Origin of the sequence: Streptomyces sp. SolWspMP-5a-2, assembly GCF_900091845.1 — a bacterium.
GTDB lineage: Bacteria > Actinomycetota > Actinomycetes > Streptomycetales > Streptomycetaceae > Streptomyces > Streptomyces doudnae.
On sequence record NZ_FMCI01000082.1, the window covers coordinates 1 to 57,407 of the forward strand.

General features: G+C 74.3%; 48 protein-coding genes and 1 pseudogene. 33 read left to right on the forward strand and 16 right to left on the reverse strand.

From position 1 onward, the window contains the following. The 5 genes from GA0115242_RS07340 to GA0115242_RS07360 form a co-directional block, all read left to right on the forward strand. On the forward strand, positions 1-909 hold a 909-nt coding region (locus GA0115242_RS07340; protein WP_202555028.1), incomplete at its 5' end, for an ABC transporter permease. After that, positions 906-1,703 carry an ABC transporter permease gene (locus GA0115242_RS07345; RefSeq protein ID WP_093825741.1) on the forward strand — a complete coding sequence of 266 codons (798 nt, stop codon included), beginning with the start codon at positions 906-908 and terminating at the stop codon, positions 1,701-1,703. The genes GA0115242_RS07340 and GA0115242_RS07345, both read left to right, overlap by 4 nt. Positions 1,704-1,747: 44 nt before the next feature. Beyond that, on the forward strand, positions 1,748-2,788 hold the full coding sequence (locus GA0115242_RS07350; protein ID WP_161353028.1) for a dipeptidase: 1,041 nt from the start codon (positions 1,748-1,750) through the stop codon (positions 2,786-2,788). Then, on the forward strand, positions 2,785-4,701 hold the full coding sequence (locus GA0115242_RS07355; RefSeq protein WP_161353029.1) for an FAD/NAD(P)-binding protein: 1,917 nt from the start codon (positions 2,785-2,787) through the stop codon (positions 4,699-4,701). Before GA0115242_RS07350 ends, GA0115242_RS07355 begins: the two co-directional genes overlap by 4 nt. Positions 4,702-4,897: 196 nt before the next feature. Beyond that, positions 4,898-5,086, forward strand: a complete 189-nt coding sequence (locus GA0115242_RS07360; RefSeq protein ID WP_093825745.1) for a hypothetical protein — start codon at positions 4,898-4,900, stop codon at positions 5,084-5,086. Here GA0115242_RS07360 and GA0115242_RS07365 read toward each other — a convergent pair whose 3' ends face one another. Next, a complete protein-coding gene (locus tag GA0115242_RS07365) occupies positions 5,087-5,551 on the reverse strand; it encodes a Fur family transcriptional regulator (protein ID WP_272925247.1) in 465 nt (154 codons plus the stop codon). It lies immediately after the preceding gene. 33 nt (positions 5,552-5,584) lie between these two features. Beyond that, complete coding sequence (locus tag GA0115242_RS07370; protein WP_093825749.1) at positions 5,585-5,794, reverse strand: DUF2180 family protein; 210 nt, start codon at positions 5,792-5,794, stop codon at positions 5,585-5,587. Positions 5,795-6,742: 948 nt separating this feature from the next. On the opposite strand from GA0115242_RS07370, the gene GA0115242_RS07375 reads away from it, so the two are divergent. Further along, positions 6,743-8,110, forward strand: a complete 1,368-nt coding sequence (locus GA0115242_RS07375; protein ID WP_093825751.1) for a cytochrome P450 — start codon at positions 6,743-6,745, stop codon at positions 8,108-8,110. 287 nt (positions 8,111-8,397) lie between these two features. On the opposite strand, the gene GA0115242_RS07380 is transcribed toward GA0115242_RS07375, so the two are convergent. Next, positions 8,398-9,699, reverse strand: coding sequence for a M48 family metallopeptidase (locus GA0115242_RS07380; RefSeq protein WP_256089383.1), 1,302 nt, complete (start codon positions 9,697-9,699; stop codon positions 8,398-8,400). 277 nt (positions 9,700-9,976) lie between these two features. Between GA0115242_RS07380 and GA0115242_RS07385 the strand changes: the two genes are divergently transcribed. From GA0115242_RS07385 to GA0115242_RS40650, 3 genes are all read left to right on the forward strand, one after another. Further along, positions 9,977-10,750: a hypothetical protein gene (locus GA0115242_RS07385; protein ID WP_141721531.1), complete on the forward strand. Its 774-nt coding sequence runs from the start codon at positions 9,977-9,979 to the stop codon at positions 10,748-10,750. A 15-nt stretch (positions 10,751-10,765) separates the two neighbouring features. Then, positions 10,766-11,710, forward strand: coding sequence for a hypothetical protein (locus GA0115242_RS07390; protein ID WP_093825755.1), 945 nt, complete (start codon positions 10,766-10,768; stop codon positions 11,708-11,710). A 246-nt stretch (positions 11,711-11,956) separates the two neighbouring features. Continuing rightward, on the forward strand, positions 11,957-12,112 hold the full coding sequence (locus GA0115242_RS40650) for a DUF6131 family protein (protein WP_093825828.1): 156 nt from the start codon (positions 11,957-11,959) through the stop codon (positions 12,110-12,112). Positions 12,113-12,406: 294 nt separating this feature from the next. Here GA0115242_RS40650 and msrA read toward each other — a convergent pair whose 3' ends face one another. Further along, positions 12,407-12,925, reverse strand: a complete 519-nt coding sequence (msrA, locus tag GA0115242_RS07400; RefSeq protein ID WP_093825757.1) for a peptide-methionine (S)-S-oxide reductase MsrA — start codon at positions 12,923-12,925, stop codon at positions 12,407-12,409. Between the two features lie 235 nt (positions 12,926-13,160). Between msrA and GA0115242_RS07405 the strand changes: the two genes are divergently transcribed. From GA0115242_RS07405 to GA0115242_RS07450, 10 genes are all read left to right on the forward strand, one after another. Next, complete coding sequence (locus tag GA0115242_RS07405; RefSeq protein ID WP_093825759.1) at positions 13,161-14,975, forward strand: methylmalonyl-CoA mutase family protein; 1,815 nt, start codon at positions 13,161-13,163, stop codon at positions 14,973-14,975. After that, on the forward strand, positions 14,975-17,167 hold the full coding sequence (scpA, locus tag GA0115242_RS07410; protein ID WP_093825761.1) for a methylmalonyl-CoA mutase: 2,193 nt from the start codon (positions 14,975-14,977) through the stop codon (positions 17,165-17,167). The genes GA0115242_RS07405 and scpA overlap by 1 nt, the downstream gene beginning before the upstream one ends. Before the next feature lie 5 nt (positions 17,168-17,172). Beyond that, complete coding sequence (gene meaB / locus GA0115242_RS07415; RefSeq protein ID WP_093825763.1) at positions 17,173-18,219, forward strand: methylmalonyl Co-A mutase-associated GTPase MeaB; 1,047 nt, start codon at positions 17,173-17,175, stop codon at positions 18,217-18,219. Between the two features lie 46 nt (positions 18,220-18,265). Next, positions 18,266-19,468 carry a cytochrome P450 gene (locus tag GA0115242_RS07420; RefSeq protein WP_093825765.1) on the forward strand — a complete coding sequence of 401 codons (1,203 nt, stop codon included), beginning with the start codon at positions 18,266-18,268 and terminating at the stop codon, positions 19,466-19,468. Positions 19,469-19,636: 168 nt separating this feature from the next. Beyond that, positions 19,637-20,926 carry an ABC transporter substrate-binding protein gene (locus GA0115242_RS07425; protein WP_093825768.1) on the forward strand — a complete coding sequence of 430 codons (1,290 nt, stop codon included), beginning with the start codon at positions 19,637-19,639 and terminating at the stop codon, positions 20,924-20,926. A gap of 49 nt (positions 20,927-20,975) precedes the next feature. After that, entirely contained in the window at positions 20,976-21,914 is a 939-nt protein-coding gene (locus GA0115242_RS07430) for a carbohydrate ABC transporter permease (RefSeq protein WP_093825771.1), read from the forward strand. A gap of 12 nt (positions 21,915-21,926) precedes the next feature. After that, positions 21,927-22,754, forward strand: a complete 828-nt coding sequence (locus tag GA0115242_RS07435; RefSeq protein WP_093825774.1) for a carbohydrate ABC transporter permease — start codon at positions 21,927-21,929, stop codon at positions 22,752-22,754. Further along, the gene (locus tag GA0115242_RS07440) at positions 22,751-23,794 is read left to right on the forward strand and encodes a LacI family DNA-binding transcriptional regulator (RefSeq protein WP_093825776.1); all 1,044 of its coding nucleotides are present in this window, start codon (positions 22,751-22,753) and stop codon (positions 23,792-23,794) included. Before GA0115242_RS07435 ends, GA0115242_RS07440 begins: the two co-directional genes overlap by 4 nt. A gap of 145 nt (positions 23,795-23,939) precedes the next feature. Beyond that, positions 23,940-25,874: a glycoside hydrolase 5 family protein gene (locus GA0115242_RS07445; RefSeq protein ID WP_093825778.1), complete on the forward strand. Its 1,935-nt coding sequence runs from the start codon at positions 23,940-23,942 to the stop codon at positions 25,872-25,874. Continuing rightward, complete coding sequence (locus GA0115242_RS07450; RefSeq protein ID WP_093825780.1) at positions 25,871-28,219, forward strand: glycoside hydrolase family 3 N-terminal domain-containing protein; 2,349 nt, start codon at positions 25,871-25,873, stop codon at positions 28,217-28,219. Before GA0115242_RS07445 ends, GA0115242_RS07450 begins: the two co-directional genes overlap by 4 nt. A 21-nt stretch (positions 28,220-28,240) precedes the next feature. Here GA0115242_RS07450 and GA0115242_RS07455 read toward each other — a convergent pair whose 3' ends face one another. The 3 genes from GA0115242_RS07455 to GA0115242_RS07465 all read right to left on the reverse strand — a co-directional run bounded on the left by GA0115242_RS07455 (position 28,241) and on the right by GA0115242_RS07465 (position 29,727). Then, positions 28,241-28,912: a beta-glucanase gene (locus tag GA0115242_RS07455; RefSeq protein WP_093825782.1), complete on the reverse strand. Its 672-nt coding sequence runs from the start codon at positions 28,910-28,912 to the stop codon at positions 28,241-28,243. A gap of 170 nt (positions 28,913-29,082) precedes the next feature. Beyond that, positions 29,083-29,400 carry a hypothetical protein gene (locus GA0115242_RS07460; RefSeq protein WP_093825784.1) on the reverse strand — a complete coding sequence of 106 codons (318 nt, stop codon included), beginning with the start codon at positions 29,398-29,400 and terminating at the stop codon, positions 29,083-29,085. An 84-nt stretch (positions 29,401-29,484) separates the two neighbouring features. After that, positions 29,485-29,727, reverse strand: a complete 243-nt coding sequence (locus GA0115242_RS07465) for a hypothetical protein (RefSeq protein WP_141721533.1) — start codon at positions 29,725-29,727, stop codon at positions 29,485-29,487. A gap of 154 nt (positions 29,728-29,881) precedes the next feature. On the opposite strand from GA0115242_RS07465, the gene GA0115242_RS07470 reads away from it, so the two are divergent. The 11 genes from GA0115242_RS07470 to GA0115242_RS07520 all read left to right on the forward strand — a co-directional run bounded on the left by GA0115242_RS07470 (position 29,882) and on the right by GA0115242_RS07520 (position 40,909). Beyond that, positions 29,882-30,844, forward strand: coding sequence for a bile acid:sodium symporter family protein (locus GA0115242_RS07470; protein WP_256089384.1), 963 nt, complete (start codon positions 29,882-29,884; stop codon positions 30,842-30,844). Between the two features lie 158 nt (positions 30,845-31,002). Next, on the forward strand, positions 31,003-31,479 hold the full coding sequence (locus tag GA0115242_RS07475) for a ferritin-like domain-containing protein (protein WP_202555036.1): 477 nt from the start codon (positions 31,003-31,005) through the stop codon (positions 31,477-31,479). Positions 31,480-31,892: 413 nt separating this feature from the next. Then, entirely contained in the window at positions 31,893-33,029 is a 1,137-nt protein-coding gene (locus tag GA0115242_RS07480; protein WP_093825790.1) for a cytochrome P450, read from the forward strand. Positions 33,030-33,087: 58 nt separating this feature from the next. Beyond that, entirely contained in the window at positions 33,088-34,215 is a 1,128-nt protein-coding gene (locus GA0115242_RS07485; protein WP_093825792.1) for an acyl-CoA dehydrogenase family protein, read from the forward strand. A 45-nt stretch (positions 34,216-34,260) separates the two neighbouring features. Then, positions 34,261-35,457 (forward strand): GNAT family N-acetyltransferase, encoded by a 1,197-nt coding sequence (locus GA0115242_RS07490; RefSeq protein ID WP_093825794.1) that lies wholly within the window; start codon positions 34,261-34,263, stop codon positions 35,455-35,457. A gap of 4 nt (positions 35,458-35,461) precedes the next feature. Beyond that, positions 35,462-35,917 carry a type II toxin-antitoxin system RatA family toxin gene (locus GA0115242_RS07495; protein WP_093825796.1) on the forward strand — a complete coding sequence of 152 codons (456 nt, stop codon included), beginning with the start codon at positions 35,462-35,464 and terminating at the stop codon, positions 35,915-35,917. Continuing rightward, on the forward strand, positions 35,914-37,167 hold the full coding sequence (locus GA0115242_RS07500; protein WP_093825799.1) for an aspartate aminotransferase family protein: 1,254 nt from the start codon (positions 35,914-35,916) through the stop codon (positions 37,165-37,167). Before GA0115242_RS07495 ends, GA0115242_RS07500 begins: the two co-directional genes overlap by 4 nt. Positions 37,168-37,211: 44 nt before the next feature. Next, a complete protein-coding gene (locus GA0115242_RS07505) occupies positions 37,212-37,466 on the forward strand; it encodes an acyl carrier protein (protein ID WP_093825800.1) in 255 nt (84 codons plus the stop codon). Next, positions 37,463-38,713, forward strand: a complete 1,251-nt coding sequence (locus GA0115242_RS07510; protein WP_093825802.1) for a beta-ketoacyl-[acyl-carrier-protein] synthase family protein — start codon at positions 37,463-37,465, stop codon at positions 38,711-38,713. The genes GA0115242_RS07505 and GA0115242_RS07510 overlap by 4 nt, the downstream gene beginning before the upstream one ends. Before the next feature lie 94 nt (positions 38,714-38,807). Then, complete coding sequence (locus GA0115242_RS07515; protein ID WP_093825804.1) at positions 38,808-39,827, forward strand: SDR family oxidoreductase; 1,020 nt, start codon at positions 38,808-38,810, stop codon at positions 39,825-39,827. A gap of 80 nt (positions 39,828-39,907) precedes the next feature. Continuing rightward, positions 39,908-40,909, forward strand: a complete 1,002-nt coding sequence (locus tag GA0115242_RS07520; RefSeq protein ID WP_202555031.1) for an AraC-like ligand-binding domain-containing protein — start codon at positions 39,908-39,910, stop codon at positions 40,907-40,909. A 7-nt stretch (positions 40,910-40,916) separates the two neighbouring features. On the opposite strand, the pseudogene GA0115242_RS07525 reads toward GA0115242_RS07520, so the two are convergent. From GA0115242_RS07525 to GA0115242_RS07555, 7 genes and pseudogenes are all read right to left on the reverse strand, one after another. Beyond that, positions 40,917-43,333, reverse strand: a pseudogene (locus GA0115242_RS07525) (SpoIIE family protein phosphatase). Between the two features lie 143 nt (positions 43,334-43,476). After that, a complete protein-coding gene (locus GA0115242_RS07530) occupies positions 43,477-45,030 on the reverse strand; it encodes an MFS transporter (protein WP_093825806.1) in 1,554 nt (517 codons plus the stop codon). Between the two features lie 206 nt (positions 45,031-45,236). Then, positions 45,237-47,525: a lantibiotic dehydratase gene (locus tag GA0115242_RS07535; protein WP_093825808.1), complete on the reverse strand. Its 2,289-nt coding sequence runs from the start codon at positions 47,523-47,525 to the stop codon at positions 45,237-45,239. A gap of 52 nt (positions 47,526-47,577) precedes the next feature. Continuing rightward, the gene (locus GA0115242_RS07540; protein WP_093825810.1) at positions 47,578-47,859 is read right to left on the reverse strand and encodes an acyl carrier protein; all 282 of its coding nucleotides are present in this window, start codon (positions 47,857-47,859) and stop codon (positions 47,578-47,580) included. Next, positions 47,856-49,124 (reverse strand): threonine ammonia-lyase, encoded by a 1,269-nt coding sequence (locus tag GA0115242_RS07545; RefSeq protein WP_237548913.1) that lies wholly within the window; start codon positions 49,122-49,124, stop codon positions 47,856-47,858. Before GA0115242_RS07545 ends, GA0115242_RS07540 begins: the two co-directional genes overlap by 4 nt. Then, a complete protein-coding gene (locus GA0115242_RS07550) occupies positions 49,121-50,614 on the reverse strand; it encodes an amino acid adenylation domain-containing protein (RefSeq protein ID WP_093825811.1) in 1,494 nt (497 codons plus the stop codon). Before GA0115242_RS07550 ends, GA0115242_RS07545 begins: the two co-directional genes overlap by 4 nt. Continuing rightward, complete coding sequence (locus tag GA0115242_RS07555) at positions 50,614-52,938, reverse strand: lantibiotic dehydratase (protein ID WP_093825815.1); 2,325 nt, start codon at positions 52,936-52,938, stop codon at positions 50,614-50,616. Before GA0115242_RS07555 ends, GA0115242_RS07550 begins: the two co-directional genes overlap by 1 nt. Before the next feature lie 290 nt (positions 52,939-53,228). Between GA0115242_RS07555 and GA0115242_RS07560 the strand changes: the two genes are divergently transcribed. The 3 genes from GA0115242_RS07560 to GA0115242_RS07570 all read left to right on the forward strand — a co-directional run bounded on the left by GA0115242_RS07560 (position 53,229) and on the right by GA0115242_RS07570 (position 55,178). Further along, entirely contained in the window at positions 53,229-53,480 is a 252-nt protein-coding gene (locus GA0115242_RS07560; protein WP_256089385.1) for an MbtH family protein, read from the forward strand. After that, entirely contained in the window at positions 53,473-54,249 is a 777-nt protein-coding gene (locus tag GA0115242_RS07565) for a 4'-phosphopantetheinyl transferase family protein (protein WP_176729766.1), read from the forward strand. The genes GA0115242_RS07560 and GA0115242_RS07565 overlap by 8 nt, the downstream gene beginning before the upstream one ends. Positions 54,250-54,437: 188 nt before the next feature. After that, entirely contained in the window at positions 54,438-55,178 is a 741-nt protein-coding gene (locus GA0115242_RS07570; RefSeq protein WP_093825840.1) for a Type 1 glutamine amidotransferase-like domain-containing protein, read from the forward strand. 390 nt (positions 55,179-55,568) lie between these two features. Here GA0115242_RS07570 and GA0115242_RS07575 read toward each other — a convergent pair whose 3' ends face one another. Then, a complete protein-coding gene (locus tag GA0115242_RS07575; protein WP_093825816.1) occupies positions 55,569-56,210 on the reverse strand; it encodes a response regulator transcription factor in 642 nt (213 codons plus the stop codon). Beyond that, on the reverse strand, positions 56,207-56,818 hold the full coding sequence (locus GA0115242_RS07580; protein ID WP_093825818.1) for a helix-turn-helix transcriptional regulator: 612 nt from the start codon (positions 56,816-56,818) through the stop codon (positions 56,207-56,209). The genes GA0115242_RS07575 and GA0115242_RS07580 overlap by 4 nt, the downstream gene beginning before the upstream one ends. Positions 56,819-57,407 lie beyond the last annotated feature (589 nt).

The window sequence follows — 57,407 nt, forward strand, 5'->3', positions numbered from 1 at the left end:
GCGGACGGGTCGCCGCGTCCGGGGGCGGCGCGCGGGCCGCGCCCCGGCCGGACCGCGCTGTTCCTGCTGGCGCCGGGCGCGCTCGCGCTGCTGTTCACGTACGCCATGCCGCTGGTGTGGGTGGTGCGCATGGCGCTCAACGAGCCGCTCGACGGCGGCGCCATCCGGCAGACGCTCACCTTCGGCACGTTCGCGTCGGTGCTCGGCGACGGGCACTACTGGAAGGTCATCGGGCAGACCCTGCAACTCGGCGTGCTGGTCACGGTGTTCACGCTGGTCCTGGCGTATCCGCTGGCGCTGTTCCTGGCCCGCACCACCAGCCGGTGGCGGAGTCTGCTGATGGCGCTGGCCGTGGCGCCGCTGCTGATCTCGGCGGTCGCCAGGACCTTCGGCTGGATGGCGATCCTCGGCAACCAGGGGCTGGTCAACAAGACGCTCCAGGCGCTGGCCCTGACGGACGGACCGCTGCCGCTGGCGAACAACATGACCGGGGTCGTGATCGCCTCGGTGGAGATCTACATGCCGTTCGCGATCCTCGCCATGATCAGCGGCTTCGGGCGCCTGGAGCCGGAGTTGGAGCGGGCCGCGGCCTCGCTCGGCGCCAACCGGCTCGCGGTGCTGCGCCGGGTGGTGCTGCCGCTGACCCTGCCCGGCGTGCTGACCGCCGCGCTGCTGGTGTTCGTGCTGAGCCTCAGCGGTTACGTCACCCCGCGGCTGATCGGCGGCGGCCGGGTGTTCGTGCTGGCCACCGAGATCTACGACGAGGCGATCACCTCGCTCGACTGGCCGGTGGCGGCGGTGCTGTCGGTGCTGCTGCTGGTCCTGTTCGGCGTCGTCATCGTGCTGTACCAGCGCGCGCAGCGCGCCCTGGAGCGCCGGTTCACCGGTGAGAAGGGAGGCTCCCGATGAGGACCCGTCCGGCCGGGCGGATCGCGCGGGCCGCGCTGCTGACCGTCCTGTACCTGTTCCTGCTCGCCCCGATCCTCGTGGTGTTCGTGGAGTCCTTCGACGACTCCCCGTTCCTGCGCTTCCCGCCCGAGGGGTTCACCCTCGACGCCTACCGGCAGGTCTTCGCCAACGCCGACTTCCGCGCGGGCGTCCAGGTCAGCGCGGTGACCGCCGCCGTCACCACGCTGCTGGCGCTGCTCACCGGGGTGCCCGCCGCGCTGGCGCTGACCCGGACGCGGTTCCGGGGCCGCGCCGCGGTCGAGTCGGCGTTCCTGTCGCCGCTGCTGGTGCCGCACATCGTGCTGGGGCTCGCTTTGCTGGTGCTGTTCGCGCCGATCCCGCTGACCGACACCTACTGGGGGCTGATCCTGGCCCACCTCGGGGTGACCGTGCCGTACGTGGTGCGGACGGTGTCGGCGGCGCTCGCCGGGGCCGATCCGCGCGCCGAGGAGGCGGCCCGCACCCTGGGCGCCGGGCGGCTCACCGTGCTGCGGCGGGTGACCCTGCCCGCGGCGCTGCCCGGCCTGGTCTCCGGCGCCGTCATCGCCTTCCTGCTCTCCTTCGACGAGACGGTCATCTCCCTGTTCGTCTCCGGGCAGGACACCAGGCCGCTGCCGGTGGCGGTGCTCCAGTACGTGGAGTACCGCAGCGATCCCTCGATCGCCGCGCTCTCGGTCTGCCTGGTCCTGCTGTCGGTGCTCGCCGTCCTGGTGGTCGAGCGCAGTCTCGGGCTGCGGCGCAGCCTCCGCGCCTGACCCGCACCCGTCCCGTTCTCCGTTCCCCCCTTCTGGAGGTCCCTGTGTCCACCGCGCCCGCCCCGTCCTTCGACCCCGCGGCGCTGCACCGCGAGAGCATCGTCTTCAACGCGCTCGACTGCACGCCGCTGTCCTGGGCGGACGAGACGTACCTCGGGAAGCTGGCCGCCTCCGGGGTGACCGCGTTCAACCACGCGACGATCGTGTCGCAGGGCTACGACGCGGCCGTCGCGTCGATCGTCGGCTGGCAGCGCAGGATCGCGGAGACGGACGGCCGGATCTTCCAGGGGCGCGGTCTGGCCGACGTGCGGCGGGCCAAGGAGGACGGATCGGTCGCCTGGTTCGTGGGCTTCGAGGACAGCAAGCCGATCGGGGACGAGCTGTGGCGGCTGGAGGCGCTGCACCAACTGGGCCTGCGCTTCCTCGGGTTGACCTACCAGAACCGCAACTTCGCGGGGGACGGCAGCGGGGAGACCGCCAACGGCGGCCTCAGCCGGTTCGGGCGGTCCCTGGTGCGCGAGTGCAACCGGCTCGGGATCGCCCTCGACCTGTCCCACACGGGCGAGCGCTCCACCCTGGAGACCATCGAGCTGTCGCAGAAGCCGGTGCTGGTCACGCACGCGGGGCTGACCCGGTTCGTGGACAGCCCCCGCAACAAGAGCGACCAGGTCGTGCGCGAACTCGCGGCGCGCGGCGGGGCGTTCGGGCTGGCCGCGAAGTCCGGGTTCCTCAGCCCCGACGGCCTCAAGGGTCCGACCGGGCCCGAGGTGTTCGCGGACAACATCGACCACCTGGTGCAGCTCGTCGGCATCGACCACGTGATCGTGGGCACCGACGTCGGCGACGAGCGCAAGTACTCCAAGGAGGGCATGGCGCGGGTGCGGCGGCTCTACCCGGAGATCCCGATCGTCGACGACAGCCTGAACCTGGACCTGATCCACCCGGTCGGCATGGGCACCCCGGCCGATCTCCCGGTCATCACCGAGGCGTTGGCCCGGCGCGGGTACGCGGCCGACGACCTGCGCAAGGTCCTCGGCGGCAACCTGATGCGCGTGCTGGGCGACATCTGGGACGAGGAGGCGTGACCCCGGCGTCCGCCGGTGCGCGGCGGCCGGTGGTCGCCGTGGTGGGCGCGGGCCCGCGCGGCACGGCCGTCGTCCAGCGGCTCGCCGCCCGGCTGGGCGGGGACGGGCCCGGGGCGGACATCGAGGTGATCGAGCCGTTCGTACCCGGCGCGGGCCGCGTCTGGGCGCCGGGGCAGCCCGAGTCGCTGCTCATGAACACCCTCGCCGGGCACGCCACCGCGTTCCCCGACGACTCGGTGCGGACGCCGGGTCCGCCCACCCCGGGGCCCACCCTGCTGGAGTGGTCCGGGCACCACTCCCCCGGTCTCGCCCCGCACGCCTATCCGCCGCGGGCGCTGATGGGCCGCTATCTGGCGTGGGCGTTCGAGCGGATCGCGGCCGGTGCCCCGCCCGGGGTGCGGGTCGTCCACCGGCGGGACCGCGCGGTGGAGCTGGCCGCCGCCCCCGGTGACCGGCTGCGCCTCGTGCTGGCCGGGGGCGGCGAGGTGGTGGCGGACGCGGTGGTGCTGGCGACCGGCCACACCGAGGTGCTGCCGGGCGACGGGGAGAGCGCGCTGCGGTCCGACGCGGCGCGGCTCGGGCTGGTCCACGTGCCGCCTGGGCAGGCCCACGAGAGCGATCTGAGCCGGGTGGCGGCCGGGGAACCGGTGCTGGTGCGGGGGCTGGCGCTGAACTTCTTCGACCAGCTCACCCTGCTGACCTCGGGGCGCGGCGGACGTTTCACGACGTCGCCTGGCGGCCGTGCGCGTTATCTGCCGTCGGGCCGCGAGCCCCGTGTGTACGCCGGTTCCGGGCGCGGTCTGCCCTATCTGGCGCGCGGGCACGCCCCGGGCACGATGCCCGCGGGGCACCGCCGGGTGGTCCTGGACGACGCGGCGGTGGAGGGCCTGCTCGCCCGGGGCCCGGGGGCGGTCTCCTTCACCGGCGACGTGTGGCCGCTGATCGCCAAGGAGGCGGGGCTCGCCTGGTACGGGGTGCTGCTGCGCCGCTCGCCCGGGGAGTGCGCGTTCGCGGCGCGGGAGTTCCTGGCGCGGTACGCGGTGGCCCCGTACGGTTCGGTCGCCGAAACGGGCCTGCTGGAGCGGGCGTTCGCGGATCCCGCCGCGCGGTTCGACCTGCGCGACCTCGACCGGCCGCTCCGGGGACGGCGGTTCGCGTCGCGGGCGGAGTTCGACGGCTGGACGCGGGCGCGGCTCGACGACGACCTGGCGCAGGCGCTGGATCCGGGGTCGAGTCCGCTCAAGGCCGCGGCGGCCGCCGTCGCCTCGGTGAAGGGCGCGGTGCGGCGGCTGGTGGCGGGCGGCGCGCTGGGCGGGGAGACCCGGGCTGAGCTGTCGTGGCTGCGGGCGTTCGGCGCGCATCTGTCGAGCGGCCCGCCGCCGTCGAGGATCGCCGAGCTGCTGGCGCTGAGCGAGGCGGGGGTGGTGTCGTTCCTCGGGGCGCGTCCCGAGGTCCACGTGGACGCGGCGCGCGGGGTGTTCACCGCCGTCTCCGCGACGGTGCCGGACGAGCCGGTCGAGGCGCGGGCGCTCGTGGACGCGTGGCTGCCGGGCGCCGACGCCGCGAGGACGGCCGATCCGCTGCTGCGGTCGCTGCTGGACTCCGGATTGGGGCGGGTCCATCGCGGGGACGGCGGGCGGGGTGGTCCGAGCGGCGCGCTGGACGTGGACCCGGCCGGGCTGCGGGTGCGGGACGCCCGCGGGGTGGCGTCGGACCGGCTCTTCGCGTGCGGTGTCCCGCTGGAGGGCGTGGAGTGGAACACGGCGATCGGGGCCCGCGCGCGCTCGAACGCCGCGCTGTTCCGGCAGGCCGACGTCGTCGCGGCGGGCGTCGTGGCCCGCTGCGCGCGGTCGACCGCCGTTCTGGCGGCGGGAGTTGACGACGCGGGGACGCGCGGAACCGTCCGGGGCTGACCGCGCGTCCTGGTGGACTCCGGTGCGGTGGAAGGGCGTTCGGCTTTTTGCGGTCCGCCGCATCCGGTGGGGGCCCGTTCACGGAATGTCTTCCGGCGGGAGTCTGGCAGGAGCCCTCGGGGCCCGGGTCCGGCTCGCCGAGAACCGACTGTGACGCGCTGCTGGAGGCCCGGTGCCCGAGAGAAGGATCCCGTGGGTGGGAGATCAGGTCAGGGACCGTGCCGCGGGTCAGGACGGGATCGTCAACGACGTCCGGCCCGACGGGACGTACGTGCTGCGGCCGCTGCACGACAAGTTCCGCCGCTGGACGGCGCCGAACGCCGACGCCCTGGAGGTGACGGTGCCGCGCGAGGAACGGATCAGACTGCGCGGTACGGAACCCTGATCAGGGGGTGTCCGGGCGGCACCGCGCGCACAGGCCCCACCAGGTGATCTCGGCCTCGTCGATGAAGAAGCCCTGGTCGGACACCGGGTCGAGGCAGGGCGCGGCGCCGACCGCGCAGTCGACGTCCGTGATCGCGCCGCAGGAGCGGCACGCGAGGTGATGGTGGTTGTCCCCGACGCGCAGCTCGTAGCGGGCCGGGGACCCGGCCGGTTCGATCGCGCGGATCAGCTGGGCGCCGGTCAGGTCGTCGAGGACGTTGTAGAGCCCCTGCCGGGACATGCCGGACGACGCACCGGCCGGGGCGGCGCCGATCCGCGCCTCGATCTCGGAGGCGGTCGAGTGCGGGAACCCCTGGAGCGCGGCCAGGACGGCGCGGCGCTGGGAGGTGCTGCGCAGGCCCTTGCGCCTGAGCGACTGGGCGAACTCCTCCATGGCTCCGCCTCCTTCCCTCGTCTCGGTGATCATCTTTTTCAACGTAACACCGATGGACCCGGTGGGTCAGTGCGCGGTCCCGGCGGCACGGCAGGTGCGGCAGACCACCGTGCGCGCCGGCGCGCGCCGGTGGGAGGTGCCGAGTCCGTTGAGACGGGCGACCGGCACGGCCACCACGTCGGAGTGGTCCTGGCAGGTGAACAGTCCGCAGCCGCTGCAGACACCGATGGCGACGGTGCCCTCGCGGACCTCCTGGGTGCAGTCGTAGCACTTCATGAGAACTCCAGATTCCCGGGGCGGGCCCGGCGGATAGAGGTGAGGGGTCACGCCGGGACCCGTCTTCGGATCGCACGGCGGAGGGGTCGGACACGGAAGGGCGGCATCGCCCACCGGTCACGGCGGGGCCGCGGAGCCCGGTCTGGTCCGTTCCGACACGGTAGAAGCTACCCCCTACATTTGACAGAGTCAATTCTGTAGGCGCCGGGACCGCCTCCGCCGCCACGGCCGGGAGCCTCGCGGCCGCGGACCTCGCGGCCGACAGCGGACCGAGCCGTCCGCCCGTAACGGGAGCGAAGCGGAAGCCTCCCTGCGGGCGCCCGCGCGGACGCAGGACGGCACGCGGCCCGACGCCGCGATGATGTCCGCCGACGGGCCCGCGCGGTGATCGAGAGAACCGCGCGGGCCCGTCGGCGTCACCGGCGCATCCGCCCCACCTCGGGCTCCGCTTCCGTCAGTGCGGCCGGAATATGCCGCTGTCCCGTGGCCCGGCGCGGCTGGATCTCAACGGCGATCCGTTGATCACGTCCGGGTTTCGCCGGATACGCGGTGAGCGCGCGGGTCGGCGGAGCGATGGCGATCACAATCCCCGCCAGGGCGGTTCGCGTCCTCGGCACCGCAACTCGACGTCGACGCAACGGAGTTCACGCGGCCGGACGAGAGCGCGGCTCCGCCGGACGCCGTCGGCACCGTACCCCCGATGACCTCGGGTTCCCTCGCCCCGACCGCTGCGCCGACGTCACCGAGCGTGCGCCCGTGCCCAGTTGGACGGATCGCAGCCAGTTCCCGACTGCTCGCCCAGCCGCTCCCGCAAACTCACTCGATGAGGTGGTTTCCAGAGACACGGCACCACGAATCCGGATCTCCTGGGCGAAGGAGGGTTACCGGCCATGATCATCTGGGCAGTCATATCGCGCCATAATCGCCCTGAAGGGAGCCTGACCCACCGTGACGCTCGTAGCGCCTCCCCCCATACCCAGAGCCGCCGGGTCGGTCCCGCTGCTGGGTCACGCGATACAGCTCATGCGCGACAACCTGGCGTTCATCGCCTCGCTGCGCGAGAACTACGGGCCGGTCGTGGAGATCACCCTCCAGCCCGGCACCCGGACGGTCATCGTCCAGGACCCCGACCTCATCCGCACCATGCTCATCGACCTCGGGCCCAGCCTCGACAAGGGCCGCTTCTTCGAGAAGATGGGGCTGGTCCTCGGCGACAGCGTTGTCACCGCCGCAGGGCAGGAGCACGTCCGCAAACGGCGCAACCTCCAGCCCGCCTTCGCCCGGCCGGAGATCGCCGGGTACGTCGACATCATGCGCGGCGAGGCGACCGCGGCGGCGGCGCGGTGGCGGCCCGGTCAGCGTCTCGACGTGCGGGAGGCGATGGTCCACCTGTCGCTCGACATGCTGGCCAAGACGGTCTTCGCGGGCAGCCTCGATGATGAAACGTTTCGCCAGGTGCGCGAGGACCTGTCGGTGGTGATGAACGGCGTCGGCGCGCGCGTGATGCTCCCGGACTGGGTCGAGCGGCTCCCCCTCCCGGCCAACATCCGCTTCAACCGGGCCAGGGACGCCGTGCGGGCCACCATCCACCGGGCCGTCGACGACCTCCAGGCCTCGGGCCACGACACCGGGGACATGCTCTCGCTGCTGCTGCGGGCCACCGACAAGGACACCGGGCAGCCGCTGACGCCGTTCCAGATCGGCTCCGAGATCCTCACCCTCGCCGTGGCGGGCACCGAGACGACGGCGTCGGTGCTGTCCTGGGTGCTCTACGAACTCGCCCGGCACCCCGACATCGAGGCGTCGGTGCTGACCGAGCTGGACGAGGTGGTCGGCGAGCGCCCGATCGCCTTCTCCGACATCACCCGGCTCCCGTACCTCAAGCGGGTCGTCGACGAGGCGCTGCGGCTCCACCACACCGGCTGGCTGGTCACCCGCCGCACCCTGACGGAGACCCGGCTCGGCGCGTGGACGCTGCCCGCGGGCACCGAACTGGCCTACTGCCAGCACGCGCTGCACCGCGACCCGGCCCTGTTCGAGAACCCGCTCGCCTTCGACCCCGACCGCTGGCTGGAGAGCGCGCAGCCGCCGCCCAGCGGGGCGTTCCTGCCGTTCGGCGACGGCAAGCACAAGTGCATCGGGGACCGGTTCGCGCTCACCGAGCTGATGACGGCCATCGCGACGATCGTCCGGCAGGTGCGCCTGGAACTGCCCGAGGGCCACACGGTCGCACCGGTGGCGCGGGCCACCGTCCGCCCCGGCACGATGGTGATGACGGTGAGGGAGCGACGGCCGCGCGCCCCGCACACGGCGTGAGGGGCACCGGGGCCAGTCGTGGACGTGGGCGCCCCGGGCACCCCATGCACCGCGCGCCCGCCGACGGGCGGCACCCCGCCCCGGTGCCCGCGCACTCCGCACTCCGCACTCCGCACTCCGCACTCCGCACTCCGCCCAGAGCGTGAACAGCGTTCTGGGGCGGAGGCGTTGAGCCGAGACGGAGTGCAGGGAGACGGCGGCTACGTCGGCAGCGCGCTGCCGTCGGCGTCGGGGGACGGCGGCGAGGTCGACCGCTTGCTGTCGTCGGCGTCGGGGACGGCCTGCCGTCAGCAGCCGTCCCGGACGACGGTGCGGGCCACCGTGGTGCGGGCGGGGGCGAGTTCGGACTCGACGCGGCGGGCCCGGTCCTCGTCGAGCGTCACGACGGCGTCGGCGGCCGGGCCGAGGAGCAGGCAGGCGCGGCGCAGATGGGTCGGCGGGTGGGCGGAGTCGACGCTGTGCCCGCGCCGCGCACCCACCCGGCGCTGCCGCTCGTACTCGCTCTCCGGGATCGCCGCGATGTCGGTCCGCAGCCGCTCCCAGATCCCCACCGCATGGGCGTCGGCCGCGCGGGCGCCCCGGGGGCCGGTGAGCGCGGCCCGGTTCGCCTCGCGGCGGAGCGCGACGGTGACCGACTCCGCGACCAGCAGCCGGTCCATCAGACCGACCGCCGCCTCGGTGGACCCGGCGCGGGCGGCCTCCCGGTCGGCCAGGTACTCGGCGCGCTGGGCGGCCCTCAGCGTCAGGTGGTCGAGGAGTTCGAGCAGACCGTGCAGGGCCAGGCGGGGGACGGTGAACAGGACGTTGGCCAGCATCTCGGCGGCGGCCGGATCGGTGATCGGCAGGAACACGTAGTGCCAGGTGGCCAGGGAGCGGTACGCCGTCCCCACCACCACGCCGTGCCGGGTGTCGCCGTTGCTGTAGTGGGCGAGCTCGTGGCCGAGGAGCGCCACGCGCTGCTGCGGGGTCAGGATCTCCCACAGCGGCAGTCCCAGCGCCAGCCACCGGCGCCCGCGCACCCCGTGGACGCGGACCGACGCGTTGACCTCGGTGGTGACGACGATCCGGTCGACGCTCCGGGTCCCGACCACCCGGGCGACGTCGTCGACCAGCGCGTACAGCTCGGGCGCGTCGGCGCGCAGCAGCTCCGGGTCGGCTCCGCGCGGCCGGGGCGAGCGCGGGCGCAGGACCCAGGCGAGCAGCAGGAGCAGCGCCCCCGGCACGATGCCCCATCCGCCCCAGCCCGCGATCACGCACCAGAGCCCGCCGAGGAGCAGGGCGAGCGTGACCGCGTGGACGGCGAGCGCGAGGGCGAGGGCCGGTATCGAGGCGCGGTCGCGGTGGGCGCGCAGGCTCCCGCCGGCCGCGATCTCGGCGTAGAGCCTCTCGCCGTGGCGCCGTGCCATCGCCCGCCGCACCCGTTCCAGGCGGTCGTCGTCCTCCTCGGGCGGCTGCGGGTCCACGTTCCAGTCGCAGTCCTGGCACCAGACGCTGAACCTGTCGTCGACGCGGACGGTGGCCCTGCACTCCGGGCAGGACAGGGTTCTCTCCTCGACAGCGCGCACGACGGCGCCCTCCCCCACGCTCACGGCCCCTCCCCAGAGGCCGCCTGTTCATGACAACGGCATTCGATCATGCGTCCGCGCCGTTCGGGAGGAATCTCCCGTCCTGGCGTTGTGTCTGTGATTCAAACGGAATGGACCGATGACGCGGGCGCGGCGGTCCGAGCGGGTCGCGGGCCTCCTTTCGTGTGACCCGGACGGTGTTCGGAGGTGGCGGGGGCACCGGCCGTGGCAGGCTCCGCGTCGGTCGACTCGCCCCCCTCCAGGAGGTTTCGTGGTCTCCCGCCAGGTACGCACCGCAGCCGTGGCAGCCGCCGCCGTCACCGTGCTCGCCGCCGGTCCCGCGGGCGCCGCGGGCCCCGCGCACCGGCCCGCTCCCCCGGCCCGCACGGTCGGGTACTTCTCGTACACGCCGTCGGCCGCCGCCGGGACCGTGCGGTTCTTCGCCGAACGGCCTCTGGCGGAAGGCGTGTCGACGCGGCTGTCCGCGCTGCCGGACTGGGCGCGGAGCCAGTTGCCGGGCCGGTCCGCCGCGACGCCGAGGACCGGGACACCTCACGGCTACAAGCTGCGCCGGGGCAACCGGAGCACCGACTACGTGTACCGGTCGGCGGACGTGTACGCCATCGAGGCCGAGTGCGGCTCGGGCGGCTGCCGTCCGGTGCAGCAGGTGAAGGTCGCGATCAAGGAGTACGTGCGCGGCCGGACGTCGAAGAAGTGGGAGATCACCTTCTACGGGAGCCGCTGGTCGGGTTCGACCCGGTTCCACCTGGACTACACGTACGACTGCGGGGTGAACATCGCCCACGCGCCGGACAGCACCTGCTCGACCTGGCGGCGGGACGGGGCGCAGGGCCACGGCTCGGGGGTCGCGGTCGACGGGCAGCGGATCGTGAAGAACTTCGGCAGCACGGCCGTGGTCACCAGGTTCCCGATGGTCAAGCTGCTGGTGACCTTCGCGGACGGCAGCCGCGCGATCGGGGACGACGGCGCGGCGGGCGAGAAGTTCCGCGGCTGGGACGTCTGCGCCACCCGCACCACCACCAGGCTGTGTCACCGTACCGGCGACGGCAGTTGAGCCGAGGAGGCCACGATGACGGAGTGGAGCGCCCTGCTCGGACTGCTCGACCGCGGGCCGGGCTCCTGCGTGACCGGGGTGCACACCTCGCTCCAGCCCCGGCGCGACGACGGGCACGGCTGGCCGCCCCCGAGCCGGGTCCGTGTCGTCACACGCTTCGTCCACCGGCCCCCGGGCGACTGGTTCCTCGACCACGGCGGCGGCGACGTCACCCTGGACGTCCGGGACCCGGCCGACGGCGACGGTCCCCGACAGGGCGGCCAGGGGCTGGAGTTCGGGCCGCTGTTCCCCTGGGACCTCGCGCCCTCTCCGGCCCGCCTCGTCACCCCGGTGCCGAGCGCGGCGCTCGCGGGGGCGACCTGCCTCGACCGTCCGGTCGAGGTCCGCCGGGACGGACGCGCCGCCTGGGCGGTCACCCTGGGCGTGCCGTCCCTCCCGCAGCCGCTGCACCTGGTCGTCGACGCCGACGCGGGCGTCCTCCTGTCCGCCGGGGTCCCCGGGCTCGGGTACCGCGAGGAGGTGACAGAGGTGGCGTTCCCGTCGTCGGTGGCGGACGCCGTCTTCCGGTGGACGGACGACCTGGCCGCCGCCGACCTGGCCCACCGGGCCCGTCGCGAGGCCGCCGCCGCGCACTACCGCGCCGCGTCCCTGCCGCTGCCGGGCCACTGGCCGGGCGGACGGCGGCACTTCACCCCCGACGTCCTCGAAGGCGACCCGGACACGGGCCTGTTGGCGATCGACCTCTACCACGACGGTGCCCCCGCGGGCACTCCCGAGATGGCGGTCCTGATCCGGCAGCCGCCGCACGCACCGCCGTTCGAGCCGGGCTGGGTCGCCGATCCGGAGGCGTTCGTGCACCGCTGGCGGGACGGCGCCTGGCAGTGGACGCTGGCGCTGTGGGGCCGGCCCCTGACACCGGACGAACTCGCCCGGGTGACCGCTTCCCTGCCCGCGAGCTGACCGCCGCGGCCGCGACCCCACCGTCGGCGCCGTCCCGTCGTCCCGCCGTCCCGCCGTCCCGTCTGCCGTCCGCCGTCTGCCGTCTGGCGGCCGCCTCCACCGTCCGTCGTCCGCGACGGAAGCCGGGGACGGTGATGGACGGCGACGGACGGCGGTCCCGCGGACACCGATCGCGGAAGCGGCGGTTAATCGCCGTTTTCGGGGTACCCGGAAGTCCGGGAACGGTCCCTGCTGTAGGAGGCCATGATGATCGCCCTCGGTGTCATTCTTCTAGTCGTCGGTTTCTTGACCGGCATTTCCATCCTCTGGACGATCGGTATCGTCCTCCTCGTGATCGGTGCCGTTCTGTGGATCATGGGATCCGCAGGTCACGCCGTAGCCGGACGTCGCCACTACTGGTGAGCGACGGCACCGCCCCGTCCCCCGGGACGGAAGCTCCGTCCACGGAGTGAGCAGCGGTTTTGGGCGACCGGCGGGCGCCGTGGTTCCACGGGTCCGCCGGTCGCCCGGTCCACGCCCCCGTCGGTGCCGGGCCGTCCTTCGATCCGCCTCGGACAGGCGATCCTTGCCGGGACGGCCCGGCGCCGACGGGTCACCGCTCCCTCACGCGCACAGGAGCGTCGTACACCAACGAGAGCGACCACGCCCCCTCCATCGAGGTGACGTGGTCGCTCTCGTCGTGTCCGGGCCGACGGATCAGCTCGCCGCCTGCGACCGGCGCGGCAGCTTCCAGTCCGGGCGCGGGAAGTGGCAGGTGTAGCCGTTCGGGTAGCGCTCCAGGTAGTCCTGGTGCTCGGGCTCGGCCTGCCAGAAGTCGCCCACCGGCTCGACCTCGGTGACCACCGAGCCGGGCCACAGACCGCTGGCCTCGACGTCGGCGATGGTGTCCACCGCGACGCGGTGCTGCTCCTCGTCCGTGTAGTAGATCGCGGAGCGGTAGCTGCGGCCGAGGTCGTTGCCCTGCCGGTCCCTGGTCGTCGGGTCGTGGATCTGGAAGAAGAACTCCAGGATGTCGCGGTAGCCCGTCACCGTGGGATCGAAGAGGATCTCGATGGCCTCGGCGTGGTCACCGTGGTTGCGGTAGGTGGCGTTCGGGGTGTCGCCGCCGCTGTACCCCACACGGGTGGCGACCACGCCCGGCTGCTTGCGGATCAGGTCCTGCATGCCCCAGAAACAGCCGCCGGCCAGTACAGCCCGCTCGGTTCCCGCTGTCATCGGTCGCTCCTCGCTTTCGCAACGCCGTCCGGCAGGTGCGTGACATGCCGGTCCTCCGTTGCGTCAAGCCTATGACCTCGCGCGTTATTCCCCGCCCCGGCCCTGTGACGCGGGCGGTCCGACCCGGTCGGGCGGGACGCGCGGGACGCTGTGCCGCGGGCCACTTCCGCCGCGAGAAGAAGATCACAGCCGCGCCCTATGCATCTCCTTAGTTCATCTGCCCTAGCATCCGCCCATGACGGTCCTGCCTGACGACGGGCTCGCGCTGGCCGCCGAGTTCCCCGCCGCGACACACGAGCAATGGCAACACCTGGTGACAGGCGTGCTGCGCAAGTCCGGCAAGGAGGTCTCGGACGACACGGCCGAGGACGCCCTGTCCACCGTGCTGGAGCCCGGTCTCCGCACCCGCCCCCTCTACACGGCGCGCGACGCGGCGCCCGACCCCGGCCTGCCCGGCTTCGCGCCGTTCGTGCGCGGCGGGCGCCCGGACGGCAACACCGCGGGCGGCTGGGACGTGCGCCAGCGGCACGCCACGGCGGACGGCGACGCGATCCTCACCGACCTGGAGAACGGCGTCACGTCGCTCTGGCTGGTCGTCGGCGAGAGCCGGGGCGGCATCCCGGTGTCCGCGCTGGACCGGGCGCTCGACGGCGTCTACCTGGACCTGGCGCCGGTCGTCCTGGACGCGGGCGCCGAGACGCAGGCCGCGGCGGACGAGCTGCTGCGCATCCACCGGGAGCGGGGTGTGGCCGCCCAGGCGGTCCACGGCAACCTCGGCGCCGATCCGCTCGGCCACGAGGCCCGCACCGGAGAGCCCTTCGAGGGCCCCGCGCCCGCCGGGCTCGCCGAGCGGTGCGTGCGGACCCACCCGGGGCTGCGGGCGCTGACCGTGGACGCGCTGCCGTACCACGAGGCCGGTGGCTCGGCGGCGCAGGAACTGGGCTGCGCGCTGGCGACCGGGGTGGCCTATCTGCGGGAGCTGACCGAGGCCGGTCTCGGCGTCGGGCAGGCGCTGCGCCAGATCGAGTTCCGGTACGCGGCCACCGCCGACCAGTTCCTGACGATCGCCAAGCTGCGGGCGGCGCGGCGGCTGTGGGCGCGGGTCGCCGAGGTCTGCGGGGACCCGGGGGCCGGTGCCCAGCGGCAGCACGCGGTGACGTCCCCGGTGATGATGACGCGCCGCGACCCGTGGGTGAACATGCTGCGCACGACCGTCGCCACGCTGGCGGCGGGGGTGGGCGGCGCGGACGCCGTCACGGTGCTCCCCTTCGACCAGGAACTCGGGGTGCCCGACGGGTTCGCCCGGCGGATCGCCCGCAACACCTCCACGATCCTCATCGAGGAGTCCCACCTGTCCCGGGTGATCGACCCGGCGGGCGGCTCCTGGTACGTGGAGCGGCTCACCGACGAACTCGCCCACGCGGGCTGGGAGTTCTTCCAGACCGTCGAGCAAGCGGGCGGCCAGCGGGCCGCGTTGCGCTCCGGGATGGTCGGCGACCGGCTCGCCGAGACCTGGGCGGTGCGCTCCGCGAATCTCGCCAAGCGCCGCGAACCCGTCACCGGCGTCAGCGAGTTCCCGGACCTCGCCGAGAAACCGGTGGTCCGCGCGCCCGCACCGGCCGCCCCCACCGGCGGCCTGCCGAAGGTGCGGCGCGACGAGGCGTACGAGGCGCTGCGGGCCCGCTCCGACGCCCATCTCGCCGCCACCGGCGCCCGCCCCCGCGTCTACCTGGCCGCCCTCGGCCCGGCCGCCGCGCACACCGCGCGGCTCACGTTCGCCTCGAACCTCTTCCAGGCGGGCGGCATCGAACCCGTCACGGACGGTGACTTCGCCGCGAGCGGGGCCGTGGCCGCCTGCCTCTGCTCCAGCGACGCGCTCTACGAGGAGCGGGCCGGGGAGGTGGCGCGGGAGCTGCGGGAGGCCGGTGCCACGCGGGTGTTCCTGGCCGGCCGTCCCGGGAAGTACGAAGGTGTCGACAGCTACGTCTTCGCCGGGTGCGACGCCGTCGCCGTGCTCTCCGCCACGCTCGACCTCATGGGAGTGTCCTGATGACCGCGCCCTCCGTGCCCCCCGTCCCCGACTTCTCCGGGATCGGGCTGGGCACCCCGTCCGCGCACGGCGGCCCCGACGAGTGGGGGCACGCGCTGAAGAAGGCGACCGACGGCGACGACCCGCTCTGGCAGACGCCCGAGGGGATCGCCGTCAAACCGCTGTACACCGGGCAGGACCTGGAGGGACTCGACTTCCTCGGCACCTATCCGGGCATCGCCCCGTACCTGCGCGGCCCGTACCCGACGATGTACGTCAACCAGCCGTGGACGATCCGCCAGTACGCCGGGTTCTCCACCGCCGAGGAGTCCAACGCGTTCTACCGGCGCAACCTCGCCGCCGGGCAGAAGGGCCTGTCGGTCGCCTTCGACCTGCCCACCCACCGCGGGTACGACAGCGACCACCCGCGGGTGACGGGCGACGTCGGCATGGCGGGCGTGGCCATCGACTCGATCTACGACATGCGGCAGCTCTTCGACGGCATCCCGCTGGACCGGATGACGGTGTCGATGACGATGAACGGCGCGGTGCTGCCGGTCCTCGCGCTGTACATCGTGGCCGCCGAGGAGCAGGGCGTGCCGCCCGAGAAGCTGGCCGGGACCATCCAGAACGACATCCTCAAGGAGTTCATGGTCCGCAACACCTACATCTACCCGCCGAAGCCGTCGATGCGGATCATCTCCGACATCTTCGCCTTCACCTCGCAGCGGATGCCGCGCTACAACTCCATCTCGATCTCCGGGTACCACATCCAGGAGGCGGGCGCGACGGCCGACCTGGAGCTGGCGTACACGCTCGCGGACGGGGTGGAGTACATCAGGGCGGGCCGTGAGGCGGGCCTGGACGTGGACGCGTTCGCGCCCCGGCTGTCGTTCTTCTGGGCGATCGGCATGAACTTCTTCATGGAGGTCGCCAAGTTGCGGGCGGCCCGGCTGCTCTGGGCCAAGCTGGTCAAGCAGTTCGGTCCGCAGAACACCAAGTCGCTCTCCCTGCGCACGCATTCGCAGACCTCGGGCTGGTCGCTGACCGCGCAGGACGTCTTCAACAACGTGACCAGGACATGCGTGGAGGCGATGGCCGCGACCCAGGGGCACACCCAGTCGCTGCACACCAACGCCCTCGACGAGGCGCTGGCGCTGCCCACGGACTTCTCCGCGCGCATCGCCCGCAACACGCAGCTGCTGATCCAGCAGGAGTCGGGCACGACCCGCGTCATCGACCCGTGGGGCGGCAGCGCGTACGTCGAGAAGCTCACCTACGACCTCGCCCGCCGGGCCTGGCAGCACATCCAGGAGGTCGAGCGGGCGGGCGGCATGGCGCAGGCCATCGACGCGGGCATCCCCAAGCTGCGGGTCGAGGAGGCGGCGGCCCGGACGCAGGCGCGCATCGACTCCGGACGCCAGCAGGTGATCGGCGTCAACAAGTACCGGGTGGACAGCGACGAGCAGATCGACGTGCTGAAGGTCGACAACTCGTCGGTGCGCACCCAGCAGATCGAGAAGCTGCGGCGGCTGCGCGCGGAGCGGGACGAACGCGCCTGCCAGAACGCGCTGTCCGCGCTGACGAGGGCCGCTGCGGGCGAGGGCAACCTGCTGGAGCTGGCCGTGGACGCGGCCCGCGCCATGGCCACCGTCGGGGAGATCTCCGACGCGCTGGAGAAGGTCTACGGGCGGCACGCGAGCCAGATCCGTACGATCTCGGGTGTGTACCGCACCGAAGCAGGCGACTCCCCGGCCGTCGGGCGCACCCGTGCGCTGGTGGACGCGTTCGAGGAGGCGGAGGGCCGCCGTCCGCGCATCCTGGTCGCCAAGATGGGCCAGGACGGCCACGACCGCGGCCAGAAGGTCATCGCGACCGCCTTCGCCGACCTCGGCTTCGACGTCGACGTCGGCCCGCTGTTCCAGACCCCGGCCGAGGTGGCGCGGCAGGCCGTCGAGGCGGACGTGCACGTCATCGGGGTGTCGTCGCTGGCCGCCGGTCACCTCACCCTGGTGCCCGCGCTGCGCGACCAGCTCGCCGAGGAGGGCCGTGAGGACATCATGATCGTGGTCGGCGGGGTGATCCCGCCGCAGGACGTGCCGACGCTGCTGGAGATGGGCGCGGCGGCCGTCTTCCCGCCCGGCACGGTCATCCCCGACGCGGCCCACGATCTGGTGAAGCGGCTGTCGACCGGCCTCGGCCACGAACTCTGAGCACCATGGCAGTCATCGATCCACAGACGTACGTGAAGGGTGTCCTCGACGGGAAGCGGGCGGTGATCGCGCGCGCCATCACCCTCGTCGAGTCCACCCGTCCGCAACACCGCGTCCTCGCCCAGGAGTTGCTGACCGCGCTGCTGCCGCACAGCGGCCGGTCGCGGCGGATCGGCGTCAGCGGGGTGCCCGGGGTGGGCAAGTCGACGTTCATCGACGCCTTCGGCACCCTGCTCACCGGGCTCGGCCACCGGGTCGCCGTCCTCGCCGTCGACCCCTCGTCCAGCAGGTCGGGCGGCTCGATCCTCGGCGACAAGACGCGGATGGAGCGGCTGGCCGTCGACCCGGCGGCCTTCGTCAGGCCCTCCCCCACCGCGGGCACGCTGGGCGGTGTGGCGAAGGCGACCCGCGAGTCGATCGTGGTGATGGAGGCGGCCGGTTACGACGTGATCCTGGTGGAGACGGTCGGGGTGGGCCAGTCGGAGACGGCGGTCGCCAACATGGTCGACACGTTCCTGCTGCTGACCCTGGCCCGCACCGGCGACCAGCTCCAGGGGATCAAGAAGGGCGTCCTGGAGCTGGCCGACGTGATCGCCGTCAACAAGGCGGACGGCCCGCACGAGCGGGACGCGCAGGTGGCGGCGCGTGAACTGGCGGGCGCGCTGCGGCTGATGCACGGCAAGGACGCCTTCTGGACGCCACCGGTGCTCAGTTGCAGCGCGCGGGAGTCGACCGGACTCGAACAGGTCTGGGAACGCCTGGAGCAGCACAGGACCCGGCTGGACTCCGCCGGCAGGCTCGCCTCCAAACGCCGGGACCAGCAGGTCGACTGGACCTGGACGATGGTCCACGACGAGCTGCTGGACCGGCTGCGCCGGGACCCCGCCGTGCGGTCCCTCGCCCCGTCGCTCGAACAGGCGGTGCGGGCGGGCGAGTTGACGGCGACACTGGCCGCCGAACGCATCCTGGGCGTCTTCGGCGACGGCCGCCCGCGTACCACGGGAGAGGGACACGGGGAGGGCGGCGGGGAGAACGCGCCGTCCGCGGGGTAGTCACCGGTTCGGGCAGCGACCCGGGCGGCGACAGGAGAACCACGCGATGACCGCGGACGACGTGACCACGTGCCCCTTCGACTTCAGCGAGGCCCTGGAGTTCGATCCGGCGCTCGCCGAGCTGATGGCGCGGGGCTCCCCCGTCCGGATCGCGCTGCCGTACGGCGCGGCCCCCGCCTGGCTGGTGACCGGGTTCGAGCAGGTGCGCCGGGTCACCGTCGACCCGCGGTTCAGCCGGGCCGCGATCGTCGGCACCGACTTCCCCCGGATGACCCCGGGGCCGATCGTCTCGCCCGAGTCGATCAACGTGGCGGACCCGCCGCGCAGCAGCCGGTTGCGGCGGCTGGCGGCGCAGGCGTTCACCCAGGAGCACGCGGACCGGATGCGCGGCCGGATCACCCGGATCGCGGACCGCCTGCTGGACGGGATGGCGGCGCAGGGTCCTCCGGCGGACCTGGTGCGCCACCTCTCCGACCAGCTTCCCGAGCTGACCGTCCTCGACCTGCTCGGCATCCCGCGCGCCGACTGGCCGCCCACCCGGCACCGGCTGCGGCTGCTGCTCGGCACCGGAGCCGGGGGCGGTGCGGACGCGGCCGCCGCCAAGACCGCGCTGCGCGCCTATTTCCACGAGCTGGTGCGGGAGCGGCGCCGGGTGCCGGGCGACGACCTGATCAGCGCGCTGGCCGCCGCCGCGGACGGCTCCGACGTCCTCGACGACGACGAGCTGGCCGTCATGGCCCTGACACTGACGCTCAGCGGGGTGGACACGGCCACCTGCCAGATCAGCGACATCGCCTACCTGCTGCTGACCCGCCCGGAGCTGGCCGACGACGTGCGCGCCGGACGGCGGCGGCTGCCGGACGTCCTGCACGAGCTGCTGCGCGTCATCCCCTTCCGCAAGGGGGTCGGCATTCCCCGGGTCGCCCTGGAGGACGTGGTGATGGACGGGGTGCTCATCCGCGCGGGCGACTACGTGCACGTCTCGTACCTGGCCGCGAACCGCGATCCGGCCCGTTACCCGCGCCCGCACGTCCTCGACCCGGACCGGACGGCCCTGCCGCACATGACGTTCGGCTGGGGCGGCCACCGGTGCGTCGCGGTGCCGCTGGCCCTGACGGAGCTGGAGGTGGCCGTCGGCGGCCTCCTGGACCGCTTCCCCGGGCTGCGCCTCGCGGTCGAGCCGCGGGAGGTGCGCTGGGACACCGGCACCATCCGCCGCTTCCCCGTCGCCCTGCCGGTCACCTGGTAGCGCCGGGAGCCCCCTGCCCCACCGGAACCCCCGGACCCGTCAGCCCCTCGCACGTCCTTTCGTCACGCCCACCCCCTTGACCACAGCGGCCCCGCTCCTTAAAGTCCTCGCACCTCACGAGGTACATCGATTAACCAATCGTTAACCGCTTGGTTGGAGACCACCGCTGTGCGCTCATCGCTGACCCGGCGCGGCCTGCTCGCCGCCGGCTCCGGTCTGGCTGCGGCTGCCGCCGTGCCCGCTCTGTCCGGCTGTTCGTCGTTGGCCGCGGCTGACTCCGACCCGGACACCCTCGTCATCCACACGCAGCTCGGCACCACCGCGCCGGGCTCCCCCACCTACCTGGCCGCCCTGGACCGCTTCCGCGAGGAGAACCCGGGCCTGGCCGTGAAGAACCTCATCAACGGCGACGACCTCGGGCAGGTGTACGAGACCTCGCGGCTGGCCCGCAAGGAGGCCGACGTCGTCATGGTGAACCTCTACGACAAGACGCTGGCCTGGACGGACGTCGACGCCACCGTCGACGTCGGCGGGTACCTCGACGACTGGGGGCTGCGCGACCGGGTGCTGCCCGCCGCGCTGTCCGCGTGGACGGACGACAAGGACCGGCTGCGCGCCTTCCCGTACTTCGCGACCAACTGGCCGGTCGCCTACAACCGCGCCCTCCTCGACCGGGCGGGCGTCGGCGCGATCCCCACCACCGGCGACGAGCTGATCGCCGCCGCCCGGAAGCTGCGGGCCAAGGGCATCGCGCCGGTGACCGTCGGCGGCAACGACTGGACCGGGCAGAAGCTGCTCGCGCAGATCATCCAGACGTTCCTGACCCAGGACGAGGCCCGGCACGCCTACTCCACCGGCGACTTCGGCAGCCGGGGCGCCCGCGCGGGCATCGAGTACTTCACCACCCTGCGGGACGCGGGCGTCTTCGCCGACAAGGCGCAGGGCCTGACGTCCGACTCGATGACCACCCAGTACAACACCCAGGCGGCGGCCGTGCAGTCGGCGATGTCGTCGGCGCTGGCGAAGATCCCCGAGGACGTGGTCCGCCACACCGAGGTGGGCGGCTGGCCGGTGGCGGACGGGGCGGCGCACGAACACCCCACCGTCATCCGGGCGTTCACCCTGATCGGCTTCTGGATCAGCCCGAACGGCGTGCGCAAGATCGAGCACGTCGAGAAGTTCCTGCGCTTCATGTACCGGGCGGACACGGTGTCGCGCTTCGTGACGGAGGCGGGCCGGGACATGGCGCTGCGCACGGACACCGTCAGCACCGGCTTCCCGCTGGTGGCGGCGGCGCAGCGGCTCGGCTCCGGCGTGAGCCAGGTGCTGCTGCCCGACGTGTACGTGCCGCCGTCCGCCACCCAGCCGCTGATCACCGCGACCAGCACCTCGTTCACCCGCGGGACGAGCCCGGCCCGGGTCAGGGCCGCCCTCGAGTCCGCGTACCGGTCCGCATGAGCCGCCGCACCCTCCCCGTTCCCGCCGACCCGACTCCGGGAGTCACCGCATGACGACGCTGACGACGACACCGGACGGCACCGCGGCCCGCCGGCCCGTCCCGCCCTCGGCCCCCGCCGCGCGCAGCACGCCACGGCAGGGCGGCACCGTCCTCGCCGTGCCCGCTCTGGTCTGGTACCTGGTCTTCATGGTCGGGCCGATGATCGCCATCTTCGTGATCGCGGCCCTGCACTGGCCCGGGATGCTGCAGCCGGTCTCGTTCGCCGGGTGGGGCAACGTCCGTACCGTGCTGGACGATCCGGTGTTCTGGGACGCCGTGGCGAACACGGCCGTCCAACTGGCCGTCGCGGTACCGGTGATGATCGTCTGCGCGTACATGCTGGGCTACTACGTGGCCCAACGGCCGCCCGGACACCGGGTGATCCGCTATCTGCTGTTCATCCCCGGGCTCATCTCGACGCCCGCGAAGGCGATGGTCTTCTACGCGGCGCTGTCGCCCGACGGGCTGGTCAACGGGGCGTTGCAGGGCGTGGGCCTCGGCTCGCTGACCGACGCGTGGCTGGCGTCCCCGTCGACGGCGCTGGCCTGTCTGATCGCCCTGGACGTGTGGAGCGGCATCGGGTTCACCGCCGTTCTCTTCGCGGCGCGGCTCAACAGCGTGCCGGGTGAGCTGGGCGAGGCGGCCCAGCTCGACGGGGCGGGGCACTGGCGGACGATGTGGACGGTGCACTTCCCGGTGATCCGGGACTACGTCGGCGTCGTGACCATGCTCCAGTTCCTGTGGACGCTGTTCGGCTCGGCGCAGCACGTGCTGCTGCTGACGCAGGGCGGTCCCGGGACGTCGTCGACGACCCTGTCGTTCCTCGTGTACCAGAAGGCGTTCATCGCCGCGGACCTCGGCTACAGCCAGACCGTCGGGGTGTTCCTGTTCCTGACCGGGCTCGTCGGTCTGCTCGCCATCCGCCGCGTCTTCCGCCAGACCTACTGATCGGATCCCACCATGAAGCTCGGCAAGCGCTGGCTCCCGGCGCACGTCCTGGTGTGGACGTACGCGGTGCTGCTCGTCGTTCCCCTGTACTACTTCCTCGCGTCGGCGTTCAAGAGCAACGACGCGATCTTCGACCGGCCGTTCGCGCCGCCCACCTCGCTGGGGCTGCACAACTTCCGCACCGCGTTCGAGAGCGCCGACCTGGGGCTCGCGATCGTCAACTCCGGTCTGGTGACGGTGTTCTCGCTGGCGCTGACGCTGCTGCTGGCGGTGCCCGCGGCGTTCGCGCTGGCGCGGTCGACGGGGCGGACGGCGGGGCTGATCGAGAAGGTGTTCTCGCTGGGGTTCCTGATCCCGACCTTCGCCGCGCTGTTCCCGACGTTCCTGCTCGCGGCGGCCACCGGTCTGTTCCACACCCGCGCCTTCATGGTGCTGTTCCTCCCGGCGACGGCGCTGCCGCTGTCGGTGGTGATCCTGGTGCAGTTCATGCGGACGGTGCCCGCGGAGATGGAGGAGGCGGCCCGGCTGGACGGGGCGTCCACGTTCGCGGTGCTGCGGCACGTCTACGCGCCGATGTGCCTGCCGGGGATCGCGACGGTGCTGCTGCTGAACTTCCTGACGTTCTGGAACGAGTACCTGTACTCGCTGGTCATCATCGGCCCCGATCCGGCGCAGCGCACGGTGCAGGTGGCGCTGCCCACCCTGAAGTCGATCACGGGCACGGACTACGGCGTGCTGACGGCGGGCACGGTGCTGACCCTGGTGCCGGTGTGGCTGGTGTACACGGTTCTGCAGAAGCGGATGCAGCAGGCCCTGGTCAGCGGCGCGGTGAAGATGTGAGCGCGCCCACCGAGCGGGCCGGGCGCCGTCCCACGATCAAGGCGGTCGCCGCCGCGGCGGGCGTGTCGACGGCCGCCGTCTCGCAGGCCTTCAACCAGAAGGGGCGGCTGTCGGAGACGACCCGGCGCCGCATCCTGGACGCGGCGTCCGACCTCGGCTGGTCGCCCAGCGCGCCCGCCGCGGCGCTGCGCAACGCGCGCACCCGCAGCCTGGCCCTGGTGGTGCGCCGGCCGACCGACGTGCTCGGCGCCGACCCGCACTTCAGCGAGCTGATCACCGGGATAGAGGGCGAACTCGCGCCGCGCGGCTACGGTCTGCTGCTGCACCTGGTCACCGGCCCGCGCGAGGAGAACGCGCTGTACGAGCGGCTCGCCGCCGAGGGCCGGGTGGACGGCGCGGTGCTGACCGACGCCCGTGACGACGACGCGCGTCCGGCGCTGCTGGCCCGGCTCGGGCTGCCCGCGGTGCTGCTCGGCTCCCCCGACGACACCGCCGTCGTCCCCCGGGTCGGGCTCGGTGAGCAGGGCGCGGGGGTCGCGGAGGCGGTGGCGCACCTGCTGCGTCTCGGGCACCGGCGGGTCGCCTACGTGGCCGGTCCGCCGGAGCTCCAGCACACCCGGGTGCGCCGGGCGGCGTTCGAGGAGGCGCTGCGCGAGGCGGGGCTGCGGCCGTTCGCGGTGCTGCACACCGACTTCAGCGAGCGGATGGCGGTCGGCGCGACGCAGGCCCTGCTGGACGCGCGGGACCGGCCGACCGCCGTCGTGTACGCCAACGACTCGATGGCGGTGTGCGGGATCGGCACCGTGCAGCGGGCCGGGCTCGGTGTCCCGCGGGACGTGTCCGTCGTCGGCTACGACAACCTGCCGCTGGGCAGTTGGCTGCATCCGCGGCTGACCACCGTCGACCAGCGGGTGCAGCAGGTCGGCGCGGCGGCGGCCCGGCTGCTGCTCTCGCTCTGCGGCGAGGAGGTCGGCGCGGCGGCGCTGGCCGGACGGCCCCGGCTGGTCGTCCGCGAGTCGACGGGACCGGCGCCCGACTGACCTCCGCCCCGGCGGGGACCGGCAGCCCCGGCGCCCGCCGGTCCCGGCGCCCCTGACCGCCCTCCCCGCCGCCCGATCCACCGGGCCCCGTCGCTCCGTTGCCGCCGGGCCCCTCACCCCCACTCCCGAACATCCGAGAAGGACCATGCGACGCCACAGCGCCCAGCTCACCCACCAGCCCGACGTCCTGCCCTGGCTCGGCGCCAACTTCTGGTCCCGCACCGGGGGTCCGCTGATGTGGCGGGACTACGACCCGAAGACCGTGCGCGAGGAGTTGCGGGTCCTGGCCGAGCACGGGCTGAACATGACCCGCTCGTTCTTCTACTGGCCGGACTTCCACCCCGAGCCGTACCGGGTGGACGACGAACTGTGCGCGCGGTTCGAGGACTTCCTCGACGCCCACCGGGAGGCCGGGATGGGGACCGTGCCGACCTTCATCGTCGGCCACATGTCCGGGGAGAACTGGGACCCGGCCTGGCGCGGCGGCCGCGACCTCTACGAGGACGTGTGGATGGTGGGCCGGCAGGCCTGGTTCGTGTCCCGGATGGCCCGCCGCTTCAAGGACCACCCGGCGGTCACCGGCTGGCTGATCACCAACGAGATGCCCGGCTACGGGCGGATCTACCAGGTCGACCCGCCGTCCTCGGACGTGGTGACGGCGTGGGCGCAGGCCATGTGCAACGCGGTCCGGGCGACCGGCGCCACCCAGCCGGTGTCGCTGGGCGACGGCGCCTGGGGCATCGAGGTGACCGGCCGCGACAACGGCTTCTCGCTGCGGGACACCGCCGAGTACGTCGACTTCGTGGGCCCGCACGTCTACCGCTCGGACACCGACAGGACCCGTCAGCACTACCGCGCGGCCTTCGAGTGCGAGCTGGCCGCGGTGACCGGACAGCCGGTCGTCCTGGAGGAGTTCGGCCTCTCCACCGACACCGTCTCGGCGGCCAACGCCGGTCTCTACTACCGGCAGACGCTGCACAACTCGCTGCTCGGCGGGGCGACCGGCTGGATGGCGTGGAACAACACCGACTACGACGACCTGTGGGACCGCTCGCCCTACGACCACCACCCGTTCGAGATGCACTTCGGCATCACCGACTCCACCGGGGCGCCGAAGGAGCCGCTGCGCGAACTGGCCGCGTTCGCCGATGTGTTGCGGGCGGTGGACTTCGCGCGCTGCGCCCGCGCCGACGCGGACGCGGCCCTGGTGGTGCCCGCCTTCCTCGAACGCGGTTACCCCTACAGCCGACCGGCCGACCGGCCGCTCATCTTCACGTCCCTGCACCAGAGTTACGTCACCGCGCGGGCCGCCGACCTGCCGGTCGGGTTCCTGCGCGAGGCGGACCTGCTGCCGGGCGAGGCGTCCCTGTACCTGCTGCCCGCCACCCGGCAGTTGACCACGCGCACCCGGCGCGAGCTGGCCCGCAGGGCGGAGGCGGGCTCGACGGTCTACCTGTCGTTCTGCTCCGGCGAGCACCCGGCGACCCGCGGCCCCTGGTTCGACGACCTCGACGGGTTGTTCGGCGTGGAGCTGCAGCTGTCGTACGGGGTGGCCGAGCCGATCGAGGACGACGTCCTGGAGATGACGTTCACCGAGGACTTCGGCGGGCTGCGGGCGGGCGAGGTGCTGCGCTTCCCGGTCGCCGGGAACGAGGACAGCCGCGCCTACCTGCCCGTGCTGCCGCGGGAGGGCCGGGTGGTCGCGGTGGACGCGCACGGCCGTCCCGCGCTGGTCGTCAGGGAGACGGGCACGGGCCGCACGGTGCTGGCCACCTACCCGCTGGAGCACATGGCGGCCAGGACCGCGCGGGCCAACCCGGACACCACGCACCGGCTGTACGCGGCGCTGGCCGAGGTGGCGGGCGTACGGCGTCCGGTCACCGTGCCCGACCCGCACGTCAGCGCCGACGTCCTGGTCCACGAGGACGGCCGCCGCTTCGTGTGGCTGGTCAGCCAGAGCCCCGAACCGCTCACCGTGCGCCCGGTCGCCGACGGCCGTCTGCACGACCTGCGCGACGGCACGCCGGTGTCCGAGGTGCCGCTCGACGCGTACGGCGTCACCGTGCTGGAGCTGCGATGACCCTCCCCCGCTACCGCGATCCGGCCGCGCCGGTGCCCGACCGGGTGCGCGACCTGCTGGGCCGCATGACGCTCACGGAGAAGGTCGGGCAGGTCAACCAGCGCATGTACGGCTGGCACGCCTACGAGCGCGCGGCCGGGGGGCACCGGCTGACGGAGGCGTTCCGCGCGGAGGTCGCCGCCTTCGGCGGGATGGGCGCCCTGTACGGGCTCCAGCGGGCGGACGCCTGGTCCGGGGTCGGTTTCGCGGACGGCCTCGACGCCGTGGACGGCGCGGCGATGGCCGCCCGGGTGCAGCGGCACGTCAGGGAGACCACCCGGCTCGGCATCCCGGTGCTGCTGGTCGAGGAGATGCCGCACGGCCACCAGGCCCTGGACGGCACGGTGCTGCCGGTGAACCTGTCGGTGGGGGCGACCTGGGACCCGGAGCTGTACGCGCAGGCGGCGGCCGCGGCGGGCGCCGAACTGCGCTCCCGGGGCGCGCACGTGGCCCTGGTCTCCGCGCTCGACCTGGTGCGCGACCCGCGGTGGGGCCGGGCCGAGGAGTGCTTCGGCGAAGACCCGTATCTGGCGGCCCGGTTGACGGAGGCGCTGGTCGAGGGGGCGCGGGAGGCCGGGGTCGGGGTGGTGCTCAAGCACTTCGCCGGTCAGGGCGCGACCGTAGGCGGGCGCAACAGCGCGGCGACCGAACTCGGCGCGCGCGAGCTGCACGAGATCCATCTGGTGGCGGCGCGGGCGGGGGTCGCGGCCGGGGCGAGCGGGGTGATGGCGGCCTACAACGAGTTCGACGGGCTGCCGTGCGTCGCCAGCCGGTACCTGCTGACGGAGGTGCTGCGGGAGCGGTGGGGGTTCGACGGCCTGGTGATGGCCGACGGCGGCGCGATCGACCGCCTGGTGCGGCTGACGGACGATCCGGTGACGGCCGGGGCGCTGGCCCTGGACGCCGGGTGCGACCTGAGCCTGTGGGACGCCTGCTTCCCGCGGCTGGCGGAGGCCGTGGAGCGCGGGCTGCTGTCCGAGGAGGCGCTGGACACGGCCGTCGCCCGGGTCCTGACGGCGAAGTTCCGCCTCGGCCTCTTCGACGAGGACCCGCCGGGGCCGGACCCCGACGGCGCGGGGGCGCGGGACGCCGCTCCCGGCAGGGACCGGGGGCCGGACGCCCCGGAGGTCCCGTCCGTGGCCGCCCGCGCGTGGGACGCCGGGGACGTGGGTGAGCGGATCGCGCGGGCGTCGATCACCCTCCTCGCGCACGACGGCGCCGTCCTCCCGCTCTCGCCCTCGGCGGGCCGGATCGCGGTGATCGGTCCGAACGCCGACTCCGTGGAGCAGCAGATCGGCGACTACACCGCGCCCCAGCGGCCCGGCAGCGGTGTCACGGTCCTGCAGGGCGTGCGGGCGGCGGTCGCGCCGGGCACCGAGGTCGTCCACGCGCGCGGCTGCGAGCTGGTCGGGGACGACCGGGGCGGGCTGCCCGAGGCGGTCGCGGCGGCGGCCGGCGCCTCGGTGGCGGTCCTGGTGCTGGGCGGGTCGAGCGCCAGGTCACGCACCACGGCTTTCGACGACAACGGCGCCGCCGTCGCCGGTTCCGGGGCGGCGCCCGGCATGACCTGCGGCGAGGGGGTCGACCTCGCGGACGTGTCGCTGCCCGCCGGGCAGCGGGCGCTGCTCGACGCGGTGGCGGCGACCGGGACGCCCGTCGTCGTGGTCCTGGTGCAGGGGCGGCCGCACGCCCTGCCGGACCTGCGGGACCGGGCGGGCGCGGTGCTCAGCGCCTGGTACCCGGGGCCGCGCGGCGGGCGGGCGGTCGCCGACGTCCTCTTCGGCGTGCACGAGCCGCGCGGGCGGCTGCCGGTGTCGGTGCCCAGGTCGTCGGCCCAGCTGCCGGTCTTCCACAACGGCAAGGACCACCGCTACCGGGGGTACGTCGACGAGAGCCACCAGCCGCGCCACGCCTTCGGGCACGGGCTGGCGTACACGGACGTGGAGTACGGGACGCCGCGCCTGTCGGCGTCCCGGGTGGCGGCCGACGCGCCGGACCTGACGTGCCGGGTCGCCGTCCGCAACACCGGGGACCGGGCGGCCGTCGAGACGGTCCAGCTCTATCTGCGGCGGCTCTCGGGCGGTTCGTCCTGGCCCAGGGTTCGGGAACTGCGCGGGTTCGTGCGGCTGTCGCTCGCGCCGGGCGAGCGGGCGGAGGCGGTGTTCGCGGTCGGCCGGGACACCCTGTCCTCGCTGGACCGGGACCTGGCCTGGGTGGTGGAACCGGGGACGGTGGCGCTGGGGACGGGACCGGCGTCGGACCGGACCCTGGAGGCACGGCTCGACATCACCGCGCCGTCCCGCTGACCCGCGCGGCCGCCGCCGGGGTCACCCACCGGGCGGCAGGCTCACCGGGCGGTGCACGACGAGGCTCTCCACCGTGTAGGACAGCTCGGTGGTCGCGGCGTCGGGGTGCGGGTGGTAACGACCGGCGGAGACCGAGAGGTTGACGATCAGGGACGCGTACCAGCCGACCCCGACGCCGCGGTTGTCGGAGAAGACCCGCTTGCCGTTCAGCGACCAGACGACGCTGCGTCTGCCGAACGTCACGCTCAGGTCGACGAGGCCCCCGGGGCCGACGGCGTCGCTGCGCAGGTCGCGTCCGGCCCGGCGCACGTGGTTGCTGAACTCCAGCAGGTGGGGGTTGTCCGGGTGGTACTCGAAGACGTCCACCTCGTTGCCGCCGTCGCGCCAGGTCCAGATGGCGGGCCAGGCGCCCACCCCGACGGGCAGCCGCACCCGGGCGTCGAGCCGGTCCCCGGTGCGGACGGCGAAGCCCTCGGCGCTGCCCTCGGTGGTGAGCAGCCCGGTGTCCCAGAGGCCGTCGGTCCTGCGGGTGGCGCGGAACGTGCCGGTGCGGGAGTGCGCGGGGTCGGCGGTGAGGTGGTCGAGTTTGTCGTCGCCCGGGTTGGTGGGGCCGCCGCCCGGATAGGCCCAGGAGCGGCCCGCGACCCACTGGGACTCGGACGCGAAATCTGCGGTGAAGACGACGTCGGTCACGCGCGGGCTCCTTCGAGGCCGGAAAAGTCAGCGGATGCCCGGCTTCTCCCCCGCGTCGTGCCCGCCATGCGGGGCGCGGCGGCCCCTTCGGCGTGTTTCACCCGGGCGAGTGAAGGAGACCCGCCCGGGACGGCCCGGCGACCCCGCGCGCGGGCCGTCGTCCGGCGCGCTCAGGCCCCGCTGTCGATGCCTGTGATCACCGCCGGTCCCAGCGGCGCGCTCCCGTCGTCGAGCCCGACGGCGGCCAGCGCGGACTCGGCGAGCCTGCGGGCCTCCCGCTCGGCCTCGGGGCCGGTGTCGGCGTCGACGGTGAGACGGACGGTGAACGTACCGTCGTCGTTCACGCTGAGGATGTCGAGGTCCTCCTCGCTCCCGATCTGCGTGTGGTGCGGGTCCGCCGGGCGCAACGCCCGGGTCAGCTCCGCCCGCGTCGCCGGTCCTGCGGCGCGGGTGAACGTGCCCGGCACCGAGATGACGTACGTCGTCATGGCAATCCTCCCTGGTCGCTCTACGCCTACCCCGGTCGGGCCACAAGATCCCGGGCCCGTCCGCACCCGGCCGGAAGGGCCGGGTCAGGTCCGTTCGGGCTGCACGCGGACGGGGACGTCGGCCCTGCGGTGGGCGCCCGCCTCCCAGAGGCACCAGGTCGACCAGAGCAGCAGCACGAGGAAGACGGCGAGCAGACCGAGCAGCAGCAGGGTCTGCCGGGCCGTGCCGTCGCCCCTGGCCATGGTGAGCAGCAGACAGAAGGTCCAGGTGACCGCTCCGCCCGCATAGAGGGTCCTGAGCCGTCGCAACTGCCTAGTCGAAGCCATCGTCGTCCTTCCGGTTCCGCCCGTCACGCGATGCCCACCCCGTACCCCCGGCGGACGACTTCACCGCGCGCTCACGGTCCGATTTTCACTCCGGAGAAGATCACATCGCGAGACACCGTTGCATCATGCACCTGACCAGGCGTTGTCTCGCACGGTGAGAACCGAAGAACCCGTACACGTCAGCAACGACGACGGCGTCCGCGACCGCGCGGCGCGTCGTGCCGTCACCGTCTTCCCGATCCTCGTCCTCGCGGCGGGCGCCCTGGGCCTGCTGCTGCCCGGCGGCTTCACCGGCTGGGGCGGGGCCGTGCCGTACCTGCTGGGGGTGGTGATGTTCTGCATGGGCGTCACCATGACGCCGCAGGACTTCCGCGGGGTCGCGCGCCGGCCGTGGGCGGTGGCGCTCGGCCTGGGCGCGCACTACGTGATCATGCCGGGCCTCGGCTGGGCCATCGCGCACCTGCTGCAGCTCCCGCCGCAGCTCGCCGCGGGCGTGATCCTGGTCGGCTGCGCCCCCAGCGGCACCGCCTCCAACGTGGTGACCTACCTGGCCCGCGGCGACGTGGCGCTGTCGGTCTCCGTGGCGACCGTCTCCACCCTGGCCGCCCCGCTGGTCACCCCGCCGCTGACGCTGCTGCTGGCCGGTGCCTATCTGCCGGTCGACGCCGGTTCCATGGTCACCGACATCCTGAAGACGGTGCTGCTGCCGGTGCTCGCGGGCCTGGCCGTGCGCCTGCTGGCGGGCCGCTGGGTGGAGCGCGCCCTGCCCGCGCTGCCGTGGCTCTCGGCCGTGACCATCGGGGTGATCGTGACGGTGGTCGTGGCGGGCAGCGCGGACGCCATCAAGTCCGCCGCCCTGCTGGTGCTCGTCGCCGTGGTGCTGCACAACGGACTCGGTCTGGCGCTCGGGTACGGCGCCGGGCGGCTGGCTGGGCTGGGCGAGCCGGGCAGCCGGGCGATGTCCTTCGAGGTCGGCATGCAGAACTCCGGGCTCGCCGCGTCGCTGGCCGCCGCCCACTTCAGCCCGCTGGCGGCGCTGCCCGCCGCGGTCTTCTCCGTCTGGCACAACGTCTCCGGGGCGCTGGCGGCGGCCTGGCTGTCGCGGCGCGGCCGCTGAGGGGTCCGTTCGGTCCGGGGCGCGGCGTGTCAGCGTCCCGGCGTCCGGGAGGTGCCGCACAGTTTCGGCTGTACACGAAGGCACTCACGTCTGGAGTCCGAGTGGAGAACAAGTTCGAGATCGACGTCACGAAAATCCGGAACGACGCCCGCGCGCACATGGACGAGGGGCCGGTGACGAAGACGTACGGCGCCGACCGTGAGCGTCTGATCGAGGTGCTGAACCAGGTCGTCGCCACCGAGATCGTCTGTTATCTGCGGTATTCGCAGCACGCGATCGCGGCCACCGGTATCGACCGCGCCCAGGTGGCGGCCGAATTCACCGAGCACGCCACGCAGGAAATGCAGCACGGCCTGTGGGCGGCGGAGCGCGTGAGCCAGCTCGGCGGCAAGCCGGACTTCGATCCGACGACGCTGAAGGAGCGTTCGCACACCGAATACGTCACCACCGACGAGACGGACCTGAAGCGCATGCTCCAGGAGAACCTGATCGCCGAGCGGATCGTCATCACGACGTACCAGGAGATGATCCGCTGGATCGGCGAGAGCGACCCGACCACGCGGCGGATGCTGGAGCGGATCCTGGAGGAGGAGGAAGAGCACGCGGACGATCTGAGCGACCTGCTCGGCATCTGACCCGGCGCCTCCGACCGGCCCCGTCCGCGGGGCGCGGTGCGGCCCGGCGCCCCGGCGGCCGGACGGGATCCGACGTGCGGGCGCCGGGCGGCGGAACCGCCCGGCCCGTCCCGGCTCCGCCCGGCGACACGGCCCGCTCCGGCACGCCACGGCTCCGATACATACCGAACACCCGGCGATTATCGCATCAATATGAGAGTTAATTCCTTTGGGGTAAGGAATGGTGTGTGCCGCAGGCATCCACTACGCTCACATGAGAACGATGACGAACCGCTCACCCCGCCCCCGGCGGTCACGGAGCGGTCGGCGGGAATTCGAAGGTGTGCCTGGTGGATGCCGATTCCATTCTCTTATCGATTTTCTCAGCCGAAGGCAGGGAAAACCCCTACCCGCTGCTCGCCGAACTCCGTGAAATGGACGCGGCGCATCACAGCGAGGAATTCGGCACCCGCTTCCTGACACGATTCGCGGACTGCCAGGACGCCCTGTCCGAACCCGGTCTCCAGGTCCCCGACCGCGCCTGGTGCGCCCGTGAGCTGACGCGCTGGAGCGACCATCCGGCCGCCGACTTCTTCTACTCCTCGATGCTCGCCACCAACGGCCCCGACCACGAGCGGCTGCGCCGGCCGGTGGCGCGGACGTTCACCGCCCGCCGGGTGGCCGCGCTGCGCGCGCAGGTGGAGGCGGTCGCCGACGAACTGGTGGACCGGTTCGCGGAGGCCGCGTCCGGCGGCGGCCCGGCGAACTTCCAGGACCTGGTGGGACAGCCCCTGCCGGTCGCCGTGGTCGGGCGGCTCATCGGTGTCCCCGACACCGAACGCGACCACCTCGCCGAGCTGGGCCGGGGCGCCACCCGGCTGCTGGAGCCGGTCCGCACCCCGGAGGACTGGGCGGCCGCCGACCGGGCCGTGGTGGCGCTGCGGGAGTACTTCGCCGACGTGCTGCGCCAGCGGCGCGCCCGGCCCCGCGACGACCTCGCCTCGGCCCTGCTCGACCAGCGGGGACCGGATCAACGTCCGCTGACCGAGCGGGAGTTGGTGGACATCCTGCTGCTGGTGTTCGTGGCCGGATTCGAGACCACCGCCGGACTCCTCGGTCTCGCGGTGTTCGCGCTGCTCACCCACCCCGACCAGCTCGCCCTGGTCCGCGCCGACCCCGCGCTGCGGCCCGCCGCCGTCGAGGAGGCGCTGCGCTGGGACGCGCCGGTGATGATGACCGAGCGGGTCGCCGCCCGCCCGCTGGAGATCGCCGGCACCAGGCTGCCCGCCGGGGCCAGTGTGACGACGGTGCTCGCCGCGGCCAACCGCGACCCCCGGCGCCACCCCGACCCGGACGCGTTCCGGGTCGGCAGGACCGGGACCAAGGTGCTCAGCTTCAGCGCGGGCGCCCACCACTGCCTCGGCGCCGCCCTCGCCCGGCTGGAGGGCGCCGCGCTCATCGGCCGCCTCTTCGACCGGTTCCCCGCCCTCTCGCTGGCCGGGGAACCGGTGCGGCGGGACTCGGTCGCGCTGCGCTCCTTCGACGACCTCCCGCTGGCCGCCGCCGGATAGGCGGCGCGGCGCCCGTCGTCCCCCTCCCGCTCTGCCGCACCCCCGAAGGGCTCCCCCCGTGAACTTCCTGCACCTCGAACGCGCGACCCTCGACTCCTTCCTGCCCGGACTCGACGAGACGCTCGCCCGCCGTCCCCTGACCGAGCTGGAGAGCGCGCCGAGCCCGGCGATCGACGCGTTCCGGGAGGCCGGCGGGCCGGGGCTGCTGGTGCCCGCCCAGAACGCGGGTTCGGGTCTGACGCCGTTGCAGGCCGTGCGGGTGCAGCGGGCCGTCGGCGCGCGCTGCCCGTCCCTCGCGGTGGCCACCACCATGCACCACTTCTCGGTGGCCGGTCTGGTGGAGGCCGCCAAGTACGGCACCGGCGTCGAGGGCCTGCTCCTGGAGGCGGTCGCCACCGACCGGCTGCTGCTCGCCTCCGGGTTCGCCGAGGGCCGCACCGGACAGAACATCCTGCGCCCGCACATCACCGCCGAGCGGCGAGGCGAGCGCATCCTCCTCAACGGCAGCAAGATGCCGTGCAGCCTCTCCCGCTCGATGGACCTGCTGACCGCGTCCGTCACGATGAAGGACGACGACGGGGTGGACCGCCTCGCCGTCGCGCTCGTCCCCGCGGAGTCCCCCGGCATCGAGGTCAGGCCGTTCTGGCGCAACCCGATCCTGGCCGGGGCCGAGAGCGACGAGGTGGTCCTCACCGACGTCGAGGTCGACCCGGAGATGGTGGTGCTGACCGACGTCACCGCCGACGCCGTGCCCGACTCCCTGAACGTGGCCGGGTTCCTCTGGTTCGAACTGCTGCTGACGGCGGCCTATCTGGGCGTCGCCAGCGCCCTCGTCGAACGGGTCCTGGAACGGCCGGGGGCCGCCGACGACCCGACCCCGTACCTGGTGGGGGTGGACGGCGCGATGCTCGCCGTCGAGGCGGTGGCGCGGGCGATGGACGACGAGGAGTGGGGCGACGCGCTGCTGGTGCGGGCGCTGACCGCCCGGTACGCCGCCCAGGACGCCATCGCCGAGACGACCCGGGTCTGCCTCGCGGCCCTCGGCGGCATGGCGTTCATCGGCTCCCCCGACGGCTCCTACCTGGCGGCCGCCGCCGTCGGCCTCACCTTCCACCCGCCGTCCCGCGCGCGGATGGCCCGCCCGCTGCGCGACTGGCTCGACGGCCGTCCGCTGCGCATCGGCTGACCGCTCCCCCGCCCGCACCCGAACCCCGACAAGGAGGTGATCCCGATGGACCGGGCCACCGGCCGCCCCGGCTACCGCGTCGAGATCCTTCCCGGCGCCGACGCGCTGCCCCGCGAGGAGTGGGAGCGCCTCGCGCCCGCCGACGACCCGATGTGGTCGCGGGGGGTCTTCACCGCCCTGGAGCACTCCTCCGTCGGCCCCGACGGCTACGCCTGCCTGGTGGTGCGCCGAGACGGCGAGACGGTGGCCGCGCTGCCGCTCTGCCTCTTCCGCGGGCTGCGCCTCGACGACGTCGTCGGCCCCCGCGAACGCCGTCTCCTCGCCCCGGTGCGGGCCCTCGCGCCACGGCTGCTGCGGGTGCCCATGCTGATCTGCGGCCATCTGCTCGGCCAGGGCCACGTCCTCGCCCCCGGACCCCTGGACGACCGGGCGGCCCGGCTGCTGGTGCGCGGGGTGCTCGGCTTCGCCCGGCGCGAGGGGCTCGGCACGGTCGTCCTCAAGGACTTCGCCGCCGCCGATCTCACCCCGCTGCGCCCGGCGCTCACCCGGGCCGGGTTCTTCCTCGCCCCCGGCCTGCCCGACACCGAACTGCGCCTGGGACACGCCTCGTTCGAGGACTGGGTGGCCGCGCTGCCCGCCAAGCCGCGCCGCAACGTCCGCAGCAAGCTCCGCAAGTTCCACGCCCGGCCAGGACTGCGGGTGGAGGTCCTGGACGACTTCGCGCACCTGCTCCCCGAGGTCCTCGCGCTCTACCGGCAGGTGATGGCGCGCGCCGACCAGACCCTGGACGTCCTCGACCACGACTTCCTGGCCGCCCTGCACGCCGCTCGCGAGCCGCGGCGCAGGCTCGTCGCCTGCTTCGAGGAGGACCGGCTGGTCGCCTTCCTGCTCTGCCTGTTCCGCGGGTCGGGGGCCGTCGGCGCGCGGATCGGCCTCGACTACCGGCTCGCCCACGACGCCCGGCTCTACCACGTCGTCCACTACGAGGCGATCAGGCTGGCGATCGAGAGCGGCTGCGCGCACATCCGCTTCGCGCAGACCGCCTACGAGCCCAAGCGCGAACTCGGCTGCTCCCTCGTCGAGCAGCGGCACGCGATGACCCACGTACGGCCGCTGAACCGGGCCGTGCTGCGGCAGGTCCTGCCGCGCGCCCTGGCCGCCTCGGTCGCCGACGCCCTGCGCCCGCACCGCACCCCGGACGCCGACCGCGCCCGGACAGCCCACCCGCACGGAGAAAGGTGACCCCATGCCACGAGTCGACGTGGACCAGCGCATCGAGGTGCCGCCCGACACCGCCTGGGCGGCGGTCGTCGACGTGGAGCGCTACCCGGACTGCATGGAGAGCGTCGACTCCGTCGTGGTCACCGAGCGCCCCGACGACCGGCACCGCACCACCGCCTGGTCGGTGCGGCTCGGGGGCTCGCTGCTGCACTGGACCGAGGCGGAGGTGATCGACCACGCGGCGCGGCGCTTCTCCTTCGAGCAGGTCAGCGGCGACCTCGGCCGCTTCGTCGGGCACTGGGCCGTCCGCGCCGAGCCGGACGGCGGCAGCACCGTCTCGCTGCACGTCGACTTCGACATCGGCATCCCGCTGCTCGCGGAGATGCTCAACCCGGTGGCCGCGGACGCCCTGCGGGAGAACGCCGCGCAGATGCTCGCCGCCCTGGAGCAGCGCCTGCTGCGGCGCACGGTCGCGCCGTGACGGCGCCCGCGGCGGCCGCCGCCCCTGAGGTCTTCAACCGGCTGCGCCGCCACCTCTCCCCCAAGCTCGCCCTGACCGGCAGCTTCGCCGGGCGCGGTGCCGTCGAGGAGTCCGCGCGGGGGTGCCGGGTCACGCTCTCCGACGGGCGCTCGGCGCTGGACTTCGGCTCCTACGCCGTCACCCTGCTGGGGCACCGGCACCCGGCGGTGACGGCCGCCGTCCGGGAGCAGCTGGAGACCATGCCGACCTCCACCCGCAGCCTGGCCAACCCGGTCACGGCCGACGCGGCGGCCCGGCTCTCCGGGTACCTGGACGACCGGCTGCCGAAGGTCTACTTCGGGCTCGGCGGCGCCGACGTCGTGGAGGTCGCCGTCAAACTGGCCCGCCTCGCCACCGGCCGCGGCCGGGTCCTCGCGGTGCGCGGCGGCTTCCACGGCAAGACCCTCGGGGCGCTCGCCCTGACCCACAGCCCGCTCTACCGGGTGGGGCTGCGCGGCTGCGCGGTGGACGTCGTCCACCTGGATCCCGGGGACCCGGACGCGGTGCGCCGCGAGACGGCCGCCGGGGACGTGGCCGCGCTGGTCTTCGAACCCGTGCAGGGCGAGAACGGCGCCGTGCCGCTGCCCCGCGAGGTGCTGCGGCAGTGGTGCGAGGACGCCCATCGGCACGGGGCCTTCGCCATCGCCGACGAGATCCAGTGCGGGCTGCGCCGGTGCGGCGAGCGCTCGGTGGCGCTCGCCGACCGACTGCCCGTGGACGCCGTGCTGTTCGGCAAGCCGCTGGGCGGCGGCGTGGTGCCGCTGTCGGCGCTGCTCTGTTCGGAGCGGATGTACGCGCCGCTGGCCGCCGACCCGTTCCTGCACTCGGCGACCTTCGGCGGGCATCCGCTGAGCTGCGCCGCGCTGCCCGCCGCGCTCACCGCCATCGAGGAGCTCGCGGAGCGCGGCGCCGGGTCGGCGGCCCTCCTGGACGAGGCGCTCACGGCCCTCGCGGCGCGGTATCCCGGTGCGGTCGTCGAGGTGCGCGGCCGGGGGCTGCTGCGCGGCGTCGAGTTCGCCACGCCCGCGACCGCGGGCGCCGTCGTGGTCGGGCTGGCGGGCGCGGGCCTGCTGGTCTCGCCCTGTCTCGGCCGGCCGACCACCGTCCGTCTGCTGCCGCCGCTGGTCGCCACGGCCGCGGAGATCACGGAGGCGGTCGGCATCCTCGACGCGGCGGTCGCGGGCGCGGCCGCCGTCACCGGGGCCGGTTGAGACCCGCACCACCGAACCCCTGCGTACCGGAAGGAACCCCCGACATGCCCTCTCGCGAGGATCTGGCCCTGCTGGTCAGGACCACCGTCTCGGACGTGCTCGGCACCGATGCCGAGGACGTGCACGAGCGGACCAGCCTGGTCGACGACTTCGGCATCGACAGTCTGGAACTGATGGAGATCGGCGCCCGGCTGGAGCGCGCCCTGAAGCTGCGGATCGCGGTGGAGGACCTGACCTCGGCCCGGGACGTCGGCGAGGCCATCGACCTGCTGCGGGCGCGGACGGCGGAGCCGGTATGACCGGCCGTCACCGCTCGGGCGGGCACCGGGTCGCCGTCACCGGGATCGGCGTCAAGTCACCGGCGGGCAACGACCTGGAGGAGGCGTACACCACCGTCCTGAAGGCGGAGGGCACCGCCGCGTCGCTCGCCGGGTGGCTGGTGGAGCAGGACCATCCGGTGCACTTCGGCTGCCTGGTGCCGCCGTTCGACCTGGAGGCGTACCTGACCCGGCGCGAGACCCGGCAGATCGACCGCACCACGCAGTTGCTGCTCTGCGCCGCGGCCGACGCCGTGGCCGACGCGCGGCTCCCCGCCGACCTGCCGCCGGAGCGGGTGGGGGCGCAGATCGGCACCGGCATCGGCGGCCTGCCGTCCATGGAGGCCGTCACCCTCAGCCACGGGGACCGGCCGCGGGAGATGCCGGTGCACACCGTGCCCCGCACGATGGCCAACTCGCCCGCCTGCCGCCTGGCCATGCGCTACGGCTACCAGGGGGCCTGCACGACCTACTCCAGCGCCTGCGCCAGCGGCACCACCGCCGTCGGGGAGGCCGCCCGCAAGATCCGGTACGGGGAACTCGACGTGGCGGTGGCCGGTGGCGTCGACTCCGCCGTCACCACCGTGGTCGTGGGGGCGTTCGCGCGGATGCGGGCGATGTCCACCCGCAACGCGGAACCGGAGCTGGCCAGCCGCCCGTTCGACGTGGACCGGGACGGGTTCGTGATGGGCGAGGGCGCCGCCGTGCTGGTCCTGGAGCGCATGGACTCCGCGCGGACCAGGGGCGCCCGGGTCTACGGCGAGATCGCCGGGTACGCCGACACCTGCGACGCGTCCCACATCGTCGCGCCCCGGGAGGACGGCGAGACGGCGGCCCGGTGCATGCGGCAGGCCATCGCCGACGCCGGGCTGCGCCCCGCCGACATCGGCCACGTCAACGCCCACGGCACCTCGACGCTCCTCAACGACCGCGCCGAGGCGCGCGCGGTCGACCGGTGCTTCGCCGGGCAGCCGCCGCCGCTGACCGCCGTGAAGGGCGTCACCGGTCATCTCATCGGCGGTTCCGGGGCGTTGGAGGCCGCGCTCGCGCTGCTCTGCGCCGAGCGGGGGCTCGTCCCGCCGATCGCCAACCTGCGGGCCAGCGCCGAGTCCGACCTGGTGGACCTGGTGGTGGCCGCGCCGCGGACCGTGCCGACCGCGCCCGTGCTCTCCAACTCCTTCGGGTTCGGCGGCCAGAACGCCTGTCTGGTGCTGGTCCCGGAGGGCTGAGCGGCCCCGCCGGGCACCGCACGCCCGGCGGCCACGCCCGCCGCACCCGACCGGCCCGGCCGAACGACCGGGCCCCACGCGACAGAGAGAAACCATGCGCATCCTCGTCACCGGAGCGACCGGGGTGGTCGGCACCGAGGTCGTCGACCAGTTGCACACCGCGGGCCATCCCGTCACCCGGGTCGCGCGGCGGGAGACCGACGCCTCCCTGGTCGGCTGGCGGCTCGGCGCCGAGCCCGCCCCCGCCGCCCTCGGCGGGCACTGGGACGTGATCGTGCACGCGGCGGCCTCGACCCGCTGGACGCTCAGCAGGTCCGAGGCGACCGCCGCCAACATCGACGCGCTGCGGGCCGTCCTGGCCCTCGCCGACCGCGACACGCACGTCGTCCATCTCTCCACCGCGTACGTCGGGGGCGTGCGCAACCCGGAGGACCTGCGGGGCGCGGAGTTCGAGGGGTACCGCAACGGCTACGAGTGGTCCAAGGCGGTGTGCGAGGACGTGGTGCGCACGGAGCATCCGGGGCCGCTGACGCTGGTGCGGCCACCGTTGATCGTGGGGCGCAGGGGCAGCGGTGAGATCGCCCGGTTCTCCGGTCCCTACACGATCTTCCAGGCGCTGGTGTCGGGCCTGGCCGCCGTGGTCGTCGGGGACCCGGCCGGGTACGCCGAGATCAGCCCGGTGGACGAGGTGGCCGATCTGGTCGTCGGCGCGGCGCTCGGTGCGCCGCCCCCGCTGCCGCGGACGGAGGTGCTGGCGGCGGGCCGGGACAGCCTCACCCTCGACGCGCTGCTCGGCGTCGTCTGCGACACGCTCGACGACTGCCGGGCCGCGCACGGGGTGGCGCCGGTCCAGCGGCCGCCGCTGGTGTCGGGGGACAGCTGGAACCGCTTCTTCCTGCCGCTCGCCGACCAGTACCTGTCGCCGTTCCAGAACCAGGCGGTGAAGCTGCTCGCCATGTTCCAGAGCTACACGAGCATGCGCGAGCCGTTCGAGCCGACCCGTACGGTGCGCGACCCGGCCGGGGTGCTGGCCGCGTCGGTCCGGCACTGGGCGGCCGCCAAGCCGCGTCTCGCGCTGGCCAGGCCCGAGCCCTGGACGATGCTCACGGTCTGACCGCTGCCCGGCGCGGGCGGGGCGGGCGCTTGTCGTGGCTCGGCGGGTGACGGACCATGGCGCTCCGGAAGGGGAGCGTGATGATCGAGACGGTGTTCCATACCGATGACCTGCCGCCCGGCGAGCGGGCGGACGCGTTCGTGGAGCAGTTGTCGCGTTCGCACGCCCCGGTGGACATGGCGGGGCGGCCGGGTGCCGGGTTCCTGGCGAGCCAGCGGATCATCGAACTGGGCCGGGTGGCGGTGGTGCCCGCCACCATGGACGCCTTCGTGATCCGCCGCACGCCCCGGCTGATCCGCCGCTCGGACCCGGAGAGCTACCACCTGTCGCTGATCACCCGGGGCACGGTCGGGCTCAGCCTGGGCGGACGCGACACCCTGCACGGGCCGGGACAACTGCGCACCAACGACTCCTCGCACCCGCTGGAGATACGGCTGGGCACCCGCGGGGAGCGGATCGAGGCCGTCAGCGTGGACGTGCCGAGGTCCGCGCTGCCACTGCCCGCCGACGCGGCGAGGCGGGTCATCGGGCGGCCGCTGGACGGACGCGGCGGGGTGGGGGCGCTGTTCGCCGCCTTCCTCACCGGCCTCGCGGCCGGCAGCGCCTCGTACACGGCCGCCGACGTGCCGCGGCTCGAGACGGTCCTGACGGACCTGCTCGCCACCGTCCTCGCGCACGAGCTGGACGCCCTGGACGCGCTCCCCCCGGAGACCCGCGGGCACACCCTGAACCTGCGGGTGCGCGCGTTCATCCACCAGCACCTCGGCGACCCGGACCTGACGCCGGGGCGGGTCGCCGACGCCCACCACATCTCCGTCAGCCGGCTGCACCGGGTCTTCCGGGAACGGGAGCGGCCGGAGGGGAGTCCCGGGACGGTGATGGCGTACGTGAGGGCGGAGCGGCTGGAGCGGGCCAGGCGGGAGCTGGCCGATCCGGCGCTGGGCGGCCGTCCGGTCCACGAGATCGCGCGCCGCTGGGGCTTCGCCCACCCCAGTGCCTTCGCGCGGGCGTTCCGGGCCGCCTACGGGGTCACGGCGCGGGACTACCGGATGCGGGCCGTGGAGGCCGGACGGGAGGGCTAGGTCCCGGTCAGTCGCGGGCGGCGGGCGGGAGGTCCTGCTCGGCCCAGATGGTCTTGCCCTCGGGGGTGTGCCGGGTGCCCCAGCGGCGGGTGAGCTGGGCGACCAGGAAGAGGCCGCGGCCGTTCTCGTCCAGCGCGCGGGCGTGCCGCATCCGCGGGGATGTGCTGCTGGTGTCGCTGACCTCGCAGGTGAGGTACGTGTGCCGGAGCAGACGCAGGCGCAGCGGTCCCGAGGCGTAGCGGAGGGCGTTGGCCAGGAGTTCGCTGACGATCAGTTCGGTGGGCATGGTCAGCTCGACCAGGCCCCAGGACTCCAGTTGGCGGGCGACGTCGACGCGGGCGTCCGCCACGGCGGAGGGGTCGAAGGGCACCTCCCAGGACCTGACCTGGGTGGGCTTGAGGGGGCGGGGCGGGCCAGCAGCAGGGCGACGTCGTCCGGTTGGGGGCCGGGGACGAGGTGGCGCACCGCCTCGGCGCACAGCTCGTCCAGGGGTCGTCCGGTGCGGGCCAGGACCTCGCCGAGGCGCCGCATGCCGAGGTCGACGTCGCGTCCGATGCCCTCGATGAGGCCGTCGGTGTAGAGGCCGATGGTGCTGCCCTCGGCCAGTTCCACGGTGCCCGACTCGAAGGGCATGCCGCCCAGGCCGAGCGGGGGTCCGACGGGCAGGTCGGGGAAGCCGACGGTGCCGTCCGGGGCGACGACGACGGGCGGCGGGTGGCCCGCCCTGGCCAGTTCGCACTGCCGGGTGACGGGGTCGTAGACGGCGTAGAGGCAGGTGGCGCCGAGGACGGCGTTGCCGGTGACGCCGTCCGGGGGTTCCTCCTCGGTGAGCCGGATGACGAGGTCGTCGAGGTGGGCGAGCAGCTCCGCGGGAGGCAGGTCCATGTCAGCGAGGGTGTGCACGGCCGTGCGGAGCCGTCCCATGGTCGCGGCGGCGGTGATGCCGTGGCCGACGACGTCGCCGACGACCAGTCCGACGCGGGCGCTGGAGAGCGGCAGGACGTCGAACCAGTCGCCGCCGACGCCGTCCTTGACCTCGGCGGGGAGGTAGACGTACGCGGTCTCCAGGCCGGTGACGCCCGCCAGCGCCTGGGGCAGCAGGTTGCGCTGGAGGGTGAGGGCGGTGTTGCGCTCGCGGGTGTAGCGGCGGGCGTTGTCCAGGCTGACGGCGGCCCTGGCCGCGAGTTCCTGGGCGAGCAGCAGGTCGTCCGGGGCGAAGGAGGCCAGGTTCTCGGTGCGCAGGAAGGTGGCCAGGCCGAGGACGGTGTCGCGGGCCCGCAGCGGGACGGAGATCAGGGAGTGGATGCCGTACCGCCTGATCCGGACGGCCCGCTCGGGATCGCCGACCGCCCACTCGGGGCTGCCGGGGTCCAGGACGGGCATGAGGACGCCCTCGCCGTCCAGGAGGTAGGTGCGGTCGTGCGGCGGCGGCACGAACTCGACCGGCTCCCCCACCCGGGCCATCGCCTCCGGGGAGCCGGGCCGCACGGACTGGAGCCCGGCGCGGAACATGCCCGGCATGTCGTCCGGGTCGAGCGGTGACAGCTCCTCGGTGCTGAGCGCGGAGTCCAGCAGGTCGACGACGGCGAGGTCGGCGAACCGGGGCACCACCACGTCGGCCAGCTCCTGCGCCGTCCGCAGGACGTCGAGCGACCGGCCGAGGCGGGCCCCCGCGTCGTTCATGAAGACCAGGCGCTGCTGGGCGGCCCAGCGGTCGGTGACGTCCGAGACCATGTAGCAGACGCCGGTGACATCGCCGTCGGCGTCGGTGAGCGGGAAGAAGGACGTGGAGTAGGCGTGCTCATGGTGCGGGTCGGCCCAGCTCCAGCCCCGGTACTCGTGGTCCATCACGGGCACGCCCGTGAGCAGGACCTTCTCCATCAGGTTCTCCAGCTTCTCGGCCTGCAGACCCGGCATGAACTCGCTGAGCCTGCGGCCGATGCGCTGTTCGCGGGGCACGCCGCCGAAGCGTTCCAGGACGTCGTTGAGCCAGACGTAGCGCAGGTCGGGGCTCATCACGGCCATGCCGATCGGGGAGCGGGTGAGGAAGCCGTCGAGGACGGACTCGTCGACCCCGTGGTCGGGCCCGCGTTCGTGGCCGGTGACGAGGAAGCAGTCGCCGAGGCTGGCCATCCGGAAGGCGGCCGAGACGCTCACGTCGGTGGGGACGTCCCGGCCGGTGCGGTCCGTGAGGGTGACCAGGCCGCGCCAGCCCGCGCCGGTGCGGCACGCCTCGGCGATCCGGGCGGCGCGGGCCCGGTCGGCGGTGGCGATCAGCGGGCCGCCCGGTCGCCCCACGACGTCGGCCGCCCGGTGTCCGAGCAGCCGCTGCGCGCCCCGGGTCCATCCGGCGACGGTGCCGTCGGCGGTGACCACCGCGGTCGCTTCGTCGGCCGACCCGTCGGGCTGCCCACCTGATGCCATGCGGGTCACCACCGTTCCGGAGCGGTTGTGCGCAGGGTGGACGGGTCCACCCCGTCCCTCAACGATATGCACGCTATGGGTATACAACCGATAAATGGTGGTCCGCGCATCGTGAGGAACGGGCGGTGGGCGTCAAGGTTGCGTCAGGCCGGGGCGGAGGCGGGGGTGTCCCCGTCCCCGGAGCGTCCCGCGGAGACCCGGTACAGCTCCTTCGAGGTGGTGATGAGTTCCTGCTGCTCCTCCCGCGAGCCGACCATGGGCTGCGAGCCGTTCAGCGGAACCTGCGCGGTCTCCGGCAGGAACCGGACGGTGACGAGGCCGATGACCCCGGCCAGCATCAGGTAGTAGGCGGGCATCAGGTCGTCGCCCGTGAGGTTGACCAGCGCCTCGGTCACCAGCGGGGTGGTGCCGCCGAAGGCCGCGACGGCGATGTTGAAGCCGATGCCCATCGCCGCGTAGCGCACGGCGGTGGGGAACAGCGCCGGGAGGGTGGCGGCGCTGGGCGCGGCGAAGCAGGCCAGCAGCGTCGACAGGACCAGCACACCGCACAGCGGCAGCCAGAACCCGTCCGCCTTGATGAGCTGGAAGGCCGGTACGGCGAGGACGATCATGGCCGCGGCGGACCAGCCGTAGACGGGGCGCCTGCCGATGCGGTCGCTGTAGCGGCCGATGAAGGTGATCAGCAGGACGATCCAGACCATGCCGAGCAGGACGAGGACGTCGGCGCTGCCGCTGGAGCGGTGTAGGGTCTCGGTCTGGTAGGTCGGCAGGAAGCCGGTGACCATGTAGTTGGTGACGTTGTAGAGCAGGACCAGGCCCATGCAGATGAGCAGCGGGCGCCAGTACCGGGTCACGATGGTCTTGAACTCGCCGCCCGCGCTCTCCTGGGCGAGGTTCTTCTCGTGGTCGTCGAGCTGCTGCTGGAAGGCCGGGGACTCCTCCAGCTTGAGCCGCATGTAGAGGCCGATGACCCCGAGCGGTCCGGCGATCAGGAAGGGCAGGCGCCAGCCCCAGGCGAGCATCTGGTCGTCGGTGAGCGCCAGGTTCAGCAGGGTGACCAGGGCGGAGCCGAGGGCGTAGCCGACGAAGGTGCCGAAGTCGAGCCAGCTGGAGAGGAAGCCCCGGCGGCGGTCGGGCGAGTACTCGGCGACGAAGGTGGTGGCGCCGCCGTACTCGCCGCCGGTCGAGAAGCCCTGGACCATCCGGGCGACCAGCAGCAGGATCGGGGCGGCGATGCCGATCGTGGCGTAGCTGGGGATCAGGCCGATCGCGAAGGTTCCGGCGGCCATCATGATCATGGTGGTGGCGAGCACCTTCTGGCGGCCGAGGCGGTCGCCGAGCGGTCCGAAGACCAGACCGCCGAGCGGGCGCACCACGAAGGCCGCGGCGAAGGTCGCGAACGACGAGATCACCTGGGCGCCGGGAGAGGCGCCGGGGAAGAAGACCTTGCCGAGGGTCGCGGCCAGATAGCTGTAGACGCCGAAGTCGAACCACTCCATGCAGTTGCCGAGCGCGGAGGCGCCGACGGCCCGCCGCAGCAGCGGTTTCTCGACGACCTGCACGTCGCCGGAGCGGAAGGCCCCCTTGTTGCGCCGGAGTCTGCGCGACAGCTCCTCGCGCACCTGTCGCGGCAGTTCCGCGACCGCTTTCGACACCTTCGCCGGGGCCGAACGTCCTGACTCGCCCGTGGGCACCACTCGCCCACACCTCCGCTCTCCTCGACGCTTCACTGAAGCGAATACTGCGCCAGTCCGGTACGCACCGCATGCCGGACCGACACACTCCGCTCAAGCCCGCTGCCCAGGAACGGGCAGGTCACACTCCCCTGTTTCGGGAAGGGGCGGATCGAGGCAGGTGGCGAGCCGCCGCCGGGGCGGTTTGCACGGGCCGCCCCGGCGCGGGTTCACGGGGCGGGCTCGGTGTCGAAGGCGACGAACCTCAGCTCCGAGGTGTAGCGGCGGCCCGCGTCGTCGGTGAGCCAGGTCTGCTCGGGGCTGGGCAGCATCTCGGTGAAGGTGACGGTGGCCTCCGGGCCGGTGCGGGCCAGCCTGCGCAGCGCCTTGGCGAGGATCGTGACGTAGACGGGGCTGTCGAAGTCGACGTAGAACGGGCGGGACTCGGTCGGGGAGACGACGAACACGTAGCGGGGCAGGCCCAGGGCGGCGCCCCAGTGGCGGGCGCGGACGAACCGGCGGGCCTCGTCCTTGTCGTCGGCGAACTCCGCGCGGGCGGCCGGCACCCGCCAGGTCTCGCGGGCGACCACCAGGCGGTCCACGGTGACCCGGGGGGTGTGGTCCGCCGGGGGCAGCGGCTGGAAGAGGTCCATCGCGAGGGTGGTCAGGACGTGCGAGAAGACGTCCACGGCGGGGAACCGGGAGCCGTCGGGCAGCCGCACGACCAGCTCGCCGCCGTCCCTCTCGACGGTCGCGTCGGCGCTGCGGACGGCGCGGGGGCGGGCCGGGTCGGCGGTGAAGTCGGCCAGCGCGACCTGGTGGTCCTCGGGGCGGACCAGGGCGTGCCTGACCCGCACGGAGAGGCGGGAGCGGTGCTCCTTGGGCAGCAGCGGCAGCAGGCGCGGTCCCGGGTGGTCGCGGTCGGTGAGCCGGAACAGTTCGCCGATGTCCGGGTGCTGGTGGGTGAAGAGGGAGGCGCCCAGGGTGTTGGCGGCCAGGTGGAGTTCGCCGAGGACGAGGGTGAAGTCGCCGCGGGCGACGGCCTCGGCGCCGTCGGCGGCGATCATCACGTCCGGGCTGAGGTAGCGGGCCGCCGTCCAGCCGCCGCCTGACGAGCCGAACTCCGCGCGGACGGCCTCCTCGATGTCGGCGGAGCGCACCCGCACCCGGCGGGCGTCCCCGGGGAGCGCGAGGACGCGCCGCCAGCGGGCGGCGAAGTCCGCCTGGAGGTCGCTCGCCGCGGCGCGGGCGGCTCCGTGCAGGACGGGCAGGCAGGCGAACCAGAAGGCGGCCAGGTCCACCGGGCCCTCGGCGGCGAGGGCGGCGTGGACGCGGTCGGCCTCGGCGGTGACCGTCGCGGCGAGCCGGGAGGTGAGCCAGCCCGCGCTGTCCATGAGCAGCCGCAGTGGCGCCAGCGCGTCGAGGACGGCGGGACCGAGGCGGGCGGTGGCCGAGCGCCGGGTGTCGGAGTAGACCAGGGCGCGGCAGGGCGCGGTCGACGCGGACTTCTCCCGTACGGCGGCCGTCTCGGTCAGGCCGGTGAAGTCCCGTTCCAGGTCGGCCATGGCCGCGACCAGCGTGTCCTCGGTGCGGGCCGCCGCGACCCGGGCGCGGCCCTGTTCCAGCAGGTCCAGGGCGCGCAGTCCGCGCCGTCGCGGCTCCGGTGCGCCGACCGTGCCGAGCCAGGCGCGCAGGGCGCGGTCCGGGTGGGTGCCGGCCGGGACCTCCAGGCGCCACACCACCCAGCGGCGGGCGACGAGGTCGGCGAGGACGGCGTCCACGTCGGTGCCGGGGAACGCGGCGGCGATCTCCCGCGCGGGGCGGACGCCGTCGCAGCGGGCGAGGACGGCCGCGGTCCCGGCCGGTACCGTCACCGGGCGCCTGCCCGGCACCCTGACCCGGTCGCCGTCGAGCGCGACGAACGGGATCCGCCGGGGCGCGATCCACTCGCGCAGGCCGGGATCGGCGTCCAGTGTCCTGGCGAGCGCGTCGATGCCCCAACTCGCCCAGTAGACCTGGGAGTCGGCGATGAGTCCGGAGCCGGGGTCGACGGCGACGCCGGGTGTGTCCCGGTCCCAGCGGCCCCAGCCGACCGGGCCGAAGAAGCCGATGGTGTCGTTCTTCACGCAGAACCGCTGCCAGTAGTGCGCGACCAGCTCCTCGCGCTGGCGGGGCATGCTGCTGCGCTTGTCGACCCCCGGCGTCCAGCGCAGGAACGGCGCGATGCCGGAGGTGAGGACGGGCCGGTTCTGCCAGGCGACCGCCTCCCGGAAGGACGGTGTGCGGGCGATGTCCTGGAGGGTGTGGGCGGTCTCCACGGCGGCGTCGGCGAAGAGGCGGGCGAAGTCCTGCCAGCGGTCGCCGTCGAGCGGTTCCGCGGCGGCGAACTTGTCGGCGGCGGCGGCCAGTCCTGCGGGGGCCAGGCGCAGGACGCCCTCGGCGGGGAAGCCCGGCCCGCGCAGGGCGAACTGCTCCCACAGCCGCCAGCGGCCGAGGGACGGCACGAGGTCTTCGGTCATGGCTGGGCTCTCCTTGGCGAGCGGGGGCGGACGGTCGGGGAGCGCGGGCCGGTCAGACGACGCCGTAGTCGGCGTCCACGACCTCGGCGAGGTCGAGCGGGGTCGGGTAGGCGAAGACCAGGGAGACGGGGACGTCGGCGCCGAGGTGCTCCTGGAGGCGGCCGGTGATCTGGAAGGCGGTCAGGGAGTCGCCGCCCGCCTCGTAGAAGTCGGTGTGCTCGGTGAGGTCGGGCAGGCCGAGGACGTCGCGGAAGATCTCGACGAGCAACTCGACCGTGCTGACCGCGGTGGCGGTGGTCGCGGCGGCGGGGGCGGTGGCGGTGTTCGGGGTCATGACGTGTGCTCCTTCGTGAGGGTGGTGGCGGTGTGGATCCGGGTGCGGGACAGGGGTCCCGGGTGGGTGGTGCGCAGGCGGGCGGGGGTGTTGCCGCCCGAGACGATGGCCACGGCCCGTTCCCGGCGGCCCGCGCGCAGGGCGCCCGCCAGGGCGACGGCCCCGCTGGGCTCGGCGTCGACGCCGTGGCGGTGGAGCAGGGCGGTGGCGGCGATGATCTCGCTGTCGTCGACGGCGATCAGCTCGTCGACGCGGTCGCGGACGACCGGGTACGGGACCCGTCCGGGACGCTGGCCGCGCAGGCCGTCGGCGACGGTGGCGCAGGGCGGCAGGCCGACCGGGTGGCCCGCGGCGAGCGAGCGGGCGTAGCGCGGGGTGAGGGCGGGCTCCACGCCGACCACCCGGACCGGGTGTCCGGCGGCGGCCAGGCAGACGCCCGCGAGGAGTCCGCCGCCGCCGGTCGGGACGTAGAGCGTCTCGGTGCCGGGGGCGTCGGCGAGGATCTCGGCGCCGACCGTGCCCTGGCCCGCGACGACCAGCGGGTGGTCGGAGGAGGGGACGAGCAGGGCGCCGGTCTCCTCCGCGAGGGCCCGCGCCCGCTCCTCCCGCTCCGCCACTCCCCCGGCGACCTGGACGGTCTGCGCGCCCAGCGCCCGGATCGCGGCGGCCTTCGCGGGGGCCGCGCCCGCCGCGAGGACGACGGTCAGCGTGATGCCGAGCGGACGGGCGAGGCGGGCCAGGGCGATGCCGTGGTTCCCGGACGAGCCGGTGACGACCCGGTCCGCGCCCAGCGCGAGCACCGCGTTGGCCGCACCGCGCGTCTTGAACGAGCCGCCGCGCTGGAGGTGTTCGGCCTTCAGCAGCAGACCGGGCCCGTACGGTCCGGCGGCGGGGCCGCGCAGCAGGGGCGTGCGGACGATGTACGGGGCGATGCGCGACGCGGCGGCGTCCAGATCGGCACGGGTGAGCCGCGCACCGGGGAGGGACCTGCCGACGGCCGCGGTCCGTCCGACGACGGGCCTCTCGGCGGGTGCGGGGCGGGCGGGGGTCGTGGTCCTGGCTGGAGGTGTCAGGGGCTCGGCGGGTGGGGTGCGGGAGGCGGGGGCCGGGTGCTCGGCGGACGGGGTCTCCGTCCTGGCCGGGGCTGCCGGGCTCTCCGTGGACGTCGTCTCCGAGCGGGCCGGGTCTGCCGGGTGGCCCGGGGGCCTGGGCGGGGACGGGCGGCGGGTCGTGGGTGGGGTGGGGCGGAGGTCCGTGGGGGTCATGAGGTGCCTCCCGCGACCAGGGAGCGGCGGTCCGTCTTGCCCGCGCGGTTGACGGGGAGGACCGCGTGGCGTTCGAAGCGGCGGGGCATCAGGTGGGGCGGCAGCTCGCGGGCCAGCCGGGTGCGCAGCGTCGCGTCCGTCGTCGTGGCGAGGTCGCCGGTGAGGTGGGCGAGCAGGTACACGCGGCCCCGGTCGTCGGTGTGCGGGGCGATCACCGCGCCGGTGACGCCCGGCAGGGCCAGCAGCGCCCCCTCGACCTCCGCCGGGTCGACCCGGTGACCGCGGATCTTGACCTGGCGGTCGGTGCGGCCCGCGTAGTGGAGTCCGTCCTCCTCCCAGCGGCCGAGGTCGCCGGTGCGGTAGAGGCGGGCGCCGGGCGGGCCGTACGGGTCGGGCAGGAAGCAGGCCGCGGTGCGGGACGGGCGTCCGCCGTAGCCGCGGGCGACCCCGGCGCCGCCGATGTACACCTCGCCGACCGTGCCGTCGGGGACCGGCGCCAGGTCCGCGTCGAGGACCCGGATCACCGTCCCGGCCCGGGGTGTGCCCACCACGTCGGTGGACGGGTCGGGGTCGGCCGGGACGTCGTGCCGGGTGGTGGTCATCGTGCACTCGGTGGGGCCGTACTGGTTGACCAGCCGCCCGGGGACGAGGGTCCGGCCCCCGGCGGCCAGGAAGGGGCGCAGCGACTCGCCGCTGGAGGCGACCAGGGCGACCCCGGCGAGCGGGCCGGCGGGCCCCGGCTGTCCGGCCAGGTGGGTGAGGAAGGAGGGCGTGACGCTGAGCAGCGCCGTGACCCGGTGGTCGCGGACGGTGCGGGCGAACGCGTCGGGGCGCAGGACCTGGGAGCGGTCGACGACGACGAGGGTGGCGCCGGCCAGCAGCGGGGCGAAGGTGTCGCGCAGCGAGGCGTCGTAGCCGAGCGGTGCGGTCTGGAGGGCGACGGTGCCGGGGCCGAGGCCGAACGCGTCCGCGGTGTCGCGCAGATAGGCGTCGAGCGCGCCGTGTTCGACGAGGACGGCGCTGGGCTCCCCGGTGCTGCCGGAGGTGTGGCTGACGTAGGCGAGGGCGCGCGGGTCGGCCGGGGTCGCGGGCGGGGGCTGGGCGTCGGTGGGCGCGGGCCGGTCGAGCAGGACGGTGGGCAGGCCCAGGTCGAGGGCGGCGGCGTGGCCGGAGGTGGTCAGCAGCAGGCGGGCCCCGGCACTGGTCACGAAGGCGGCGAGCCGGTCGCGGGGCTGGCCGACGTCCAGGGTGAGGAAGGCGGCGCCGCAGCGCAGGACCGCCGCCATGGCGGCCACCGCGTCGAGGCCGTGCTCGACGGCGACGGCGCACACCGTCTCCTGACGGGCTCCGTGGGCGTGCAGCAGGCAGGTCAACTCGGTGATCCTGGTGTCGAGTTGCCGGTAGGTGATGTCGCCTTCGGGGGTGTCGAGGGCGACGCGGTCGGGGTGTCTCGCGGCGTGCGCGGCGATGTCGTCGGCGAGGGTGCGCATCAGGACTCCCCCGCGCCGGTGACGGTCTGGTCGACGGCCACGAACCGCAACTCGGAGGTGTAGCGGCGGCCTTCGCCGTCGGTGAGCCAGGCCTGCTCGGGGGTGGGCAGCATCTCGCTGATCCGCAGCCGGGCCGCGGGGTCCTTGCGGGCCAGCCTGCGGGCGGCCTTGGCGAGGATGGTCAGGTAGACGGGGCTGTCGAAGTCGACGTAGAACGGGCGGGGTTCGGTCGGGGAGACGATGAAGACGAAGCGCGGCAGCTCGTGGCGCAGGCGCCAGTGGCGGGCCTTCACGAACCGGGTGGCCTCGTCCTTCTCCTCGATGAAGTCGGCCTCCGCGACCGGCAGTTGCCAGGTCTCGCGGGCGACGACCATGCGGTCGATGGTGATGCGGGGGGTGTGATCGCCCTCGGGACGCAGGGTGAAGCGGTCCATGACGCGCTGGGTGAGGGTGTTGGCGTAGACGTCGAGCAGGTCGTGCGCGGAGCCGTCGGGCAGGACGGCGGTGAGGCGGCCGTCGCGGTCCTCGACGAGGACGTCGGCGCCCAGCACGGTGCGCGGGCGGTGCGGGTCGCCGGTCTGGTCGACCAGGGCGATGTAGTGGTCCTCGGGCCGGTCGAGGGAGGGCCGGCTGCGGGTGGACCACTTCAGGGGCAGCTCCTTGGGCAGCATCGGCAGCAGCCGCGGGGCGGGGAAGTCCCGGGTGGTCTCGGCGATCAGCTCGTCGCGGTCGGGGTGCTGGTGGACGAAGAGGGAGGCGCCCATGGTGTTGAGGGCGCAGTGCATCTCGCCGAGGACGAGGTCGACGTCACCGCGGGCGAGGGCCGCCGCGTCGTCGGCGACGACCAGCACGTCGGGGCTGATGTAGCGGGCCAGGGACCAGCCGTCGCCCGGCTCGTCGAACTCCCGGCGCACCGCGTCGGCCAGCTCCGCGGTGGTGGCGCGGACGGTGCGGGCGCCCTCCGGGAGGTCGAGGACGCGGCCCCACTTGACCCGCAGTTCGGCCTGGACGGCGTCGATCAGGGCGGAGGCGTCGGGGTGCGGGGAGGGCAGGGTGTGCAGCCACAGGGCGGCGATGTCGATGGGGGCGCCGTCGGCCCGCAGCCGGTCGTGGACGGTGCGCAGGCGCTCGCGGATCAGTCCGGCGAAGCGGTTGGTCATCCAGCGGGCGGCCGTGAGGCAGAGCTGGAGCGGCTCCAGGCCGGCCAGGAGTCCGGCACCGGCCGTCGCGGTGGCGGCCCTGCGGGCGTCGGAGTAGACCAACCCCCGGCAGGGCGCGGTCCGTTCGCCCTTGGCGCGCTGGGCGTCGCTGTCGGTGAGGGTGGCGAAGTCGGCTTCCAGGGCGGTGATCGCGGTGGTCAGCGCGGCGGCGTCGGTGCCGGCCGCGCGGACGGCGTCGCGCCCGCTCTCCAGGACGGCGAGCCGGGCCAGCGCCCGTTCCCTGGCGCTGTCGTCGGGGACGCGCTCCAGGATGGCGCGCAGCGCGCGGTCCGGGTGGGTGGCCGCGGGGACGTCGAGGCGGCGCTGCGCGAACCTGCGGGAGACCAGGTGGTCGACGACCGCGTCCACCTCGGCCCGGTCGCGGCCGAGTTCGGCGGCGATGGCGCCGGTGTGGCGGGTGCCGTCGCAGAGTTCGAGGACGGCGAGCGCGTCGGGTGCGACCGGCTGCGCGGGGCGTCCCGGCACCCGGACCGTGCCGTCCGCGCAGCGGGCGAAGGAGACCCGGCGCGGCGGGATCCAGCGCATCAGCTCGGCGTCCTCGGCGAGGACCTTCGCCAGGGCGTCGATCGCCCAGCCGGAGAAGTAGACCTCCTGGGCGGCGAGGAAGCCCTCCCCGGGGTGGACCGAGACCACCCCGGGCGCGTCCTGGTCCCAGCGGCCCCAGCCGACCGGGCCGAAGAAGCCGATGGTGTCGTTCTTCACGCAGAACCGCTGCCAGTAGTGCGCGACCAGCTCCTCGCGCTGACGCGGCATGCTGCTGCGCTTGTCGACCCCCGGCGTCCAGCGCAGGAACGGCGCGATGCCGGTGCGCAGGACGGCGGGGTTCTGCCAGGCGAGGGCGGCCTGGAAGCGCTGCTGGGCGGCGACTTCCTGGAGGTGGCGCGCGGTGTCGACGGCGGCGTCGGACAGCTCGGCGGCGAAGTCCCGCCATTCGGGCCCCTGAAGCGCGGTACCGGGGCCGAACTTGTCGGCGGCCTGGGCGAGTCCGGGCGGGGCGAGGCGCAGGACGCCGTCGGCGGGGAAGCCGGGGCCGCGCAGCGCGAACTGCTCCCACAGCCGCCAGCCTCCGCCCGGCAGCAGGACAGGTGCGTGGTCGTCCGACATCGCGTGCTCCTTCCGGAAAGGGGGTGCGCGGGGGCCGTCGCCCGGGGTGCCGGGCCGCACGGGGGTGGTGCGGCCCGGCAGGACCGTCGGTCCGCGCCACCGGGATGCCGGGCGCCCCGGCCGGAGAGCACCGTCCCGCGCCGGGGCACCGCGTCACCAGAGAAGTTCCGGCAGCAACGCGTGCCGAGGGCTCGGCGTGTTCGGCCCTGACCCGCCGGGGCCGCCTTGGGCACGCTGGCCACGTCGGTCCCTGACCTGGGGTCGGCCCCATCACCTGCGGGAGGTTCACCGTGACGCAATCCCCCATCGCGACCGGCGCGGGCGGCGAGGAGTCCCGCCCGGACACCGACGAGGTGTATCTCGTGGTGCGCAACGACGAGGAGCAGTACTCGATCTGGCGGGCGGACCGGGAGCCGCCGGCGGGCTGGTACCGGGAGGGTCTGAGCGGCTCCCGGCAGGAGTGCCTCGACCACATCGGCGTGATCTGGACGGACATGCGTCCGCTGAGCCTGCGCCGCCGGCTGGCCGGGGCAGATGTCTGAGGGCCGATCGGGCCGGCTCCTCGACCTGTCGGCGCACGCTCCGCCCGTCCCGCCGGCCGCGCGGCTGTGCCCGGCCGTGCTGGACCTGTCCGGGCTGCCCGGTGCGGACCCGCCGGGGCCCCGGCCGCTGCGGGGGCCGCTGGAGCTGTACCTGGCCCAGGTCGGTGCCCAGGACGAACGGGCGCTCGAACGGGCCAGGGAGCTGCTGGACGCCGAGGAGCGGGCCCGCGCCGCCGCGTTCCGGCACGACCGGGACCGGGACGCGTACGTGGTCGCGCACGCCGCGCTGCGCGGGGTGCTGAGCGTGCTGCTCGGGGTGCGCGCCCAGGCGCTGCCGCTGGCCCGTGACCCCTGCGCGGGCTGCGGCGGTCCGCACGGCCGCCCGACGCTGCGCACGCCGGGGGTGCACTTCTCCCTGTCGCACAGCGGCGGTCTGGTGATGGTGGCGCTGGCGCCCGCGCCGGTCGGTGTGGACGTGGAGGGCCTGGCCACCGTGAGGACGGTGCTGGGCGCGCAGTCGGCGCTGCACCGGGCGGAGGCGCAGGAGCTGGCGCGGCTGCCCGAGCCCGAGCGCCCGGCCGCGTTCACCCGGGCCTGGGTGCGCAAGGAGGCCTATCTCAAGGGCCTGGGCACCGGGTTGGTGCGGGACCCGTCCCTGGACTACGTGGGGACCGGGGCCGCGCCGCGCGCTCCGTCACCGGAGTGGACCCTGCGGGACGTGCTGGTCCCGACCGGGTACGCGGCGGCGGTGGCCCTGCGCGCACCGTGAGGGCGCCTGCGGCCCCGTCCGGGGGAGGGCGGCGGCCGCACGGGGACGGCGGCGGAGGGGACCGGTCGACGGGCCGGTCCCCTCCGCCGCCGTCCGGGTTCCAGGGGTCCGTTCGGGCGTTCCGCGCGGGCCGTTCTTCACGGCTTCCGCACGCCCGGGGCCGGTGGTCCCACGATACGATCATGTGCGTGACCGCACCGGAGCCGACCATCCTCGCCACGTCCGGGGGCCACCGCGCCGGGAGCCGCAGCCGGGTCCTGTTCGACGCCCTGGTCCACCACGCGGTCGACCTCTCGGGGGCGCACGGCAGGCGCCCGCGCGTGCTCTACCTCGGCACCGCGGTCGGGGACGCGGAGCACGTCTCGGCGCGGATGACGGAGGCGGCCCGGGTGGCGGGCTTCGACCTCACCCCGCTGCACCTGTTCCCGATGCCGAACGTCGAGGACGTCGAGGGCACGGTGCTCGGCCATGACGTGGTCTGGGTGATGGGCGGCTCGGTCGCCAACCTGCTGGCGGTCTGGCGGGTGCACGGGCTCGACGCGGTCCTGCGGCGCGCGTGGCGGGCGGGCGTGGTGCTCGCCGGGGTCAGCGCCGGGTCGATCTGCTGGTTCGAGGGCGGCACCACGGACTCCTTCGGTCCCGAACTGCGCCCGGTGACCGACGGGTTGGGTCTGCTGCCGTACGGCAACGGCGTGCACCACGACGCCGACCCCGGCCGCCGTCCGCTGATCCACCGGCTGGTCTCCGAGGGCGTCTTCAGCACCGCGCACTGCACCGACGACGGGGTGGGCCTGGTCTACCGGGGCAGTGAACTCAGCGGCGCCGTCACGGAGTTGCCGGGCAAGGCCGCCTACCTGGTGCGCCGTGAGGGCGAGCGGGTCGTGGAGGAGCGGATCGAGCCCCGCAGGCTGCCGACCCCGGCCTACTGACGACGGGACGCATCCGCGCGTGAAGTCGTCTGCGGGCGCCCCCTGTTGAGGCCGCGCGTGCGCGCTGGGAGAGACCGGCATCCCGGAACGCGGCGCGGCTTCTCACCGCCGCGGGCACGGGCTCGCGGGGTGACGGAGCACGGGGTGACGGAGCGCGGGCAGCGGGTTCTCCGGCACTACCGCCTACCTCACGACCTCACGACCGCCTACCGCCTACCGCCTACCGCCTACCGCCTACCGCCTACCGCACGACGGTACTCCGGCACTCCGGCCGCGGGCATGCGAGCGCGCGGGGTGACGGGTGGACCGTACGGCCCGTGCGGGCCCGGTCCGGGGTTCCCGTCCCCCGCGTCGTCGTCGCGTCGTCCCTCTCGCGTCCGGCTCGTCCGGTCAGACCAGGCCGTGGCGTACGGCGTGGGCGACCGCGTGCGAGCGGTTGCGGACCTGGAGCCGGGCCATGATCTCGTAGATGACGTTCTTGACGGTGTGCTCGGAGCAGCCGAGGAGCCGGGCGATGTCCGCGTTGGCGTAGCCGTCGGCCATGAGGCGCAGCACCGACGCCTGGCGGACGGTGAGTTCCGCCGAGCGGGGTCCGGTGGGCAGCGGTTCTCCCGGCCGGGCTCCGGCGACCAGCAGGTGGGAGAGTTCCGGGTAGGGGATGCTCGGGTGCGGGTGGGCGGCGCGGCGGACGGCCGCGGTGAGCGTCTCCTCGGTGAGGTCGGCGGCCCGCAGCACGACGGCACCGCTGCGCAGCGCGTGCAGCAGCCCGGTGCGGGTGACGGTGTCGCACACCAGCAGCAGCGGGCCCGTCTCCTGTCCGGCGCGCAGCGCCTGTTCGGCGTCGGCGGCGACCACGACGGTGACGGCCCCGGGCACCCCGGTCTCCAGGACGCAGGCGAGTCCGGCCCGCCGGGCCACCGCGCGCACCCGGTCGGCGCCGGGCGCGACGGGCACCCGGACGGCGGTGGCGGCGGGCAGCGGCAGGGGCGCGGTGGCGGGGGCCGGGTGCGTGGGGATGAGAGTGAGGGTCACAGCAGACCTGCCCTGAGTGCGTAGGCGACGGCGTGGGCGCGGTTGCGCAGTCTGAAGCGCTGGGTGATGTCGTGGACGACGGTCGTCACGGTGCGCGGCGAGTAGGAGAGGCGCTGGGCGATCTCCGCCGTCTCGTGCCCGTCGGCGACCAGGCGCAGCACCGAGCGTTCGCGGTCGGAGAGCATGCCGTCGGACCAGCTCCCGCCGTCGTGGCGGGGGTCGGCCGGGCGGTCGAGGACCTCTTCGAGCAGGCCGGGTGGCAGGGTGCAGTCGTCGCGGGCGGCGGCGACGACCGCGTGGCCCAGCCGGGGCGCGTCGGCCTCCCGGCGCAGCAGCAGGCCGCGGGCCCCGGCGGCGAGGGTGTGCAGGACGTCGCCGGGGGCGAGGGCGCCGGCCACCAGGACGACGGCCGGGCACGTCCGGTGGGTGCGGACGGTCCGCACCATGTCGAGTTCGGCGGGGCCGAGCCGGTCCACGGTGAGGACGGCGACCCGCGCGTCGCCCGGCTCGCACACGGCGAGGTCGGGGCAGGCGAGCAGGGTCGTGCGGGTGCCTGCTTCCAGCACCGGGTCGAGGGCGACCACACCGACGGATACGGGTGCTCCCATCTGCTGCTCCTAGAGAGGTCGTTCGCCCGGTCAAGAGCGCTGCGGGCGGTCTGGAGTGGGGACTGCGCACCACCTTGCCGCCGGGTCCCGGCGGCGGGCATCGGTAGCCGGTCCCCACCTTTTCGGCCGACGGGCGGTCCGGGCCCCGTACCCGGCCCGCGCCGGTGGTCCGGACGGGGGCCGGGGGCGGGTTCCCGGGGCGGGTGCGGGGGCGGTGGGGGCCGGACGTGGGGGCGGGCGGCCGGAGTTCGCGGTACGGAGTGGGGGAAGCGGGCGCGGGGATGGGGGAAGCGCGGGCCGGGTCGGTGGGGCGGGGCGGGCGCGGGAGGGGGAGATGGGGGCGCGGAGGGCGCGAGTGGGGGTCCGGGGTGGGTGATCCGGGCCAGGGAGGCCGCTTCCGGCTCGGATCGCGGGTGGTCCGCGGGGCCAGGCCCCCGTACCGGGGACGGCCGCACGTACTGCCGTGACCTGCGGTTCTCTCCGTCCCGTGCAGGGGCGGGCGGGCGTGCGGCGCCGGGTGGGTGAGGGGCCGCGCAGAATATGGGGGACGGATACCCATGTGGGGGCACCGGGGGGTCTGCGAACTTTT

What these genes read in the sequence shown, in the direction of transcription:
- GA0115242_RS07345 (WP_093825741.1), top strand. Translation starts at nt 906, where the DNA reads ATGAGGACCCGTCCGGCCGGGCGGATCGCGCGGGCCGCGCTGCTGACC.
- GA0115242_RS07365 (WP_272925247.1), bottom strand. Translation starts at nt 5,551, where the DNA reads ATGATCACCGAGACGAGGGAAGGAGGCGGAGCCATGGAGGAGTTCGCC.
- GA0115242_RS07370 (WP_093825749.1), bottom strand. Translation starts at nt 5,794, where the DNA reads ATGAAGTGCTACGACTGCACCCAGGAGGTCCGCGAGGGCACCGTCGCC.
- GA0115242_RS07390 (WP_093825755.1), top strand. Translation starts at nt 10,766, where the DNA reads ATGACGGAGTGGAGCGCCCTGCTCGGACTGCTCGACCGCGGGCCGGGC.
- GA0115242_RS40650 (WP_093825828.1), top strand. Translation starts at nt 11,957, where the DNA reads ATGATCGCCCTCGGTGTCATTCTTCTAGTCGTCGGTTTCTTGACCGGC.
- msrA (WP_093825757.1), bottom strand. Translation starts at nt 12,925, where the DNA reads ATGACAGCGGGAACCGAGCGGGCTGTACTGGCCGGCGGCTGTTTCTGG.
- GA0115242_RS07405 (WP_093825759.1), top strand. Translation starts at nt 13,161, where the DNA reads ATGACGGTCCTGCCTGACGACGGGCTCGCGCTGGCCGCCGAGTTCCCC.
- scpA (WP_093825761.1), top strand. Translation starts at nt 14,975, where the DNA reads ATGACCGCGCCCTCCGTGCCCCCCGTCCCCGACTTCTCCGGGATCGGG.
- meaB (WP_093825763.1), top strand. Translation starts at nt 17,173, where the DNA reads ATGGCAGTCATCGATCCACAGACGTACGTGAAGGGTGTCCTCGACGGG.
- GA0115242_RS07420 (WP_093825765.1), top strand. Translation starts at nt 18,266, where the DNA reads ATGACCGCGGACGACGTGACCACGTGCCCCTTCGACTTCAGCGAGGCC.
- GA0115242_RS07430 (WP_093825771.1), top strand. Translation starts at nt 20,976, where the DNA reads ATGACGACGCTGACGACGACACCGGACGGCACCGCGGCCCGCCGGCCC.
- GA0115242_RS07435 (WP_093825774.1), top strand. Translation starts at nt 21,927, where the DNA reads ATGAAGCTCGGCAAGCGCTGGCTCCCGGCGCACGTCCTGGTGTGGACG.
- GA0115242_RS07445 (WP_093825778.1), top strand. Translation starts at nt 23,940, where the DNA reads ATGCGACGCCACAGCGCCCAGCTCACCCACCAGCCCGACGTCCTGCCC.
- GA0115242_RS07450 (WP_093825780.1), top strand. Translation starts at nt 25,871, where the DNA reads ATGACCCTCCCCCGCTACCGCGATCCGGCCGCGCCGGTGCCCGACCGG.
- GA0115242_RS07460 (WP_093825784.1), bottom strand. Translation starts at nt 29,400, where the DNA reads ATGACGACGTACGTCATCTCGGTGCCGGGCACGTTCACCCGCGCCGCA.
- GA0115242_RS07465 (WP_141721533.1), bottom strand. Translation starts at nt 29,727, where the DNA reads ATGGCTTCGACTAGGCAGTTGCGACGGCTCAGGACCCTCTATGCGGGC.
- GA0115242_RS07475 (WP_202555036.1), top strand. Translation starts at nt 31,003, where the DNA reads ATGGACGAGGGGCCGGTGACGAAGACGTACGGCGCCGACCGTGAGCGT.
- GA0115242_RS07480 (WP_093825790.1), top strand. Translation starts at nt 31,893, where the DNA reads ATGGACGCGGCGCATCACAGCGAGGAATTCGGCACCCGCTTCCTGACA.
- GA0115242_RS07490 (WP_093825794.1), top strand. Translation starts at nt 34,261, where the DNA reads ATGGACCGGGCCACCGGCCGCCCCGGCTACCGCGTCGAGATCCTTCCC.
- GA0115242_RS07495 (WP_093825796.1), top strand. Translation starts at nt 35,462, where the DNA reads ATGCCACGAGTCGACGTGGACCAGCGCATCGAGGTGCCGCCCGACACC.
- GA0115242_RS07505 (WP_093825800.1), top strand. Translation starts at nt 37,212, where the DNA reads ATGCCCTCTCGCGAGGATCTGGCCCTGCTGGTCAGGACCACCGTCTCG.
- GA0115242_RS07510 (WP_093825802.1), top strand. Translation starts at nt 37,463, where the DNA reads ATGACCGGCCGTCACCGCTCGGGCGGGCACCGGGTCGCCGTCACCGGG.
- GA0115242_RS07515 (WP_093825804.1), top strand. Translation starts at nt 38,808, where the DNA reads ATGCGCATCCTCGTCACCGGAGCGACCGGGGTGGTCGGCACCGAGGTC.
- GA0115242_RS07520 (WP_202555031.1), top strand. Translation starts at nt 39,908, where the DNA reads ATGATCGAGACGGTGTTCCATACCGATGACCTGCCGCCCGGCGAGCGG.
- GA0115242_RS07535 (WP_093825808.1), bottom strand. Translation starts at nt 47,525, where the DNA reads ATGACCGAAGACCTCGTGCCGTCCCTCGGCCGCTGGCGGCTGTGGGAG.
- GA0115242_RS07540 (WP_093825810.1), bottom strand. Translation starts at nt 47,859, where the DNA reads ATGACCCCGAACACCGCCACCGCCCCCGCCGCCGCGACCACCGCCACC.
- GA0115242_RS07545 (WP_237548913.1), bottom strand. Translation starts at nt 49,124, where the DNA reads ATGACCCCCACGGACCTCCGCCCCACCCCACCCACGACCCGCCGCCCG.
- GA0115242_RS07550 (WP_093825811.1), bottom strand. Translation starts at nt 50,614, where the DNA reads ATGCGCACCCTCGCCGACGACATCGCCGCGCACGCCGCGAGACACCCC.
- GA0115242_RS07555 (WP_093825815.1), bottom strand. Translation starts at nt 52,938, where the DNA reads ATGTCGGACGACCACGCACCTGTCCTGCTGCCGGGCGGAGGCTGGCGG.
- GA0115242_RS07565 (WP_176729766.1), top strand. Translation starts at nt 53,473, where the DNA reads ATGTCTGAGGGCCGATCGGGCCGGCTCCTCGACCTGTCGGCGCACGCT.
- GA0115242_RS07580 (WP_093825818.1), bottom strand. Translation starts at nt 56,818, where the DNA reads ATGGGAGCACCCGTATCCGTCGGTGTGGTCGCCCTCGACCCGGTGCTG.